This is a genomic window from Stenotrophomonas sp. 28608_Sma (assembly GCF_056486185.1).
This window is the reverse complement of record NZ_CM151308.1, coordinates 115343-171431: the sequence shown is the minus strand read 5'-3', so window position 1 is coordinate 171431 and position 56089 is coordinate 115343. Positions and strand designations below refer to the sequence as shown.

At 65.4% G+C, this 56089-nt stretch carries 53 protein-coding genes (1 of these 53 only partly in view); 22 read left to right on the top strand and 31 right to left on the bottom strand.

Translation table 11 applies throughout. The annotated features are described in order from the left end of the window. The first annotated feature begins 319 nt into the window (after positions 1-319). A complete protein-coding gene (locus ACZLHH_RS00730) occupies positions 320-1231 on the top strand; it encodes an ATP-dependent nuclease (protein WP_478478752.1) in 912 nt (303 codons plus the stop codon). Between the two features lie 26 nt (positions 1232-1257). Here the strand turns inward: ACZLHH_RS00730 and ACZLHH_RS00725 are convergent. Beyond that, positions 1258-2399, bottom strand: a protein-coding gene (locus ACZLHH_RS00725) for an IS3-like element ISStma9 family transposase (protein WP_087944428.1) whose coding sequence is annotated in 2 segments (ribosomal slippage) — positions 1258-2162 and positions 2162-2399 — 1143 coding nt in all. Because the reading frame shifts where the segments join, the coding sequence is not laid out codon by codon here. Here ACZLHH_RS00725 and ACZLHH_RS00720 point away from each other — a divergent pair. From ACZLHH_RS00720 to ACZLHH_RS00690, 7 genes are all read left to right on the top strand, one after another. Beyond that, entirely contained in the window at positions 2289-3386 is a 1098-nt protein-coding gene (locus ACZLHH_RS00720; protein ID WP_478478751.1) for an ATP-dependent nuclease, read from the top strand. The two genes, ACZLHH_RS00725 and ACZLHH_RS00720, sit on opposite strands and share 111 nt — an antisense overlap. Then, entirely contained in the window at positions 3383-5182 is a 1800-nt protein-coding gene (locus tag ACZLHH_RS00715; RefSeq protein ID WP_049462215.1) for a UvrD-helicase domain-containing protein, read from the top strand. Before ACZLHH_RS00720 ends, ACZLHH_RS00715 begins: the two co-directional genes overlap by 4 nt. Before the next feature lie 283 nt (positions 5183-5465). Then, positions 5466-6416 (top strand): DUF2268 domain-containing putative Zn-dependent protease, encoded by a 951-nt coding sequence (locus tag ACZLHH_RS00710; RefSeq protein ID WP_180844576.1) that lies wholly within the window; start codon positions 5466-5468, stop codon positions 6414-6416. A 210-nt stretch (positions 6417-6626) separates the two neighbouring features. Continuing rightward, the gene (locus ACZLHH_RS00705; RefSeq protein ID WP_012509703.1) at positions 6627-6899 is read left to right on the top strand and encodes a hypothetical protein; all 273 of its coding nucleotides are present in this window, start codon (positions 6627-6629) and stop codon (positions 6897-6899) included. A gap of 156 nt (positions 6900-7055) precedes the next feature. After that, positions 7056-7742 (top strand): hypothetical protein, encoded by a 687-nt coding sequence (locus ACZLHH_RS00700; protein WP_180844575.1) that lies wholly within the window; start codon positions 7056-7058, stop codon positions 7740-7742. A gap of 471 nt (positions 7743-8213) precedes the next feature. Beyond that, positions 8214-8435: a helix-turn-helix domain-containing protein gene (locus ACZLHH_RS00695; RefSeq protein ID WP_478478750.1), complete on the top strand. Its 222-nt coding sequence runs from the start codon at positions 8214-8216 to the stop codon at positions 8433-8435. Beyond that, the gene (locus ACZLHH_RS00690; protein ID WP_180844573.1) at positions 8432-9814 is read left to right on the top strand and encodes a HipA domain-containing protein; all 1383 of its coding nucleotides are present in this window, start codon (positions 8432-8434) and stop codon (positions 9812-9814) included. The genes ACZLHH_RS00695 and ACZLHH_RS00690 overlap by 4 nt, the downstream gene beginning before the upstream one ends. Positions 9815-9850: 36 nt before the next feature. On the opposite strand, the gene ACZLHH_RS00685 is transcribed toward ACZLHH_RS00690, so the two are convergent. Beyond that, positions 9851-10516 (bottom strand): Ivy family c-type lysozyme inhibitor, encoded by a 666-nt coding sequence (locus ACZLHH_RS00685; protein ID WP_180844572.1) that lies wholly within the window; start codon positions 10514-10516, stop codon positions 9851-9853. Positions 10517-10631: 115 nt separating this feature from the next. Here ACZLHH_RS00685 and ACZLHH_RS00680 point away from each other — a divergent pair, with 115 nt between their 5' ends. Continuing rightward, positions 10632-11108 (top strand): YybH family protein, encoded by a 477-nt coding sequence (locus tag ACZLHH_RS00680; RefSeq protein WP_180844571.1) that lies wholly within the window; start codon positions 10632-10634, stop codon positions 11106-11108. Between the two features lie 143 nt (positions 11109-11251). On the opposite strand, the gene ACZLHH_RS00675 is transcribed toward ACZLHH_RS00680, so the two are convergent. From ACZLHH_RS00675 to ACZLHH_RS00655, 5 genes are all read right to left on the bottom strand, one after another. After that, positions 11252-12277 (bottom strand): NAD(P)H-dependent glycerol-3-phosphate dehydrogenase, encoded by a 1026-nt coding sequence (locus tag ACZLHH_RS00675; RefSeq protein ID WP_005407597.1) that lies wholly within the window; start codon positions 12275-12277, stop codon positions 11252-11254. Positions 12278-12297: 20 nt separating this feature from the next. Continuing rightward, positions 12298-12816, bottom strand: a complete 519-nt coding sequence (secB, locus tag ACZLHH_RS00670; RefSeq protein WP_005407596.1) for a protein-export chaperone SecB — start codon at positions 12814-12816, stop codon at positions 12298-12300. 100 nt (positions 12817-12916) lie between these two features. Next, positions 12917-13354, bottom strand: a complete 438-nt coding sequence (locus ACZLHH_RS00665) for a rhodanese-like domain-containing protein (RefSeq protein WP_004134671.1) — start codon at positions 13352-13354, stop codon at positions 12917-12919. A gap of 57 nt (positions 13355-13411) precedes the next feature. Beyond that, positions 13412-13837, bottom strand: a complete 426-nt coding sequence (locus tag ACZLHH_RS00660) for a hypothetical protein (protein ID WP_049423133.1) — start codon at positions 13835-13837, stop codon at positions 13412-13414. Positions 13838-13869: 32 nt separating this feature from the next. Beyond that, entirely contained in the window at positions 13870-14337 is a 468-nt protein-coding gene (locus ACZLHH_RS00655) for a YiiD C-terminal domain-containing protein (protein ID WP_005407593.1), read from the bottom strand. 35 nt (positions 14338-14372) lie between these two features. Here ACZLHH_RS00655 and ACZLHH_RS00650 point away from each other — a divergent pair, with 35 nt between their 5' ends. From ACZLHH_RS00650 to ACZLHH_RS00640, 3 genes are all read left to right on the top strand, one after another. Further along, the gene (locus tag ACZLHH_RS00650) at positions 14373-15182 is read left to right on the top strand and encodes a uroporphyrinogen-III synthase (protein ID WP_180844570.1); all 810 of its coding nucleotides are present in this window, start codon (positions 14373-14375) and stop codon (positions 15180-15182) included. A gap of 104 nt (positions 15183-15286) precedes the next feature. Then, positions 15287-16264 (top strand): uroporphyrinogen-III C-methyltransferase, encoded by a 978-nt coding sequence (locus ACZLHH_RS00645; RefSeq protein WP_478478749.1) that lies wholly within the window; start codon positions 15287-15289, stop codon positions 16262-16264. Positions 16265-16270: 6 nt separating this feature from the next. Further along, entirely contained in the window at positions 16271-17566 is a 1296-nt protein-coding gene (locus ACZLHH_RS00640) for a heme biosynthesis HemY N-terminal domain-containing protein (RefSeq protein ID WP_180844568.1), read from the top strand. A 116-nt stretch (positions 17567-17682) separates the two neighbouring features. On the opposite strand, the gene ACZLHH_RS00635 is transcribed toward ACZLHH_RS00640, so the two are convergent. Continuing rightward, the gene (locus ACZLHH_RS00635) at positions 17683-18978 is read right to left on the bottom strand and encodes an acetyl-CoA C-acetyltransferase (RefSeq protein ID WP_478478748.1); all 1296 of its coding nucleotides are present in this window, start codon (positions 18976-18978) and stop codon (positions 17683-17685) included. Between the two features lie 93 nt (positions 18979-19071). Between ACZLHH_RS00635 and ACZLHH_RS00630 the strand changes: the two genes are divergently transcribed. Beyond that, a complete protein-coding gene (locus ACZLHH_RS00630) occupies positions 19072-19959 on the top strand; it encodes a hypothetical protein (RefSeq protein ID WP_032130160.1) in 888 nt (295 codons plus the stop codon). Positions 19960-20663: 704 nt separating this feature from the next. Here the strand turns inward: ACZLHH_RS00630 and ACZLHH_RS00625 are convergent. The 9 genes from ACZLHH_RS00625 to ACZLHH_RS00585 form a co-directional block, all read right to left on the bottom strand. Beyond that, a complete protein-coding gene (locus ACZLHH_RS00625; RefSeq protein ID WP_180844565.1) occupies positions 20664-21278 on the bottom strand; it encodes a superoxide dismutase family protein in 615 nt (204 codons plus the stop codon). Between the two features lie 31 nt (positions 21279-21309). After that, on the bottom strand, positions 21310-21879 hold the full coding sequence (locus ACZLHH_RS00620; RefSeq protein ID WP_180844564.1) for a superoxide dismutase family protein: 570 nt from the start codon (positions 21877-21879) through the stop codon (positions 21310-21312). Positions 21880-21972: 93 nt separating this feature from the next. Further along, positions 21973-23421: a nitrogen regulation protein NR(I) gene (gene ntrC, locus ACZLHH_RS00615; RefSeq protein ID WP_071228811.1), complete on the bottom strand. Its 1449-nt coding sequence runs from the start codon at positions 23419-23421 to the stop codon at positions 21973-21975. Beyond that, positions 23414-24475, bottom strand: a complete 1062-nt coding sequence (locus ACZLHH_RS00610; protein WP_132808743.1) for a two-component system sensor histidine kinase NtrB — start codon at positions 24473-24475, stop codon at positions 23414-23416. The genes ntrC and ACZLHH_RS00610 overlap by 8 nt, the downstream gene beginning before the upstream one ends. Positions 24476-24556: 81 nt before the next feature. Beyond that, entirely contained in the window at positions 24557-24850 is a 294-nt protein-coding gene (locus ACZLHH_RS00605) for a hypothetical protein (RefSeq protein WP_180844563.1), read from the bottom strand. 99 nt (positions 24851-24949) lie between these two features. Then, positions 24950-25681: a hypothetical protein gene (locus ACZLHH_RS00600; RefSeq protein ID WP_180844562.1), complete on the bottom strand. Its 732-nt coding sequence runs from the start codon at positions 25679-25681 to the stop codon at positions 24950-24952. Next, positions 25671-26795, bottom strand: a complete 1125-nt coding sequence (locus ACZLHH_RS00595; protein WP_180844561.1) for an AAA family ATPase — start codon at positions 26793-26795, stop codon at positions 25671-25673. The genes ACZLHH_RS00600 and ACZLHH_RS00595 overlap by 11 nt, the downstream gene beginning before the upstream one ends. Positions 26796-27135: 340 nt before the next feature. Next, the gene (mltA, locus tag ACZLHH_RS00590; protein ID WP_180844560.1) at positions 27136-28305 is read right to left on the bottom strand and encodes a murein transglycosylase A; all 1170 of its coding nucleotides are present in this window, start codon (positions 28303-28305) and stop codon (positions 27136-27138) included. Positions 28306-28370: 65 nt separating this feature from the next. Continuing rightward, entirely contained in the window at positions 28371-29882 is a 1512-nt protein-coding gene (locus tag ACZLHH_RS00585; RefSeq protein WP_180844559.1) for an alpha/beta hydrolase, read from the bottom strand. 127 nt (positions 29883-30009) lie between these two features. Between ACZLHH_RS00585 and ACZLHH_RS00580 the strand changes: the two genes are divergently transcribed. From ACZLHH_RS00580 to ACZLHH_RS00570, 3 genes are read left to right on the top strand one after another with little or no spacing between them, the layout of a single operon-like run. Then, positions 30010-30897, top strand: coding sequence for a hypothetical protein (locus ACZLHH_RS00580; protein ID WP_258014073.1), 888 nt, complete (start codon positions 30010-30012; stop codon positions 30895-30897). Continuing rightward, positions 30827-31726, top strand: coding sequence for a histidine kinase (locus ACZLHH_RS00575; protein WP_343205601.1), 900 nt, complete (start codon positions 30827-30829; stop codon positions 31724-31726). Before ACZLHH_RS00580 ends, ACZLHH_RS00575 begins: the two co-directional genes overlap by 71 nt. Further along, positions 31714-32415: a LytR/AlgR family response regulator transcription factor gene (locus ACZLHH_RS00570; RefSeq protein WP_164080640.1), complete on the top strand. Its 702-nt coding sequence runs from the start codon at positions 31714-31716 to the stop codon at positions 32413-32415. The genes ACZLHH_RS00575 and ACZLHH_RS00570 overlap by 13 nt, the downstream gene beginning before the upstream one ends. Positions 32416-32491: 76 nt before the next feature. On the opposite strand, the gene ACZLHH_RS00565 is transcribed toward ACZLHH_RS00570, so the two are convergent. The 4 genes from ACZLHH_RS00565 to glnA all read right to left on the bottom strand — a co-directional run bounded on the left by ACZLHH_RS00565 (position 32492) and on the right by glnA (position 37082). Continuing rightward, positions 32492-33238, bottom strand: coding sequence for an N-acetylmuramoyl-L-alanine amidase (locus ACZLHH_RS00565; protein WP_180844558.1), 747 nt, complete (start codon positions 33236-33238; stop codon positions 32492-32494). A gap of 249 nt (positions 33239-33487) precedes the next feature. Beyond that, positions 33488-34918 carry an ammonium transporter gene (locus tag ACZLHH_RS00560; RefSeq protein ID WP_180844557.1) on the bottom strand — a complete coding sequence of 477 codons (1431 nt, stop codon included), beginning with the start codon at positions 34916-34918 and terminating at the stop codon, positions 33488-33490. Between the two features lie 21 nt (positions 34919-34939). Continuing rightward, positions 34940-35278, bottom strand: coding sequence for a P-II family nitrogen regulator (locus ACZLHH_RS00555; protein WP_004134334.1), 339 nt, complete (start codon positions 35276-35278; stop codon positions 34940-34942). Between the two features lie 394 nt (positions 35279-35672). Then, entirely contained in the window at positions 35673-37082 is a 1410-nt protein-coding gene (gene glnA, locus ACZLHH_RS00550; RefSeq protein WP_004153533.1) for a type I glutamate--ammonia ligase, read from the bottom strand. 224 nt (positions 37083-37306) lie between these two features. On the opposite strand from glnA, the gene ACZLHH_RS00545 reads away from it, so the two are divergent. Continuing rightward, positions 37307-38101: an undecaprenyl-diphosphate phosphatase gene (locus ACZLHH_RS00545; RefSeq protein WP_180844556.1), complete on the top strand. Its 795-nt coding sequence runs from the start codon at positions 37307-37309 to the stop codon at positions 38099-38101. A gap of 73 nt (positions 38102-38174) precedes the next feature. Continuing rightward, entirely contained in the window at positions 38175-39002 is an 828-nt protein-coding gene (locus ACZLHH_RS00540) for an META and DUF4377 domain-containing protein (RefSeq protein ID WP_012509681.1), read from the top strand. Positions 39003-39139: 137 nt separating this feature from the next. Here the strand turns inward: ACZLHH_RS00540 and ACZLHH_RS00535 are convergent, their stop codons facing one another. The 9 genes from ACZLHH_RS00535 to ACZLHH_RS00495 form a co-directional block, all read right to left on the bottom strand. Next, positions 39140-39751, bottom strand: coding sequence for a YbhB/YbcL family Raf kinase inhibitor-like protein (locus tag ACZLHH_RS00535; protein ID WP_180844555.1), 612 nt, complete (start codon positions 39749-39751; stop codon positions 39140-39142). Between the two features lie 10 nt (positions 39752-39761). Further along, positions 39762-41831: a tetratricopeptide repeat protein gene (locus tag ACZLHH_RS00530; protein WP_049398186.1), complete on the bottom strand. Its 2070-nt coding sequence runs from the start codon at positions 41829-41831 to the stop codon at positions 39762-39764. A gap of 56 nt (positions 41832-41887) precedes the next feature. Further along, positions 41888-42877: a YheT family hydrolase gene (locus tag ACZLHH_RS00525; protein ID WP_049462242.1), complete on the bottom strand. Its 990-nt coding sequence runs from the start codon at positions 42875-42877 to the stop codon at positions 41888-41890. A 52-nt stretch (positions 42878-42929) separates the two neighbouring features. Beyond that, a complete protein-coding gene (locus ACZLHH_RS00520) occupies positions 42930-43721 on the bottom strand; it encodes a lysophospholipid acyltransferase family protein (protein WP_049398187.1) in 792 nt (263 codons plus the stop codon). A 120-nt stretch (positions 43722-43841) separates the two neighbouring features. Beyond that, positions 43842-44276, bottom strand: coding sequence for a hotdog fold thioesterase (locus ACZLHH_RS00515; protein ID WP_032128719.1), 435 nt, complete (start codon positions 44274-44276; stop codon positions 43842-43844). Between the two features lie 10 nt (positions 44277-44286). Then, positions 44287-46338, bottom strand: a complete 2052-nt coding sequence (locus ACZLHH_RS00510; protein WP_180844554.1) for a phospholipase D family protein — start codon at positions 46336-46338, stop codon at positions 44287-44289. Next, positions 46335-46952, bottom strand: a complete 618-nt coding sequence (locus ACZLHH_RS00505) for a YceI family protein (RefSeq protein ID WP_032128717.1) — start codon at positions 46950-46952, stop codon at positions 46335-46337. Before ACZLHH_RS00505 ends, ACZLHH_RS00510 begins: the two co-directional genes overlap by 4 nt. 4 nt (positions 46953-46956) lie before the next feature. Then, positions 46957-47433, bottom strand: coding sequence for a SixA phosphatase family protein (locus tag ACZLHH_RS00500; protein WP_005407539.1), 477 nt, complete (start codon positions 47431-47433; stop codon positions 46957-46959). Between the two features lie 49 nt (positions 47434-47482). Next, the gene (locus ACZLHH_RS00495; RefSeq protein WP_010487235.1) at positions 47483-48112 is read right to left on the bottom strand and encodes a ParA family protein; all 630 of its coding nucleotides are present in this window, start codon (positions 48110-48112) and stop codon (positions 47483-47485) included. A 123-nt stretch (positions 48113-48235) separates the two neighbouring features. On the opposite strand from ACZLHH_RS00495, the gene ACZLHH_RS00490 reads away from it, so the two are divergent. Then, positions 48236-49720 carry an AAA family ATPase gene (locus ACZLHH_RS00490; RefSeq protein ID WP_071228822.1) on the top strand — a complete coding sequence of 495 codons (1485 nt, stop codon included), beginning with the start codon at positions 48236-48238 and terminating at the stop codon, positions 49718-49720. Positions 49721-50306: 586 nt separating this feature from the next. Here ACZLHH_RS00490 and ACZLHH_RS00485 read toward each other — a convergent pair. Next, on the bottom strand, positions 50307-50942 hold the full coding sequence (locus ACZLHH_RS00485) for a tetratricopeptide repeat protein (RefSeq protein ID WP_032128715.1): 636 nt from the start codon (positions 50940-50942) through the stop codon (positions 50307-50309). A 168-nt stretch (positions 50943-51110) separates the two neighbouring features. Between ACZLHH_RS00485 and ACZLHH_RS00480 the strand changes: the two genes are divergently transcribed. From ACZLHH_RS00480 to ACZLHH_RS00470, 3 genes are all read left to right on the top strand, one after another. After that, a complete protein-coding gene (locus ACZLHH_RS00480; RefSeq protein ID WP_180844553.1) occupies positions 51111-54797 on the top strand; it encodes an indolepyruvate ferredoxin oxidoreductase family protein in 3687 nt (1228 codons plus the stop codon). A 157-nt stretch (positions 54798-54954) separates the two neighbouring features. Further along, positions 54955-55212, top strand: a complete 258-nt coding sequence (locus tag ACZLHH_RS00475) for a helix-turn-helix domain-containing protein (RefSeq protein ID WP_004134030.1) — start codon at positions 54955-54957, stop codon at positions 55210-55212. Positions 55213-55215: 3 nt separating this feature from the next. Next, positions 55216-56089, top strand: the 5' portion of a protein-coding gene (locus ACZLHH_RS00470; protein WP_180844552.1) for a type II toxin-antitoxin system HipA family toxin. Its footprint extends 449 nt past the window's final position; 874 of the gene's 1323 nt are visible here — the first part of the coding sequence; its start codon is at positions 55216-55218; the stop codon falls past the right edge of the window.

Below are 56089 nucleotides of genomic sequence, written 5' to 3'. Positions count from 1 at the left end.
CCATGTACAAGCGCCATCACTGCATTGACCGAATAGGGCCTGCCACTTCATCGCGCGTCGGTGCGCTGAAAGGCACTGCTACCAGACGTACCCCCCTGCCTTCGCTTGGGGGACGGATCCGACGTCGCCCCTTACTTGCCTGAGGGGCCGGGGAACCAAAAGGCGATGCGCGTACGAGTGTTGCCGGAACGTCCAATTCCCCTGATTTGATTAGAATCTGCCCAGGTAGATAGGGGCTGTCAGCCGGCCATCGTCGTGCTGCAGCTAGGGACAGGAGGCGGCTACGCCGCCATGAGCACAAGGAGACATCAGGGTGTACTTGGCAGAGCTGTCTATCTCGAACTTCCGCAAGATCAACAACGCAGTACTGCACTTCCAAAGTGGACTGAACGTTCTGGTTGGTGCGAATAACGCGGGCAAGACCGCCATTGTCGATGCGTTGAGGTCTCTCCTTGCCGGGCACGATGAACCGTACCCGCGGTTGGACTCGGACGATATTCATCGGCCGAAGACAGGATCGCCTAGCGGCAACATCGTGTTCAAGTACATCTTCCGAGGGTTGAGCCCCGATGATGAAGCTGACTTCATGACTGCCCTGAAACCTGCCAAGGACGGGCAGATGGAGGCGCATATCACCATCAGCTTCTCCGAGGCGGATAAGACGGGGCGACTTAGAGCGAAGCGCTGGTGCGGAGACCATGATGATGTCGGCTTGACAACGGACATGATGGAGAACCTTCGTGGCGTCTATCTACAGCCCCTGCGCGATGCTTCTCAGGCTCTTAGACCCGGCCGCACAAGCCAGCTGTCCCGACTGTTTCAGCTGCTCGTTGATGACGATGGCAAGATCGAGATCAATAAGGCACTGAAGCTGCTGGATGATGAGCTCAAGACGAAAGCGCCGATTGTGAGCACCCATAAGGCGATAACCACTCGCCATTCCGAGATGTTGGGGCCACAGCTGTCCCAGCTGCTCGAGCTGGGGGTTAGCGTCAGCGATTTCCAACGCCTGGCTTCGCGTCTCTCCCTTACCGTTGATCTGTTCGAGCTTGAGCAAAACGGGCTCGGATTCAACAATCTGATCTTCATGGCGGTCGTTCTCAGCGAGCTGACCAAGAACCCGCAAGCCAGCTATCGAGGCCTGATCATTGAGGAGCCCGAGGCACATCTGCATCCCCAATTGCAGGCTGTGCTCCTGGGATACTTTGAGACCATCAAGGCAGTGGACTGAATCGCCCAGGGTTTTCTAGACAGTCGTCAGCCGTTTAGTGCGTACTGCTTCTCGAACTCTACCGGGGACAGCCCGTCGTTGGAACTGTGCCGCCGTTTTGGGTTGTAGAACATCTCGATGTACTGGAAGACGTCGGCCCGTGCCTCGTCGTGATTGCTGTAGATCCTCCGCTTAATACGCTCCCGCTTCAGTAGCTGGAAGAAGCTCTCCATCGCTGCGTTGTCATGGCAGTTTCCTCGTCGACTCATGCTGCACACGATGTCGTGCTCGCGCAGGAAGCTCTGCCAGTCTTCGCTGGTGAACTGGGTTCCCTGGTCGGAGTGAAGCAGAAGCCCGGGGCTTGGCTTGCGCCGCCACACTGCAGCCAATAGCGCCTGCAAAACCAGGTCCGTATGTTGAGTTGGTCGGGTTGCCCATCCAACGACCTGACGCGAAAACAGATCAAGCACTACCGCCAAGTACAGGAAGCCGTCGTACGTGCGGATGTAGGTGATGTCCGTGACCCACGCGCGATTTGGCTCACTGACTTTGAAGCCGCGAGCCAGAACGTTCTTGGCGACTGATCCAACAGGGCCGCTCAATGGGCGTGGTCGCCGACCGTAGCCGACCATTGCCCGCAGCCCCTCGCTCTTCATCAAGCGTGCCACGCGATGACGACTACACGTCTCGCCAAGCTCGCGCAGATCTGTGGTCACTTTGCGGTGGCCATACACAGAGCCGCTTTCCAGCCAGCTGTGCTTGATTAGGCCGAGCAACCGCTGATCGTCCTTGTCGCGAGCGCTTGCCGGCTCTTTTAGCCAGGCGTAGTAGCCACTGCGATGGACGCCAAGCATCCGACACATCGCCGCGAGGCCGAACTCATCTGCGTGTTGCTTCATGAAGGCGTACTTTGCTCTTACCCCTTTGCAAAGTACGCGGCGGCTTTTTTTAGGATGTCTCGCTCTTCAGTGACCCTGCGTAGCTCAGCCTTGAGGCGGCGCACTTCCGCGTTCTGGTCCTGCTCGACACGCCGGCCAACATCGCCTTTGCCTTGTTGCCGCTTCCAGCCGTAAAGACTATGGATCGACACGCCCAGTCGCTCGGCAACCTCCGCTACCGGACGGCCGTACTCAACGATCTGTCGGACCGCCTCGATCTTGAACTCATCGGTGTACCGCTTCGTGCTCATAACCACCTCCGCCTAAGCCATAGTTTATGGCTGCGAGGTGTCTACGGAACCCTGGGCGATTCAGACAAAGAGAAGCCTGTCCAGCTGTTCGTTACCAGCCACTCACCCAACTTTGCCAGCATCGCCAACCTCGACAGTCTCACCTGTCTTGTCGACACCGGAATCAGGGTGGAGACTTTTTTTCCCCGAGACATCAAGTTTTCTGTCGGAAAGCGTGAGAAGCTTGAGCGCTATTTGGACGTCACTCGGGCTGAGCTCTTCTTTGCACGCCGCGCAATCCTGGTCGAGGGCGCTGCGGAATTGGTCCTTGTCAGTGTGCTCGCCGAGAAGTGCGGTCGCGATCTACGTAAGCATGGGGTAAGCCTCATCAGCGTTGAAGGCCTCAACTTCGACTCATTCATTCCACTGTTCGGCGAGAAGGCGCTGAAGATTCCTGTTTCCGTGCTTACGGATGCAGACCCAACAGGTCCGAGTGAAGAGGATGAAGAGGAAGAGGGCGATGGCAGCGCAGAAGCGGACGACCATGCGCCGGAAGATGGGACCTCTAGTGGAAAGAAGAAGGCGGCTCCTGTCTACCCTTCGATCGGCGACAAGGTGCAGGTGTCCGCCAATACCTTGAGTATGCTCAAGTTCGAGGATTCATATCTCAAGATCTTCCATGGGCTAAAGACGCTTGAGTATGACTTGGCCTTGTACGCCAGCAATCGCAAGATCATGCTTGCGGCGCTTAAGGAGCTACACCCGAAGATCTCTGCGAACCTGGAGAAGAAGGTAGACGCCGCTACGGGAGATGCAGAGAAGGCTCGCGTACTGTTCAGCGGAATGTTCGAGCGGAAGAACGGAAACGTCCAGAAGGGGCGCTTTGCACAAGCTTTGGCGTACCTGATCGCCAAGGCGAAAAAGGAAGAATTCACTGTTCCGGAGTACATCCAGTCTGCAGTCGAACACGCTTGTCAGCTTGGCCCGAAGAAGGCTGAAGACGAATGAGCACGGATACTACTCCTTCAGCTGAACAGCGTGAGATCATCACGGCACCATTGCATCCGATGTCGGTCATCGCTTGCGCGGGAAGTGGGAAGACCTTCACGGCTGTACGCAGGCTGGCCCACATACGTCAATGCCTCGGTGATCACCGGGGCCGGGTTGCGCTCCTGTCCTTCTCGAACATCGCCGTGGAGACCTTCAGGCGCGAGTACCAGGCACTCGCAATGGGATCGCTCAAGATCCCGTCCCACCAGCGTGTCGAGATCGACACATTGGACGGGTTCATTACGACAAATATTCTGCGACCCCACGCCCATCGGACGATGGGGTGTACCACGACCCCGTTCTTGCTATCAGGGAGCGAGTCATTCCTTTTAGGAAAGGACTATCGCTTCTGGGTGGAATCGCCGAGAACCGATAACTACCCAGTGCCCCAAGGGCATATCCATCGCGTTGTCATAGGCCCTTCTGGGGCTGAAACGGGCTTTTTCTATCAGAACTCCGGCATGCTGGCGAGGATCAACAATGGCCCAAAGGTTGCCGCAGCCTTGGGAAAACTGGGGGCTTACACCCATGAGCTGGCCCGCTACTGGGTCGACCTTACCCTCCGCGAACAACCCGAGATCCTCCGAGTCCTTGCGCGTCGCTATCCCCATATCCTCATTGATGAAGCCCAGGATATCGGCATCCTGCACCAGGTGATCATTGAGAGGCTCAGCCAAGCAGGCTCTCAGATTTCCCTTATTGGGGATCCCAATCAAGGCATCTACGAGTTCATGGGCGCGACCGGCTCGTTCCTGTCCAGCTACCACAGCAAACCCGGTGTTTCTGCGGCCGCCCTGACGAGGAACTATCGGTCCGTACCGGCCGTACTCGATCTCGCCAACGCAATCTCGGCGCGCACGGACGATCCGGATAGGACAGCGCCACCTACGCTCCACGGGGCCTACTTCGTTCCGTACACGACTGCCGATACGAAAAAGGTCGTGGCGGCCTTCCAGGCAACACTGGTCTCCGCTGGGTTGGACCCAGCACGCTCCGCCGTGCTCTGCCGCGCACGCAAGTGGGCCAACGAGCTGGCTGGGCATGGGGGTGCGCCTGGCGTGGGAACGACCAAGATCCTTGCCCAGGCAGCGATGGCGCGCGATATCCACTCCGACTACTCAACAGCATTCAGACTCGTGGCAACTGCCATCATGGGTTTGATCGACAACGCGCCCAAGGGCATCGTTGCTCGCCTGACTCAGCCTGTCAGGTACCCAGAGGAACGAGCACTTCGTCGTGTCATCTGGGCTTTTACGCGAGATCCGGTCTCGGGCCTGCCCAGCGCGGCGCTGCCCGCTATTAGCGATTGGCAGCCGGCAATGTTGCAACGTGTAAGGGTCCTGATGACCAATCTGAGCACAGCCCACGGTCTCAACCATACATCGTCCACGCTCGGTGCTCGGCTCTCGAAGAGGAGTTTGCCCGGCTCACCGCTAATGAGCCCGCCTGACCTAGGTGCCGATCAGCCCTTGCGGGTCAGAATCAGTACCGTGCATCAGGTCAAGGGCGAAAGCCTGGATGCCGTCCTCTACATGGCAACGAAACCGCATGTATCTGCACTGCTAGGCGGAGGTTCCACCGAGGACGGGCGAATCGGGTACGTGGCTGTGACCCGGGCAAGGGATCTGCTGTGGTTGGCTGTCCCTGTAACAGCTTTGAAGAGCCTTCGTGCCGATCTCCATGCAAAGGGCTTCAAGGACGCAACCGCTACGGCTGCAGCCCCAACGGCCGGACAGGGCAACGGTTCCCCCTGAATGGGCGCATTGGATAGCAACCCAACGCGGCACTGGAATCAACGTCAGCGCAGGAGATGAAGCTGAATGGGAGCAAGCATAGGTTTTCGCTAGATCGGACTTGAATACGTTTCCCTTGATGGAACTGGGTTCCTGCCGGTCAGCGGGGAGACTATGAGTGCTTGGCAACCATAGTTGCGCCAATGGATGCAGGAAATTTGCTCAACCTATGGTTGCGGATGGCGACAAACCTTTGGTTGCCCGTCTACTGTCGGCTTCTTACGCGCATCACGCTCGATGCTTGATGCGGGCACTGATCCTGATCGCCTCGCCGATCGCGCTGCTGCAGGCACAGGCGGCTGAGCGTGTCGGTCCTGCCGGGCACATCGTCGTACAGACAGACGATGTCACGCGCTTCTTCAAGGTGCTGGACGCCAACCATGGGCGCCCAAGCGCCGATGATCTGCAGCACGGCTATCTGGATGCGGGTACGGATGCCCTGCGCAGCTTCACCGACAGCCGTATCGGCTCGATGGAGCGGCTGGCCAGGGCCATCCAGGACAAGCCGGCATTGTTTGCGAAAGCGAGAACCTGCGCGGCCGCATTGCCATCGATCCGCACGCGCGTCGCCGCTGCCGTCGATCAGCTCGGCGCCCTGTTGCCATCTGCGCGCTTTCCTCCGGTCACCGTACTGGTGGGCCGCGGCAACAGTGGTGGCGTTACCACCGAAGCAGGTGTGGTCATCGGACTGGAAGCGCTGTGCAATGCCGACTGGATGCAGGCCGATGCAAGCGACCGCTTCGTGCACCTGATCGCCCATGAGTACGTGCACGTGCAACAGCCCGGCGCGCGCGTTGATGTCGAGCAGCCCAACCTGCTCTATCAGACGCTGCTGGAAGGCGGCGCCGAATACGTGGCCGAACGGATCTCCGGGCAACCGGCCAACGCGCATCTGCAGCGTTGGGCGCAGGGTCGCGAGTGTGCGTTGGAGCGCGCGTTCCTGCAGGACAGCATGGGTACCGATCTTTCGAGGTGGCTGTACAACGGCCCCGGCGACGATACGCGCCGCGGAGATCTCGGCTACTGGATCGGCTACCGCATCGCCCACGCCTATGTTGCGCGCGCGCCCGACACGCCCAACGCCATCGCCGAACTGCTGGATGTCCAGCCTGGAAACGCTGCAGCGCTGCTGGAAGCAAGTGGATGGCAGCCTGCGTGTGGAGCAGGCGAAAGCACACAGACGCACATGCCGTGATGCCGGCTTCATGCAGGTGAATGGGTGATATTGAACAGGCACAAGGCGATACGCCGGTGCAGATCAGCTCGCTTGATCCCGCTTGTTAAGGTTCGTTGATTTACAGGCCTTCACAGCCCATCCACGTACTCAAATTCCAGCTGAAAGCGCTTGGTAGCGCCGGGAACAAACGCCGCTATATTCCAGCTTCCCCAGACGAAGGAGGGAGTGATGAAACTGACCTCGCAACACATGAAGATGGCCCGTGCACTCAGCGTGGCGCTCATCGCCACCGTGAGCCTTGGCGCTTGCGCCTCTTACAAGAACGAGTTTGCAACGATCAACTCGCGTCTCGATCAGCTCGATGTAAAGGTGCAGGGCGCCGCCCAGAGTGCCGAGTCCGCCAACCAGTCGGCGCAGCAGGCCAACCAGCGTCTGGACCAGATCGAAGGTCGCGTGCAGCAGCTTGAAAGGGCACCAGCGGGCCGCAAGCCGCGCGGCTGATCGCTCCCTCACCGTTTGAACTGATCCACCTCTGTATCGGGAACCAGTGGCCTTCGCCGGCCACTGGCATCCTTCCACCAAGATTGCACTGCAAGGAGCCGTCCCATTCGTACCTCCTCCTCCCCTGCGCGCCGCGCCCTCCATGCCGCACTGGCCATGGCACTGGCCGTTGCGTGCAGCGGCGTAGCCAACGCCAGGGACAAGGACGCACCTGCACCCCCGCTCGCCGCAGTCGATGAACTGCCCGCTGACCAGAGCGTGTCCGAGACGGTGATCGAACTGGCCGGCTGGGTAGTCGCCAGCAAGGACAACCAGGGTTATCCGTTCGCGATAATGGACAAGGCGGCTGCGCAGGTACTGGTCTTCGGTGGAGACGGCAAGCTGCGCGGTGCCGCACCGGCGCTGTTCGGTTCGGCCATCGGCGATCACTCCGCACCCGGCGTTGCCAAGCTCGCGCTGAGTGCGATTCCAGGCCATGACCGCACTACCCCGGCGGGCCGTTTCATTGGTGGCTATGGCCCCTCCGACGATGCCGGTCGCGTGCTGTGGGTGGACTACGATTCCGCCGTGTCGATGCACCCGCTGCCGCCAGGCACTCCGAAAGAGAAGCGCGCCGAACGGCTGGCATCACCTTCGCCGGACGACAACCGCGTTACGCACGGCTGCATCAACGTCACGCCTGCGTTCTACGAGCAGATCGTGCAATCCACGTTCGAGAAGGGCGGCGTGTTCTACATCCTTCCGGACAAGGATTCGATCGCGAAGACGTTCCCGGAGTTCGCGCAGAGCCGGGGCGATGCAAAGGACGAAGACGAGAAGGGCGCGCGGCGCGCGAGCAAGTAACAGACGCTTTGCCTGCGGCCATGGCTGGTTGTGGCCGGGGTGCGGCCAGGCCTGTTGACGTTGCGAGCCTGCGCTGCAGGCAGAGGTTCCCGGGCACGCGCCTGGCAGGCCCCACCTGGACCCCACTCATCGCGGACGTCCCACCCTCGTGGCGCTGCCCATATGGACCGGATGAGGCATCGCGCTCCCACGACGTCAAAGAATCCTTGAGTTCATGAGGATTTTTTGGGGGCTGGACGCCTTTGCAGATAAATCCTTATTTCAATGAGGATTTTCTTGCATCCAGCTCTTTTGCCAAGAAATCCTCAAGACCGAAAGGATTCTAAGGAATCCTGGGCTTTGCGCGAAGAATCCTCACTGCAGTGAGGATTATATGGTATAGACGATGGGTCGAATCCAGAGCGTCAGGCTCTGCTGGGGGAGTTCCCATTGAAGATCAGGCTTGAGAAGGCTGAGGCCTTGGGACCACTGGTGAGAGCCGCCCGCAAGCGTCAGGGACTGCGCCAGGATGCAACCGCCGAAGGCATCGGGGTCAGCGAAAATTTCCTGGCCAAAGTCGAACGCGGCGGTACCACGGTGCAATGGGGCAAGTTGTTCACCGTGCTTGACGAGCTGGGGCTGCATGTCGAAATCGACGTGCCGGACGAAGCAATGGCCCTGCTGGCCAAACGTGCCAACGGGAAGGTGCCATGAGCGCCCCCCGTATCGATCTCAAGGACGTCATTACAACGACCGTCCTGTCTGGACTGCACTATCCGCTTCCACCACGCGAACTGCAGGTCAGCATCGACGAAGCGCCGGTGGGCCGCCTGACCGAAGCAGCAAACCTGTGGCGCTTCACCTATGCGCCGGAGTGGCTCGGCAGCGCACATCGGTTTCCACTGGCGCCTGCGTTGCCACTGCAAGACACCGCCATCCTCGATGGCTCCAGCCAACGCCCCGTGCAGTGGTACTTCGACAATCTGCTGCCGGAAGAGCAGCAACGCACGCTGATGGCAACCGATGCCAGGGTGGATGGCGCGGACGCGTTCGCATTGCTGGCCGCCTATGGCGCGGAATCGGCAGGCTCGTTGACGCTGCTGCCTCCAGGCCAGCGCCTGCCACCCGGCGGCAGAAAACCACTGCCCGATGCGGAACTCTCCACGCGTATCCAAGGCCTGCCACGCACGTCGCTTGCGGCGGGTGCCGCCAAGCGCATGTCACTGGCAGGTGCCCAGCACAAGCTGGCAATCATCGAGACAGGGGGAGAACTCTACCAACCTCTGGGCGCCGAGCCCTCGACCCACATCCTCAAGCCTGACAGCACCAGCAGCAGTTATCCCCACAGCGTGGCCAACGAGTGGTTCGTGATGCGCCTTGCACAGCGCATGGGGCTGCAGGTGCCGAAGATCGAGCGCCGCTACGTACCGGAGCCGGTCTTCATCATCGAGCGCTTTGATCGCGAAATCACCGCCGATGCCATCCATCGCCGTCATGCCATCGACGCCTGCCAGCTGCTCAACCTCGACCGGCAGTTCAAGTACACGCTCGGCAGCATCGACACCCTGAAGGTCATCGTCGAGCAATGCAGAAGCAAGCTCAAGACGCGCGTCCGCCTGTTCGACTGGTTGATCTTCAATGTACTCACCGGCAACAACGATGCGCACCTGAAGAACCTGAGCTTCCTGGTCGACAGCAGGGGCATCGAACTGGCCCCCCACTACGACCTGCTGTCCACCGCATGTTACGAGACCCGCGCGTATGCCGACGAGGGCGCACGTTGGCCAGAACGCTCGGAACTGTCGTGGCCCATTCTCGGTGTCGCGCGCTTCCACGACCTTCGTTTCGAGCATCTGGTTTCTGCCGGTGAAGCCCTGGGCCTGGGAAGACCAGCCGCCACCCGGCAGCTGCGCCATCAGATCGACCGCATCGCAGGCGAAGCCCAGGCGCTTTACGCGCTGGTGCTGCAGGAAAACCAGCAATGGTCGACCCGTTTCGACATCGGCCCAACCCTGGAAGGCGAAGTGCATTTCCTGAGAACACTGGTCCACGTGATCATCGCCGACATGGTGAGGCAGCTTTCACCGGCATGATGCGGCCGCCGGAACATCATCCGGCGTCACCACCGATTACTCGCAGGACTCGCCTTCTTCCTTCAGCATCGCTTTGTCCACCGGCTGCTCGCGCTCGATCAGCGCGCGCTGCTCGTCGCTGGGTTCACCCAGCCACCAGATTCTGCAGCGCGCGGTAAGACGGCCGACCATCTTCGACTGATCGGGCGAGTACAGCATCGCCAGCGCGGTGCCGGGGCAGTCGTGGGCCTGGCAGGCGGTGTAGAACCACCATGGCTCGCCCTGCAGCACCATCAGTTCGCCAGGCCCGCTGGGCCCGCTCAACAGGCGTTCGCGCAGCGACGGAATCTCCTTGTCAGCAGATTCGGCCGCGGCTGTGTTCTTCATCAGGGCGTTGAACGCGGCCAGCACCTTCGGGTCCTTGCGGCCGCAGTCGTCCACGGTGTTGCCGCCCACCAGGGTGAAGAAATGCGTCGCCAGCGGGTTGTCCGCACAGGTGAGTTCTCCGCCGGCGCTCGGGTCTTCCGGTTCGCCTTCGTTGTCCCACACCGCTGGATCCACACCGTCTTCGATGGACGGCGCCTGCTCGACCACCGTTGCCGTGGCCGCAGGTGCTTCGGTGGTTGGTGCCGGTGCGGCCGGTGCTGCATCCGGCGCTGGTGCCTGTCCGCAGGCGGCCAGCAGTGCGACCGTCAGTGCCATCCCTGTGATTCGAATCTTCATTCCGTGTCCTTGTCTGATCTGCGGTGCATGCCGCCGCGCGGGCGCCTGCGTGATTCTAACCAGCAGCGCGCTAGGATGCGTTCGCACGTTCCCGTCATCGCCTGGAGCCGAACGCATGCACCGCACACGACTCGCCGTGATTTTCTGCAGTGCCCTGCTGCTGGCATCGCCGGCCATCGCCCACGATGCTGAAGGCGCGAAGCCCGCACAGCCTCTTCCTGATGCGGCCCTGCCCGCGACGCTGGATCGCGTACTGCGCGACTACGAGCAGGCGTGGCGCACGGGCGATGCCAAGGCACTGGCTGCGCTGTTCGCCGAGGATGGTTTTGTGCTGCAGAGCAACCAGCTACCGGTGCGCGGGCGCAGCGCGATCGAAGCCGCATATGCCGGCCAGGGCGGCAGCCCGTTGCGGCTGCGTGCGTTGGCGTACGCGGTGGAGGGGAACGTCGGCTACATCATCGGTGCCTACACCTACGGCAACAACGTGGGGGACACCGGCAAGTTCACGCTGACGCTGAAGCGCGTGGGCGACGGGCCGTGGTTGATCTTCTCGGACATGGACAACGGCAACGCACCGCCGCGGGCGCGGTGAGGTTTTCCGCCGGGCATGGCCCGGCGCTACCGGACGCCAACCAAGGTTGGCAGCTACCAGAAGCAGGTTCCGGAGTAGATCCACGCCATGCGTGGATGGGGCGCGCACAAAAAAACCCCGGCACGTAGCCGGGGTTTTTCGATTCACTTGAACAGCGTATCCGGATATTCCGGTTTCTGTTCCCGCGCCAGCAGCGCGCGCAGGCCTTCCTCAGGCGTCTGCTCGCCGTGCAGCACGGCACGCACGCGGTCGGAGATCGGCAGGTCGATGCCATGACGGCGTGCCTGTCGCATCACTTCATCGGCGGTCTGCACCGACTCGACCACCTGGCCGATTTCGCGCACGGCATCCTGCAGCGTCTGTCCACGGCCCAGGGCCAGGCCCAGGCGGCGGTTGCGCGACAGGTCGCCGGTGCAGGTCAGCACCAGATCGCCCAGGCCCGCCAGGCCCATCAGCGTTTCCGGCTTGGCGCCGATCGCCGCGGCCAGGCGCAGCATCTCGTTGAGGCCACGGGTGATCAGGCCGGCACGGGCGTTGAGGCCCAGCTGCATGCCGTCGGCCACACCGGTAGCCACGGCCAGCACGTTCTTCATCGCGCCGCCCAGCTCGGCACCGACCATGTCGTCGCCGGTGTAGGCGCGGAACGCCGGGCCATGCATCGCCTCGGCCACCGTCTGCGCGAACTCGGGCACGTCGCCGTGCACGGTGATCGCGGTCGGCAGGCCCTGGGTCACTTCCTTGGCGAACGACGGACCGGTGACGACGGCCAGCGGCACGTCCTCACCCAGCACTTCGCGCGCCACTTCATGCAGGAAGCGGCCCGAACCAGGTTCGAAGCCCTTGGTGGCCCAGGCCACGCCGGCACCGGCCGGACGCAGCGGCGCCAGCGCACGCACGGTTTCACCGAAGGCATGCGACGGGGTGACCACCAGGATCCAGGCGGCGCCCTCCACTGCCGACGCCAGGTCGGTGGTGGCACGCAGGCTGTCCGGCAGCGGGATGCCCGGCAGGTAGCGCGGGTTCTCGTGGCGCTGGTCGATGGCCTCGACCACGGCAGCGTCGCGCCCCCACAGCACGGTCGGGTGACCGTGCCGTGCGAGCAGGCTGGCCAGCGCGGTTCCCCAGGAACCGGCGCCAAGCACGGCGATCTTGTCAGCGGTAGTGCTCATCCGTGACGTCGCGGCAGGAATCAGGCGTTGCCAGCCGGCTCGGAGTCAGCCAGCGACGGTGCGTCGCCCTGCTCCTGGCGCTGGCGCAGGGTTTCTGCGTACAGGCCTTCGAAGTTGATCGGCTGCAGGAAGAACGGCGGGAAGCCGCCGGCCTGGATCAGGTCGCTGATCAGCTGACGCACGTACGGGAACAGGATGTTCGGGCACTGGGTGCCGAGCAGCACGTCGATCGACTGCGGGTCCAGGCCGACCAGGCCGAACACGCCGGCCTGCTTCACTTCGGCCACGTAGGCGGTGCGCTCACCGGCCTGGCAGGTCAGGGTCACGGCCAGCACGACTTCGAAGGCGTTCTCGCCCAGGCGCTGCACCTGCTGGTTCAGGTTGAGCTGCAGTTCCGGCTGCACCTGGTCATTGAAGATGGTCGGAGCGTTCGGCGACTCGAAGGAGACGTCCTTGACGTAGATCTTCTCGACGGTGAAAGCAGGGCCGGTAGCGGCATCGACCGGCGCAGCGGCGCCGTTGGTGATCTCTTCGGACATTTCCAGTAACTCCAGGTGAATGCAATGAAAACGATGGTCGAACTACTGCGATGGGGGCGGGATCAGGCCCATACAAGGCCGGATCCGCCACCTGCGACAATCAGTTGCGGCCCTTGACCAGCGGCAGCTCGGCCTGCTGCCAGGCGGGAATGCCGCCGTCGAGCACGTAGACCTTTTCGAAGCCGGCCTTCTTCAGCGCCTTGGCGGCGGTTTCCGAGGCGTTGCCGCTGCGGCACACCAGCACCACCGGCGACTGCTTGGCGTTGGCCACCAGCTTGTTGTCCGGGCCGAAGGCACTGGCCTGGGCATTGCGGCTGCCGGCAATGTGGCCCTTCTCGAAGTCACCGCTGGCCGACAGGTCGACCACCACCGTGCCACCCGCGTTGATCAGCTGGGTCAGTTCGGCGGGCTTGATGCCCTTGAAGCCCCGGAACAGGCGGCGGATCTCGGTGACGATGATGGCCACGGTCAGGCCGACCAGGGCCGCAGACAGCATCGGGTTTCGGCCTGCAAAGGCCAGCAACTCTTCGTAATTCACTCAGGTCACGGGTCGATTAAGCGGGCGCCGATTGTCGCACAAGCCGGACGCGGCCCGTCACTGCCCCTTCCACAGGTCCGGCAGGCCGGCGGTCTGCCACCAGCGCTTGGCCTCGGCATCCCAGCGCCAGCGCTCGACCACCACAACGGTGCGTTCGGCCTGGGTGTTCTGGTTGATCACCCCGATTTCGACCCGGCGCTCGACCAGGCCCCCGTCCAGCGCGGCGCTGCTGCGCTCGCGGTAGGACGACACGCGCAGCTGCGCGTAGCGGTTGAGCTCGAACTCGGTGGGCGGCTTTTCCTTGCGCAGCTTGGGGTCCAGATAGCCGATGGCATCGTCCATGCTGCCCCAGCGGATGGTGGCGCCGTAGGCGATCTGGGTCTCTTCCAGCAGCTTGCGCTGCTTGCGGCTCAGGTCGTCGGCCGAAGCCACGGCGCTGGCCAGCAGCAGGGAACACATCAGGAACTGGATGAGGCGGCGCATCGGTGGTTTCCCCAGAACGTCAGCCTGCCATCCTACCCTTTGGCGAAGGCAACGAAGCGACCGCTGAACTCGGCGGCGGGCTTGCCATCGGCACCGGGCTGGGTGGCGATGATGCTGATGCGGGCCTTGCGGCGCTGGCGGAAGGTGTTCAGGAAGGCATCCCAGCCAGTGGCCTCGGCCGCTTCGGCATGGGCGTGCAGGTCTTCGTAGACCGGTGCCAGGTAGCGCAGGTTGCTGTCGGCCACGTAGACCTCGGCATCGTGGCCGGCCAGGCGCAGGCGCAGGCTGACCAGCGCCCAGCCGGACAGGGTCAGCACCGAGGCCAGGCTGCCACCGAAGGCGTTGCCCTTGTCGTTGACGTTGGCGGCCAGCGGCGCGGTGATGCGCAGCACGCCATCGGCATAGCCGTCGAGCTGGATCTGCATGGCGCGGACTGCCGGCATGCAGTCAAGCACGTCCTGCAGGGCGGCCAGCGAGGAAGTCAGAGCATCAACGGACATCGGAGCAGGGACCACGACAACGAAGGGCCCGCATAATGCAGGCAATGGCCGACCATACGATACCCACTGGCGCCGCCGGTTCCGAACCGGGCTGGACCTTCATTTCGCTGCGACCGCAGGGCCAGAATTCCGCGCTGCGCCGCGCCGTTGCTGGGCTGGGCGGGCATGTGCTGGCCCTGCCACCCTGGCGCCTGCAGCGCCTGAACGGCACGCCAGTGGTGCACCAGCTGCAACGCGCGCTGAACTGCGATCGGGTGGTGTTCACCAGCCCGGCCGCCGTTACCGCAGCCGCCACCCTGTTGCCACTGGCCGAGGCACAACGCAGCCCGTGGCTGACCGTGGGCGAAGGCACCGCGCGCGCGCTGCGGGCGCAGGGCGTCGCCGAGGTGCATGCGCCGCAGCGGATGGACAGCGAGGGCCTGCTGGCGCTGCCGGTACTGGCGGACGTACGCGGCCTGCGCATCGGACTGGTGACCGCCCCCGGCGGACGCGGCCTGATTGCTGCGCAACTGCAGGCGGCCGGCGCCAGCATCGAGCGCGCCGATGTCTATCAGCGTCGCCTGCTGCGCCTGTCGCCACGCACGCTGGCTCGATTGGCGCATTCAGCGTATCCGTGGGTGCTGGCGGTCAGCAGTGGTGAGGCGTTGCTGCATTTCTGGCAGCAGCTTCCGCCGGCATTGCAGCAACGCTGTCAGGCACATGCCACCGCCGTCGTGGCCAGCGAACGGCTGGGCGAACAGGCGCACGCATTGGGGCTGCAGCGCGTGGTGCGCGCGGCCGGGCCCACCACCGCGCAGCTGGTGGCGGCTGCACACGCCACGCTCACCGTCCCGGCAGCGAACTGAACAGGGACGTGGGTCACGCTTGCCGCTGTGGTCGGCAACAGTGATGCTGTGCACAACGCGGCCTGCCGGAACCTGACCGGCGACGGTGCCGACAAGGAAGCCCCATGAACGAGACTCCGCCCGTTTCCCCGCCCCGTCGACCCGTGCGCTGGCTGCTGCCGCTGGCCGGGGTGGTCGTGCTTGTCGTGGGCGGCTATGCCGGCTGGTACGTCTGGCAGCAGCAACAGCACGAACAGGCAGCGCAGGCGCACACCACGGCCGTACAGCTGCAGGGCCTGCAGGCGACGCTGGATGCATTGCGCCGCGACCAGCGCGCAACCAGCCAGCGCCTGCAGGATGCGGCGACCACCAACCGCGTGCTGCGCGACGAGATGCTGGGCCTTTCCCAGCGCAGTGCGCTGCTGGAAGAGAACCTGGCCAAGCTGGCCGACAGCGCCAACCAGGGCCGTCAGGCGGTACAGCGCGATGAGGCCGAACTGCTGCTGACCCAGGCGGCGCAACGCCTGAACTACGCCGACGACGTGGAAGGCGCACGCCGCCTGTATGCACAGGCCGCCACCGCGCTGGCCGATCTGCCCGACAGCGACGGCCTGAACCTGCGCCAGGCACTGGTACAGGAACGCGATGCACTGGATGCGCTGGGCACCGGCCCGCGCGTGCAATCGCTGCAACGCCTGGATGCCCTGGCCAAGGCCCTGCAGGGCCTGCCCTCGCAGGTGACGGGTGGCACCGCGCCCGGCGCCGGCAAGCCCTGGTGGCAGGCCACGCTGGCTCCGTTCGTGGATATCACCCCGAGCCGCCAGAATGGCCCGCTGACCGCCGCCGAACGCCGCAATGCCGACGATGCGCTGCAGCTGGAACTGACCCTGGCGCGTGCCGCAATCGAACGTGGCGACCGCACCGGTCGCGATACCGCGTTGGCGCGCGTGGAACACTGGGCACAGCGGCGTTGGCCGGATTCACCGGCCCTGCGCGCGCAACGTGCTGAACTGAAGGCCTTGCGCGAGCTTCCGCTGCAGGCCAGCAACAGCGTTCTTGGCAGCACCCTGCAGCAACTGCGCACCCAGACCGACCGGAGGTAATCCCCCATGAAACCCCTGCAATCCCTGGTCGTGCTGTTGCTGGCCGTGGCCATCGGCGTGGTGGCCGCGCAATGGCTCGGCGCCGATGACCTCAACCGCTTCGGCGAAGTGACCCTGCGCTACGGCGGCTACGACTACCACAGCAACCTGCCCAAGGTGGCACTGCTGTCGGTGATCGCGGTGCTGGTGCTGTGGCTGCTGTGGAGCCTGATCGCTGCACCGTTCCGCGCCTGGGGCCGCTACCGCCGCAAGCAGGGCCGGGTGCGCCTGATCGACGGCCTGCAGGCCTATGAGCACGGCCAGTGGCAGCGCGCGGAAAAGCTGCTGGATGGTGCCGCCAAGGATCCGGAAGTGAGCGCGGTGGCGCTGGCCAATGCCGTGCGCAGTGCGCAGGCACGTGCCGACGGCCCCGCCGGTGAAGCCCTGCTGCAGCGCCTGGGCGAGAGCGATGCCACCCTGCAGGCGCTTCTACGCGCCGAACAGCTGCTGGCGCGCGATCTGCCGGTGGATGCGATCAACGCGTTGGATGTGGCGACGATCCAGCCGCTGCCGCCGCGCGGCCTGTGGCTGCGTACCGAAGCGCTGGCACAGGCCGGCCGCGCCCACGAGGCGTATGGCCAGCTGGGTGCACTGCGCCAGAGCAAGGTGCTGCCGGCCGACGCCAACAGCGAACTGGAAGCACGCCTGGCCGCACAGGCGCTGCTGGAAGCAGCCGACGTCAATGCGCTGGCCGCGCAGTGGGAAGCCACGCCGAAGGCGCTGCGGCCAACCCCGGACGTGGTGGGTGCGTATGCCAGCCGTGCGGTTGCATTGAACTGGGACGAACCGGCGCTGCTGGCGTTGGAACAGGCACTGGACCAGCGTTGGGATGACGAACTGGTGGCGCTGTATGGCCGCCTGCCGGCCGAGCGCCTGGCCACGCGTCAGGCCAACCTCGCGCGCTGGCGCAACGTGCACGACAGCTCGGCTGCGCTGCGCCTGGCACAGGGCCGCGTGGCCCTGGCCCAGCAGCAGTGGGATGCCGCCGATGCGTTCCTGCACGAGGCCATCGCCGCGGGCGCCGGTGCCCCGGCGTGGGAGGCACTGGGTGAGCTGTTCGCACAGCGTGGCGAGCACGCGCTGGCCGCGCAGTGCCTGGCCAATGCGCTGCGACTGCAGCGTGGCGAGGACAGCGTGGAACTGGTGCGCGGCACCGAAGCGCCGCTGCGTGCCACGGTGGAGGAGCAGCCGGTTACGGTGCAGCCGCCGGTGTATGAGGCCAACGAAGAGCGCGACGAATTCGGCAATCCACGGTTGCCGTGAAGCGTGCCGACCAACGGTCGGCACCCACCGGAGCAGAAAAACGCCGCCCATTGGGCGGCGTTTTCATCTGTGGAACCCGGTAGTCGCCAACCTTGGTTGGCGCGCGGTCGCAACGATCAGCGTTCGACGATCGCCACTACGCCCATGCCGCCGGCGGTGCAGATCGACACCAGCGCGCGGCCACCGCCGCGTTCGGCCAGCTGCTTGGCGGCGGTGGCGATGACGCGTGCGCCAGTCGCCGCGAACGGGTGGCCGGTGGCCAGCGACGAGCCCAGCAGGTTGATCTTGTCCGGGTCGATGCGACCCAGCGGTGCATCCAGGCCCAGGCGATTGCGGCAGTAATCCTCGCTCTCCCACGCACGCAGGGTGCACAGCACCTGCGCGGCAAAAGCTTCGTGGATCTCGTAGATGTCGAAGTCCTGCAGGGTCAGGCCGTTGCGCTTGAGCATCTCCGGCACGGCCACGGTCGGCGCCATCAGCAGGCCTTCGCCATGCACGAAGTCCACCGCCGAGACGTGCGCGTCACGCAGATAGGCCTGCGGCTCATGGCCGTTGGCACGCGCCCACTCTTCGCTGGCCAGCAGCACGGCGGCGGCGCCGTCGGTCAGCGGCGTGGAGTTGGCGGCGGTGAGCGTGCCGCGGCCGGAGACCTTGTCGAATGCCGGCTTCAGCGTGGCCAGCTTCTCCAGCGAAGTATCAGGGCGCAGGATGTTGTCACGCTCGACACCACGGAACGGTGCGATCAGGTCGTTGAAGAAACCGCGCTCATAGGCAGCAGCCAGCTTCTTGTGCGACGACACCGCCCACTCGTCCTGCGAGTCACGCGAGATGTTCCATTCCTTGGCCATGTCCTCGCAGTGGTCACCCATGCTCTTGCCGGTGCGCGGCTCGGCCACGCCCGGGAACTCGGGCTTGAGCTCGGAGAACTTGAAGCCAGCGGTCAGCGCGCGGATCTTGTCGCCAGTGCTCTTGGCACGGTTGGCGGCCAGCAGGCGCGCGCGCAGCTTCTTGCCGTAGACGATCGGCACGTCGGAGGTGGTATCCGAACCGCCACCGATACCCGATTCGATCTGGCCCAGCGCGATCTTGTTGGCAACCGTGATGATGCTGTCCAGCGAGGTGCCGCAGGCACGCTGCAGGGTGATGCCCGGGGTCAACGGCGACAGGCCGGAGGACAGCGTGGCTTCGCGGCCCAGGTTCCAATCGCTGGAGTGCTTGATCACCGCACCCATCGCCACTTCACCCAGCTGCTGGCCATGCAGGCCGAAACGTTCAACCAGCGCGCCCAGCGTACGGACCGACATGCCGAGGTTGCCGACATCCGAATACGCGGTGTTCTGGCGGCAGAACGGAATGCGGACGCCACCGAGGATGGCGACGGGACGAGCGTTGGGCATGGAGATACCTAGCATGGATGAGGGTGTCTGCAACATGGCCTGCACGACGGAGCAGGCATAATGGAGCCAAGTGTAGCTGCCGCCCTGTGATGGGCCAACCGTGGAACCATGAGCAAACCCGACCCCGCGATGAATGCCCTTGGCGTGCTGGCCCTGGAACTGGCCGGCGGCGAAATCCCCCGCCAGGCGGTGCTCAGCGCCGAACAGGCCGGTGAACTGGCCGATCGCGTCGGCCGCGACCTGTCCAAGCTGGTGCCGCAGGTGGCCGAGCTGGACCTGGTGTTCGCCGCCGCCCATTTCGACCCGGCCGAAGTGCTGCGCCCGGGCTGGCCGATCCACCGCCGCCTGGAAGAACTGCAGATGCGCGCACCGGGCCGCAACCAGGGGCCGCGCCTGCTGGCGTTCGGTACCGACGCCACTGGTGATGTGCCGCTGCCGTTCCAGGCCGATGCCAGCCTGGTGGGCGGTGGCCTGCGCGTGGTGCCGTTCCTGCTGACCGGCAGCGACGTGGCGACGACCAATGCAGTGGCCGAGGCGCTGGAAGACACGCTGCTGGCCAACGGCATGGCGCATGCCGATACCGCGTTGATGGCGCAGAACACCTTCGGTGCCCGCATCGAGCATGCGCGCTATTTCACCGTGAATGATCTGGCCGCGATGATGTCGATGCAGTACGACAACCAGGGCCTGGCCGCGCTGTGGCCGCTGATCGAGACCGCGATCATGGCGCCGGGCGAGGACGAGTGGCTCAATGCCGCGCCCGAGCCGCTGCTGCGCTATACCCATGGCGAGGCACGCATGGCGCTGTTCGATCCGGCCGGCTGGTGCGCGCACTACAACCACGGCAAGAACGACTGCGACCGCCTGAAGGGCATCTACGAGCAGTTCCTGATGCGCCAGCGGCAGATGGCCGCGGTGCTGGAAGCGCACGGCGTGCCGGTGCTGTTCGTGCACTGCGAGGCCGGTCAGGACGCGCGCGAACTGCTGGCGCGCTGACCCGGGTGGCCTGTTGGTAGTGCCGGCCGCTGGCCGGCAACCTCCGGATCTGCGATTGCCGGCCAGCGGCCGTCACTACCGATAAAGAAAAACGCCGGCTTGCGCCGGCGTTCTCCATTTCCAGCAGAATGGCCGCGGTGCTGTTCGTGCACTGCGAGGCCGGTCAGGACGCGCGCGAACTGCTGGCGCGCTGATGCGGGTGGCCTGATGGTAGTGCCGGCCGCTGGCCGGCAACCTCCGGATCTGCGATTGCCGGCCAGCGGCCGGCACTACCGATAAAGAAAAACGCCGGCTTGCGCCGGCGTTTTCCATTTCCAGCAAAATGGCCGCGGTGCTGTTCGTGCACTGCGAAGCCGGTCAGGACGCGCGCGAACTGCTGGCGCGCTGATCCGGGTGGCCTGATGGTAGTGCCGGCCGCTGGCCGGCGACCTCCGGATCTGCGATTGCCGGCCAGCGGCCGGCACTACCGATAAAGAAAAACGCCGGCTTGCGCCGGCGTTCTCCATTTCCAGCAGTATGGCCGCGGTGCTGTTCGTGCACTGCGAGGCCGGTCAGGACGCGCGCGAATTGCGGGCGCGCTGATGCGGGTGGCCTGTTGGTAGTGCCGGCCGCTGGCCGGCAACCTCCGGATCTGCGATTGCCGGCCAGCGGCCGGCACTACCGATAAAGAAAAACGCCGGCTTGCGCCGGCGTTTTCTGATGACTTACTGCGCCTTCTGGATCACCGCACACGCCAGGCGCGCACCGGCGTTGCCGGTCGGCTGGGTCTTGTAGTCATCCGCATCGGCGTGGACGATCAGGCCGCGGCCGATGATGTCGAAGTCATCGCCCTTGCCGATGTTGACGTTGCTCGACACCGGGCCGTCGATGGTGGCCACGCCCTTGTCGTCGGCCTTGATGTTGGGCATGTCGCCACCGTGGTGCGGATCGGCGGACACGCTGCCGTGATCCTGCTTGCCCGGGTTGAAGTGGCCGCCGGCGCTCATGCCGTCCGGCGCGCTGCAGTCGCCCTTCTCGTGGATGTGGAAGCCGTGCTCGCTGCCCGGCTTCAGGCCGCTGATCTGGCCGGTCACGTGGACCTTGCCGTCAACCACCTTGAAGGTGACGCTGCCCTTGGTCTCGTTGCCCTGGGTCGGCGCCAGCTCGGCCGTGGCCGAGGCATCGGCAGCCGGTGCAGGTGCTGCGGCCGGTTCGGCGGTGGCGCCGTCGGCCGGAGCGGCCGGCGCGGTTTCAGCCTGCGACGCGGCCGGTTGCTGGTTGCAGGCCGCCAGGCCCAGTGCAGCAATGGCTGCGAACAGCGAAGTGTGGATCAAACGCATGGAATCTCTCCCTGGATGATGCCTGCAGTGATCAGCGGACAACCCGGATCACGCCACAGGCGATGCGGACGCCGGCATTGCCGGCGGGCTGGCTGCGATAGTCGTCGGCGTTGGCATGCACGACCAGTGCACGTCCGGCGATATCGGTGGCGGCGCCTCCGCCAAGGGTAACGCCCTTGAGGTGGATATCGACGTTGGCGCGGCCCTGGGCGTCGGCACGCAGATTGTCCATGTCGCCCAGGTGGTGCTTGCCGGTGCCGGCGCGGCCATGCGTAGCGCCACCGGGATTGAAGTGATTGCCAGCACTGCTGGCATCCACCGCGCTGCAGTCACCGCGCTCGTGGATGTGGAAACCGGCCTGCTGCATCGGCTGCAGGCCACCGATCAGCCCGGTGATGTGGATGCCACCGGGCTCCACCATCAGCGCGATGCGGCCACTGACGATGCTGGCCGAGGCCGGCGACAGATTGGCCTCGGCCTGCTTGGCGGCGCTGACCACGGTCGGCGGTGGCGGGATGGGTTCGGCCTTCTTCGGCGCACTGCCACAGGCAGACAGCAGCGCGGCGGCGGACAACGGCAGGATGGCAAAGGACAGACGCATCGAAGACTCCTTGCAGGTGACACTACGGACGGCATCGTCCATGAACGATCAACGGTTCGGCAAGCGGGCGCGAGGATCGCGTGCAGGGACCGTTCAATGGCCCCCGCGACGGCGCCCGGCGCCCAGCTTGCGGGTAAGGGTATTGCGGCCAAGGCCCAGGCGGGCCGCGGCTTCGGCACGGCGGCCATGGGTGATCTGCAGCGCGGCCTCCAGCAGGGCATGGTCGACCCGCTCTCGCACCTGCGCGTGCAGCCCTTCCACGCCTTCGGCCAGCTGACGGCGTGCCCATTCGGCCAGCAGCGCCTCCCACTGCCCCGGATCGGCGTTGGTGGTGCTGCTGCGACGACCGCGCGTACGGTTGAGCGCGGTATCGACGTCGGCCACGCCAATGGTGTCAGCGGCGGCCAGCGCCGCCATCCGCCAGCACACGTTTTCCAGTTCGCGCACGTTGCCCGGCCAGTCGTGTTCGCGCAGCGCCTGCAGTGCGGCAGCGGTCAGGCGCTTCGGCGGCGTATCCAGCTTGCGTGCGGCGGCGCCCAGGAACGTACTTGCCAGTTGTGCGATGTCCTCGCGACGCTCGCGCAGCGGTGGCAGCTGCAGGCGCACCACGTCCAGGCGATGCAGCAGATCGGCACGGAACTTCCCCTGCGCGACCAGTCCTTCCAGATCCTGGTGGGTGGCGGCAATCACCCGCACGTCGACGCGGATCAACTCGCGGCCACCGACGCGGAAGAACTCGCCCTGTGCCAGCACGCGCAGCAGGCGGGTCTGCAGCGGCAACGGCATGTCGCCGATCTCATCCAGGAACAGGGTGCCGCCGTTGGCCTGCTCGAAGCGACCGATATGGCGGCGCTGGGCACCGGTGAAGGCGCCGGCTTCGTGGCCGAACAACTCGCTTTCCAGCAGCTCGGACGGGATTGCAGCAGTATTGAGCGCGACGAACGGCCCCTGCGCGCGCGGCGATTCGCGATGAAGCGCATTGGCCACCAGCTCCTTGCCTGTGCCGGTTTCGCCGGTGATCAGCACCGCCAGCGGCGCCTGCGCCAGGCGGCCGATGGCACGGAACAGCGCGCGCATCGGCGGGGTATCGCCCACCAGTTGCGGTGGCTGGTCGCCATGCGCTTCCGCCGCAGGTGTGGGCGCCGCCAGTGCCGGTGCAACGGCCGGCAGCACACGCTGCGCCAGCGCCACGGCGTCATCCAGATCGAACGGCTTGGACAGGAATTCATGCGCGCCACCGCGGAACGCACCGGCCGTGCTGGCCACGTCGGTGTAGGCCGACATCACCACCACCGGCAGCTGCGGCAGCGCGGCCTTGAGCTTGTCCAACAGCACCAGGCCATCGTCACCCGGCATGCGCACATCGGTGAACAGCAGCGCCGGCGGCGGGCCTTCGCTCAACGCCTGCAGGGCGGGAGCGGCGCTGTCGAAATCGACGACCTGGTAGCCCGCCTCGCGCAGCGCGGTGCACAGCACGAAACGCACGGCCCGATCGTCATCGACCACCCAGATGCGCTGCGGGGACGAAAAAGACTCAGACATCGCGCGGGGCCTCCTCGGCCGGGGCGGCGCCGTTGCCGATCGGCAGCAGCAGGGTGAACACGGTATGGCCCGGGCGCGAGCGGTAGGTCAGTGTGCCGCGATGTTCGCGTGCGACCTGCTGCGCCAGCGCCAGGCCCAGGCCAGTGCCTTCGGCGCGACCACTGACCAGCGGCAGGAACAGATGCTCGGCCAGCTCCTCGGGCACGCCACGGCCGTCGTCGGCGATTTCCAGGCGCAGCGCCAGCGTGTGCAGCTGCTCGGCGATGCGTACACCGTGTTCTACGCGGGTACGCAGGGTGATGTTGCCGGCGCCGGCCTGGATCGCGTTGCGCACCAGGTTCCACACCGCCTGGGTGAGACGGTCGGCGTCGCCGTGGAATTCAGGAATGCTGGGGTCGTAGTCGCGCTGCAGGCGTACCGCCCAGCCGGCCTCGTTCTCGGCCAGGCGCAGCACGCGCTCCAGCGCGGCATGGATGTTCAGTTCGGCATGCGGTGCGGCCGGGGCCGGCGACAGCAGCTGGTCGAGCAGGCCGTTGAGGCGTTCGATCTCCGAGCCGATCAGCTCGATCAGCTCGCGTTCGCTGGCATCGCGCTGGGCCGCGCGGCGGGCCAGCAGCTGGGCCGCGCCCTTCAACCCGGCCAGCGGATTACGAAGCTCGTGGGCCAGTCCCTTCAGCGCCGCGCTGAGCGCGCTGGGCAGGGCCTGGGTCGGGTCGAGCCCGGGGAATTCATCAACCGGATGCGCCTCCAGCAGCCAACCGCCATCGTCGCGGCGGCTCATCCAGCCCTCGGCGAAGCGCGGGGCCTCGCCGGGCACCGCCAGCGCCAACCGGTTCAGGCGCAGGCTGTCGCGCTCATCGCGGGCCAGGAAATGGGCCAGTGCCTCGCCCTGCACTTCCAGTGCGGCCAGCGGCCGCCCCAGCAGGCGCCGGACGCTGACGCCCAGCCAGCGGGCGAAGGCCGGGTTGCAGCCGGCAATGCAGCCATCGGCCCCGGCCCAGGCCAACGGCGTGCCCAGGGCATCGAGGGACGGCGGGGGTGCGGGGTCGGACATTGCACCAATGTAGTGCAAAACGCGGGTCCGGGGTCAGAGCCCTTTCCGTCAGGAAAGGGCTCTGACCCCGGCCGGGCAGCGTTACACCGGGTAGCCGGTGGCTTCCCGGGCCTTCTTCCAGGCAGCTTCGAATTCACGCGCGGAAATTTCGTCGTCTTCGTCGAAATCCAGGAACGACACCGGCTGGTCGGCCAGCAGGAAGCGGTCGTCGCTGTGGGCATGCTCGTCGGCCCAGACCATCTTGGTGCCGTAGATCTCCACCTGGCGCACGATCTTCTCGCCACGGGCTTCCATCAGCACGTTGCCCTTGCCCAGGCCCGATTCGGCCCAGTGCTTGTAGTACTTCTTGGTGTTGTTGCTCTTGACGTTCTTCATTGCAGGGGTCCTGGCTGCAGCTGCGGCTGGAGAGTTCGAAATGGTTCAATTATCTCTCACCGCGCCAACTCTAACGAGCCATCAAAGAGTACGAAGCAGTTAATCGGAAGAAATCAATTTCTTCAATCCATCGCACCCGTAATAATCCTTAAGGAAAACGGGAAAAGCACTCAGGACTGCAACTTCAGAAGATGGGTTGATATGGGACGTTAACTGCGCTTCCAGTATGGAAATTTGGTCAAAGTGCTCATGCGGAAACTCAAAGGCATCACGCATCAAATAATTCAACTTGCAGCAGTGTTCATTTACTACATGATTCCACTGTTCCATTGAAAATCCCGCTATGTTTTTGTACGCATAACTGGAAGATAAATGAACTATTTTCTTGTAATTTACATTCTGTTTGCATGCAACATTCAGCGTGGAAAAATCAACGTCGGGATGGTGATGTCTAACTGACTCAACCATCGGATAACTTATATATAGCTTCCCCTCTTCAGTTTCCTCGCTAAAAACCTCAAGCATCTCGGCGAGAGCCTCATCACTAGCCGCAGTCGCATGACCGTCGTAATCAAAAAACAGGTGTATTTCCGAAATTTGATCCCTAGAGATGTCAGCGAGACATTGATTCTTTGGGTTACCCTTCAAGAGAGCAAACACATCGAGATCAGAATCAGCCTTCAACCTATTGAAAAGGCTATAAATTTCGCCACAGTAAACGGCACATACCACAGGGATCTGGCCATCCGAAAAATAGAATCGACTGAGACTATCCCAGACCTTTCGCTCAGCGACCTCCCCTTCAAAAACGATCAATACACTACTGTCCACCAAATGCTCCTGCTCTATACATCTTCTCTATGTTGTGAGCTTCACGGAGTTCCTTAGCAGTACTGTTTGAAAGAGAATTAATACCATTCTCTGCAATGAAGAAGTAGCAATCAGGCCTCAACAAATCATTCGTCATCACTGATGTATTGTGAGTAGTAACGATTGTTTGTGCACTAACCTCAGTCAAGAGCGAAATAACCTTAATCGCCAAGCTGTAATGATAGAAAGCATCGAACTCATCAACAAAAAGGAATCTCACCTTTGATGATTCACCCTTGAAGCGCCGGTACCAGTAATAAAATAGCGCTAGCGACTTCGTCCCCTGTGAAGCGACATCAAAGAATCTGATCTTCCTTCCCTCCAAATCAAGAGCGATGTATGCACCCTCTTCATTTTTCACAACCACAAGCTTACACATAATTCCAGCGTCATTTAGAAACTGCTGAAAATCGAGAACCCCGCCCTCATCGTTTCCAATAATATCCGACTCGAGACCTGAAGACCCCTGCTCATATCCAATATAGTTGTTTGAATTCAAAGACCTAAAGAAGAGCATTCCATCTACAAAAGAAAGAAAATCAGAAAAGCATTCATTATCAAAATTATGACCCAGGACAACGTTGTTTCTTAGATAATTTATAATCGATATCTGAGAATCACCGACGTCTCGCTTTAGCGTTTCAGCGCCATCAACGTTGATTTCGGAAACACTACTCACGCGACGATCAATTGATGCAAACTCACGACCGTTTACAACCAGTCGCTCGTAGATAATTGTCTCAAGATCAGATTTTCCGTACTCGTAGTAGACCTCGCCACCGCCAACCGCAAATGTGTACTTGAATTCAGCCATCTCACACTTCGATCCGGCGTAGAGATAGTGCTTAGTGCGCAATATGCCCTTTTGCCGGTCGGTAAGATGGGAGATTATGTCAAATATAGCAAACCCTAAATTTGACTTGCCGACTCCGTTATAGCCGTAAATAATAGCCTTATTTACAATACCGCCAATTACCGCCGACCTATTAAACTCATAACCATTTGTGTTGGCTAAGTCAAAAACCAAATTCTCTCCAAAATTCTTAAAATTCTTGACTTCAAATCGCTTGAGCATGGCGAGGTCCAAATACTAAAGCGGCAAGGATATCACCCCGAGCATGATCCTTCCGTAAATTTTTTACGGCCGCCAAGTGTCCATTTAAAATCAAAGGCTTGGACTTGCGGAAGGAAGCCCAAGTGGAGCTCTCACTACGGGAACGGACTGAATGCGTCACCAGTTCAAAAATTCTGTTTCTACCATGAAGCGGATCCCCGAGCCATTTGCAAGCGAGGCGAAAGATTAGAAAAATCCCCACTAATAAATTGCAGCAATTGATAAACCCGCATCCTTTTTGCTAAGCCAGAGACGCCGAATACAATTAAGCGGATCTATTTTAGCCCTACCCCGCCCGAATCTATCCCTTAGGCAGCGCCACGCCCTTCGGCCACAGCATCCAGATGTTGCCCTTCTGCTTCATGTCGCCGGCCAGCTTGCCTGCGGCATCGCCACTGCCCCAGTACAGGTCCGCGCGTACTTCACCGGCAATCGCGCCGCCGGTGTCCTGCGCGGCCACCGGGCGCACCACCGGGGTGCCGTCCGGGCGCGTGGTGGACAGCCACAGCAGGCTGCCCAGCGGCACCACGCTGCGATCCACTGCGACGCTGTAGCCGGCGGTGAGCGGCACGTTCAGTGAACCACGTGGGCCTTCCGGGCTGTCCGGGTTGCGCACGAAGAACACGTAGCTGGGGTTGCTGCGCAGCAGTTCCGGCACGCGCGCGGGATTGGCCCGGGCCCAGGCGCGGATCGCGTCCATGGTGACGTCTTCTTTCTTCAGCTGGCCCTGGTCGACCAGCCAGCGACCGATCGCGCGGTAGGGGTGGCCGTTCTGTTCCGCATAGGCCAGCCGCACCTGCGTGCCATCGGGCAGGCGCACCCGGCCCGACCCCTGGATCTGCAGCAGCTGCAGGTCCATCGGGTCGGTCAGCCAGGCCAGTACCGGCGCCTTGGCGCCCTTGGCCGCGATCGTGCCGGCGTCGTCATAGGGCTTGAGCACCTTGCCCTCGACGCGCCCGCGCAGGCGCTTGCCCTTCAGTTCCGGGTAGATGCTGTCCAGCTGCACCACCACCAGATCATCGGGCGTGCCGTACACCGGTACAGTGGCAGCAGCCGTGCGGGTGAGGCTGCCGGGGTAGATCGGCTCGTAGTAGCCGGTAATCAGCCCGTCGGCCTGGTGGCCGCCGGCACGCAATGCATAGACATCCAAATCGCGCTGCAGGAACTGGCGGATCGCCGCCGGGTCCTTGTCCGAAACCGTCGCGGCGGTGGCGCAGGGTTTGGCCCAGACCGCATCGTTCTTCAGGCGGGTGCAGCTGCTGCGCCAGGCGACGAAACCGGCCTGCAGGTCGCTGTCGGAGACCGGTGGCAGTGCACTCCATGCGGCCTTGGCATAGGTGGCCGCGGGCGGCGTGACCGGCGTCGGCACTGCGGTTCCGGTGCGGGGAGCGGTGGTGGAGCAGCCGGCGAGCACGGCCAGCGCAACAAGACCCAAGCTCGTGCGGTTCAGGGGGGCAATGATGTCTTTCATTGCCCCAATGTAGAGGAAACAGCACGGTGCCGGACGCGCCGGGTGCCCGGCACCACGCTCTCCCTTCAGCGTCCGCCACTGCCCAGCAGGCCACTGTTGCTGGTGGCGAACACCGGCGGCGGTACGTCCAGCTCGGCATCGTTCACGATGCGACCGGCCAGGAAGTCGACGATGCTGCGGGCAATGGCAGGATTGCCGGTCCACAGCTCGTGGTGATGGCTGGCGTTGCGCACCAGTAGCGAGCGGCCATGGCTGAAGCCTGGACGCAGCGCATCGGCATTGGCCGGTGGCGTGCGCCCATCCAGCGTGCCGCTGATGAACAGCACCGGCACGTCGCTGCGCAGCGGCCCGCGGAAGGATTCGCCCAGATCGGCCAGGCCCAGGCCGTTGCCGATGGCGGGGAACGGGAAGTTCAGGGCGTCGCCGAACAGGCTTTCGCGTGCCTGCGCCTCCACCCTCGCCAGGCGCTGCGGGCTCTGCCCGGAAGCCACGTCCATGGCCAGCCCCATCGCCGGGTACTGGGCGAACTGTGCGCGCACGATCAGCACCAGATCGGCCAGCGGGTCGTAGTTGCCGCGCTCGGCCTCGCGGAGTATCAACGGCAGCCACTGCTGGGTATGCCGCTGGCCAAGAGCATTGGCAATCAGGATCTGCGCGTCGAATTCACCGATGGTCACCTGGCGACCGTCATGCATGCGGCTGCGACCCTGTCGCGGCTGCTCACGCAATGCCTGCAGCACGCGCTTTGCCGATCCGGCCAGATCGTCGAAGCCGTCCCTGCGGGCCAGTGGCGTCAGTTCCTGTAGCAGCGCATCGCTGCTGAGCGGCAGCTTCAGTGTGTCATCGGGGCCTTCGGTGCCCATCAGCACGACGCGTTCCAGATCTTTGCCGTGCAGGCGCACCGTCGCAAGCGCCAGGTGGGTGCCATAGCTCATGCCCCACAAGCTGATCCTGGGCACACCCAGAGCGCGCCGCAGATCATCCAGGTCATCGGCACTCTCGGCGGTCGTATAGGCGCCCAGATCGACGCCAGCCTGACGCCAGAATTCCACGCACTTGGCAGCCGTCGCCTGCAATGCGGCCAGGGCCGCATCGCGCTGCAGTGGTTGGCCATCGTCGAAGCGGGTTTCATGCGGACACTCCGGCGGTGGTTCAGACAGACCGGCACCTCGCTGGTCGAGCAGCAGCACGTCGGCTTCGCGTCGGACCTGGTCGAACACCGGCCAGCGCGGGCCGCGCGCGGTATCGATGCCGGAACCACCCGGGCCACCGGCCAGATAAACCACGGGGGCGCTGCGGCCATTGCCACCGGTTGCACGCAGGCGTACCACCTTCAGCCCCATGCGCGGTCCGTCCGGCTCGCTGTGTCGGCGCGGCACCTCCAGCACGGCGATCTCTGCAGGGATGGCGCCATGTGCTTTGGTCTGCAGCGTGTACGGCTCGAACACCAATGCCCTAGGCGTGGCCTGCGCCGGCATGGCCGCAGCGAGCGCCAGACAGAACGTGGCCACCGTGGCGACCAGGGCAGAGCGACGAGGATGGAGACTGCTGGACGATGTGCAGGCGTTGCGGCTCATGGTGGGCTCCAAAGGAGGGACGTGCGCGGTCAGCATCGGCTCGATCACAGGGCTGTGGGGGCACCCGCCTGCCGAACGTCTCCAAAAGGCGGTCCAATGGCTCCACGCAACCGATACGATGGCCGCCATGCAGATCCCACGTACCCTGGCTGTTCTTGCTCTGCTGCTTGCGGCGGTGGCCGCATGGCTGGTCGTGTCGACGCCACCCGCCGGCGTGGTATTCGTGCAGGGGGCGCAGATGGCACCTGCGGACGCCGGGGCATCCAGCCCCCTGCCTGCGCGGCCGCCGCAGGACCTGGCCTGGCGTCCGCTGGATCAGCAGCTGCTGGCGCAGTGGCGCGGCCCGTACTGGCTGCGCTGGCAGGTGCCGGCGCCAACCGGCACCGACGATCATGACCGCACGTTGCGGCTGTCGCTGCGCGCTGCCAGCCAGCTGTACTGGAACGGCACGCCCTGGATCAGCAATGGCGTCGTGGGCCGCACCGCTGAAGAAGAACAACCAGGACGCATCGACCTTGTCCACGTGCTTCCCCCCGCTTCTGGCAATGCCACCGATGAGCTGGTCGTGCTTGCATCCAGCCAGCGACAACATTTCACCCTGCATGGCGCCGACGCGATGGCATTGATCGCGCCCGCTGCTGTGCTGTATGGCCAGATCATCCTGCCATGGCTGGTTGCGGCCTTCGCCATCGGCGCACTGGCGGCAGCGAGCCTGTATTTCCTGGCAGTACTGCGTGGCCAGACCCGCACGCCCGGCACGCGCCTTCTGCTGGCACTGGGCGTGGTGGGACTGGCGTTGCCTGCAGTGGAAGCGTGGCGCTCCCTGCTGGGGTATGACTACCCGTGGCATGGCCCGCGCCTGATTGCACTGCTGGCGTTGCACGTAGCCGCGGCGGCACTGCTGCCAGCCTATCTGGCGCGGCGGTTCCAGGTAACGGTGCCGCGTGTCGCGTGTCGCGTGCTTCGTCTATCTGTCCGTGATCGTGGTGCTCGCCTTCGTCCTGCCTGGCTTTGACACCCGCTCGGCCACGGTGCTGTTGTTGAGCCTGCTCGCTTCAGTGTGGCTGCTGTTGCGTGCGCGCAGCGACACAGAGGATCGATGGCCGATCCTGGTCCTGCTGCTGGCCGGCCTGCTGGCGTTGCTGGTCGCGCGCGGCGCTTTCCTTGACGGACCGTACTTCCTGCTGCTGGCGGTACTGATGGTGTTCCTGCTGCTGCGTCACGCGGTACAACTGCAGGCACTGGACCGGCACAATGCGTTGCTGCGTGAAGAGCGCGCACGGCTTTCATTGCAGCTGTTGCAGCGAGGCATCCAGCCACATTGGCTCATGAACACCCTCACAAGTCTGCAGGAACTGATCGAGCAGGCACCTTCGCGTGCCAGCCGCCTGGTGGAGTCGTTGGCCGATCAGTTCGATCGGCTGCGTGACAGCAGCAGCCGGCAGAGCATTCCGTTGCAGGACGAGCTGGCCCTGTGCCGCAGCCACCTGGACATCGTTGGCCAGGCACTGGGCCAGCCCCTGGTGCTGGACGTGGATGGCGAGGATGCGCCGCTGTTGCTGCCGCCCGGCATCCTGCATGCACAGGTGGAAAACGCGCTGACGCATGCCGGTGCGCTGGCATGCGCGCAGCACCCGTTCCGTCTGCGCGTGCAGCGCGGCGGTGGACGTTGGGTGCTGGAACTGCACAGCGCGCACGGCTCATCCTCGCATCGCGGTCGCGGCACGGGCACGCGCTACATCGAAGCCAGTCTGGCGGCCGCCAGCCCCGGCGGATGGAGCTTCGTGCAAGGCATCGACGGCAACCAATGGTGCGGACGGATCGAACTGACATGCGCATCCTGATCGTTGAAGACGAACCGCTGGTACGCCAACGTCTGCAGCGGCTGTGCGCCGAGCTGGCAGGAACGCGCGCACGCTTCGATGCCGTGGCCGATCTGGAGGCAGCCGGCGACCGCCTGCAGCGCAATGTCTACGACGGCCTACTGCTGGACCTCAACCTTGGGGGCGAGGACGGTTTCGAACTGCTGCGGCGTGCGGTAGCCGGCCGCTACCAGTGCGTAGTGGTGTCGGCCCACCGTGATCGTGCGCTGCAGGCATTTGAACACGGCGTGCTCGACTTCGTTCCCAAGCCCTTTTCGCGCGAACGCCTTGGTCAGGCGCTGGAACGCTTGTTCGATACCGGCGGTATGCGTTCAGGCCGGGCACGCTACCTGGGCATCTGGCGTGCGCAGGGAACGGCAACCGTCGAGCTCTCGGAAGTGATGTGGATCGCGGCAGATGGCGACTACAGCCAGGTGCGCATGCGCGATGGCCGCAGCGAACTGCATGACAAATCCCTGACTGCACTGGCCTCAGTACTGCCTCAGGATTTCGTGCGCTGCCATCGCTCGCACCTGGTCAACCTGCGGCACGTGCGAACGTTGCATGCCGGTTCCGGCAGCCGCTACTGGCTGGTGCTGAGCGACGGTAGCGAGCTGGTTGTTGGCCGCGCGCACATCGTGGCGCTACGCGATGCGCTGGGTCTGGGGTGATCGCCAGAGGATGCCAGGCATGGTCTGGCACTACCGGGGAGCGGGAACGGCATGGAGCGAACGTGCCAGGCATGGCTCACGGCGTCTGCAGCAGCAGGGAATGCAGGATGCGGGCGTCTTCGGCATCCAGTGTCTTCGGCAGGTCGTCGCGGCCACGGAAACGGCGGTGGAAGGCAGCGACGGCGGCGTCCCGGTTGTCGAGCGGATAGCCGAAGCGGGCCAGCGCACTCCACGCGTCGAAGCCTTCCGGCGCCGCACCGTCGGCAGCGCGCGGCCAGACGCCGAAACCGGCCTCGGCCAGCTGCTGCCACGGGAAGAAGCGGCTCGGGTCCTGCTTGCGTGTCGGCGCCAGGTCGGCATGGCCAATCACCTGCCGCGGCGGAATGTTCAGGCGGGCGGTGAGATCGCGCAGCAGCACGATCAGCGATTCGATCTGCGCCGCACTGAACGGGCTGCGGCCATCGTTGTCGAGCTCGATGCCGATCGATGCCGAGTTGAGGTCGGTGATGGTGCCCCAACGCCCGGCGCCGGCGTGCCAGGCGCGGCGCTCATCGGCAACCAGCTGATAGCGATGGCCATCGGCACCGATCAGGTAGTGCGCGCTGACCGGTCCACCGCTGTTGGCCGTGCGCAACGTACGCAGGCTCTGCTGCACCGACTTCTGCTCGGTGTGATGGATGACGATGATGACGGGCGTGCGCGCGTTCTGGTTCGGCGACGGCACCCAGGTGGCGAGCGGGTTGCGGGTTTCCTGCGGCGCGGAGGCACAGGCGGCCAGCAGCAGGCAGGCCGAGAGCATCAGGGCGGTGCGGATCGGGTGCATGGCCCGATTGTGCGCGATCAGGCGCGATGATGCATGCCGCTGTGCCGAGCAAGCTTGGCACCCACCAGAGAGGATGCGGTAGATCCACGCCATGCGTGGATGGTCTACCCGCTGTGCCGACCAAGTGGTCGGCACCCACCAGAGCAGACCCAGACCCAGTGCCAAGCAAGCTTGGCACCTACCAGAGCAGTAAAAGTGCCGACCAACGGTCGGCACCCACAACATCAATGCAGCAGCTCGGCCGCTACTTCAGGCCTCGTACGCGGACTCGCCGTGCGAGGTCACATCCAGGCCGGTGCGCTCTGCTTCCTCGGTCACGCGCAGGCCGACCACGCTGCGCACCACCAGCAGGATCAGCGTGGTCACCACCGCCGACCAGACCACGGTCAGGCCGACGCTGACCACCTGCACCCACACCTGATGGGCGATATCCAGATCGGGCTTGGTACCGCCCAGCGACTGTGCACTGAACACACCGGTGAGAATCGCGCCGACGATGCCGCCGACACCATGCACACCGAACACGTCGGCGGTGTCGTCCACCTTCAGCATGCGCTTGAGGCCCGTCACGCCCCACACGCAGACCACGCCGGCGACGAAGCCGATGATGATCGCGCCGAGCGGGCCGACGGTGCCGCAGGCCGGGGTGATGCCGACCAGGCCGGCCACTGCGCCCGAGGCCGCGCCCAGTGCCGACGGCTTGCCCTTGCTGATCGCTTCCACCAGCGTCCAACCGAGTACGGCAGCGGCCGTGGCCAGCACGGTATTGAGGAAGGCCAGCGAGGCGACGGTATCGGCGGCAGCGGCGGAACCCGCGTTGAAGCCGAACCAGCCGACCCACAGCAGCATCGCGCCGATGTAGGTAAACGGCACGTTGTGCGGCTTCAGCGCGGTCTGGCCATAGCCCAGGCGCTTGCCGACGAACCACGCGGCGACCAGACCGGCCACACCTGCGTTGATGTGGACCACGGTGCCACCGGCGAAATCGATCGCGCCCATCTCACCCAGGTAGCCGCCACCCCAGACGATGTGCGCCATCGGGATGTAGCTGAGGGTGAACCACAGCGCCGAGAACAGCAGCACCGCACGGAACTTGATGCGCTCGGCGAACGCGCCGACGATCAGCGCGGTGGTGATGCCAGCAAACGTCGACTGGAAGGCGACGAACAGGTAATCCGGCAGGCCCTTGATCGGGGTGTTGCCGACCGACTCCGGAGTGAAGCCCTTGAGGAAGGCGAATTCGGTGAACGAGCCGAAGAACGGGTTGCCCGCGCTGAACACCGCGCTGTAGCCATAGGCCACCCACAGCAGCAGCACCAGCGAGAACACCACCAGGATCTGGCTGAGCACCGACAGCACGTTCTTCGAACGCACCAGGCCGCCATAGAACAAGGCCAGGCCCGGCACCACCATCAGCAACACCAGCAGGGTGGACGTCAGCATCCAGGCCACGTCGCCATGGTCGTAGGTCGCGGCGGCTTCAGCCGCGGCCGGTGCGGCGGCCGCAGCGACCGGGTCCTGCAGTGGTTCGACCGCCACGCTTTCGCTCGGCAGCGGCGAGATCTGGGCCTGAGCGTGGGCACTGCCCGGCCACGCACCGGCGGCCAGCGCGCTGAGCAGCATCAACAGGCACACGAAGTGGAACCGGGCTTGCCACCCGGTGAGAAGGCGCATCTTCATGGGGGAGTCTCCGGAAAGGGGTTACAGCGCGTCGGCACCGATTTCGCCGGTGCGGATGCGGATGACCTGTTCGACGGCGGTGACGAAGATCTTGCCGTCACCGATCTTGCCGGTGCCTGCCGACGACTGGATCGCTTCGATCACCGCGTCGGCACGCTCGTCGGTGACCACGGTTTCGATCTTGATCTTCGGCAGGAAGTCGACGACGTACTCGGCGCCGCGATACAGCTCGGTGTGGCCCTTCTGGCGGCCGAAGCCTTTCACTTCGGTCACGGTGATGCCCGACACGCCTGCGTCGGAGAGGGCCTCGCGGACCTCGTCGAGCTTGAACGGCCGGATGATGGCGGAGATCAGTTTCATGCGCATGTCCCGAGGGTGGATGGGGCCAGCGCGCCAGCGCGCGTTGGCATCAGGCAACCAGCGGCCATCAGGATGATGGCCGTGGCTGTTGCACCGGACACGTACAGGGCCGGGACGGCCGTGCCTCTCTCCTTGCACGACCGACGCGGGAGGGAGGGCGGCCCTGGTCGCGTATCCGGTCTCTCTTGCCCCTGTTTCAGCGGACTAACAGTCCGCTCTACTGCAGCGGGCCAGCGGCCCGCTCTACCACGGCGGGCCAGCGGCCCGCTCTACCACGGCGGGTCGGGGTCCGCACTACCACGGCGGACCGGGGCCCGCCCTGCGGCTCCCCAGCCGCGAAGACGGAAGCGATGGCGGCGGGTGGGAGGGGGAAGCCCACCGCCATCGCCACCGGTCAGCTGGCGTAGTACAGCTGGTATTCCAGCGGGTGGGTGGCCGCGCGGAACTTGGTCACTTCCTGCATCTTCAGCGCGATGTAGCCGTCGATGAAGTCATCGCTCATCACGCCGCCGGCCTTCAGGAACTCGCGGTCCTTGTCCAGCGCTTCCAGCGCCTGGTCCAGCGAGGAGCAGACCTGCGGGATCAGCTTCTCTTCTTCCGGCGGCAGGTCGTACAGGTCCTTGTCGCTCGGTGCGCCCGGGTCGATCTGGTTCTTGATGCCGTCCAGGCCGGCCATCATCAGCGCGGTGAAGGTGAGGTAGCCGGACTGGATCGGATCCGGGAAGCGCATTTCGATGCGGCGTGCCTTCGGGTTGGACACCCACGGAATGCGGCACGAAGCCGAACGGTTGCGGGCCGAGTAGGCCAGCATCACCGGTGCTTCGTAGCCCGGCACCAGGCGCTTGTAGCTGTTGGTGCCCGAGTTGGCGAAGGCGTTGATGGCCTTGGCGTGCTTGAAGATGCCGCCGATGTACCACAGCGCCAGCTGGCTCAGGCCGCCGTAGCCGTCACCGGAGAACAGGTTGGTGCCGCCCTTGGACAGCGACTGGTGCACGTGCATGCCGCTGCCGTTGTCGCCGACGATCGGCTTGGGCATGAAGGTGACGGTCTTGCCGTTGCGGTGCGCGACGTTCTTGATCACGTACTTCATGCGCAGCAGTTCGTCGGCCTTCTGCACCAGGGTGCTGAACTTGGTGCCGATCTCGCACTGGCCGGCGGTGGCCACTTCGTGGTGCTGCACTTCCACTTCGATGCCGACCTGTTCCAGGGTCTTGCACATCTCGGCGCGCAGGTCGTGCAGGGTGTCGGTCGGCGGCACCGGGAAGTAACCGCCCTTCACGCCCGGACGGTAGCCGCTGTTGGCGCCGTCGTACTTGGCGCCGCTGTTCCACGCCGCTTCCTCCGAGTCGACCTGGAAGAAGGTGTGGCCCATTTCATTGGCGAAGCGGACCGAATCGAAGATGAAGAATTCCGGCTCCGGGCCGAAGAACGCGGTTTCGGCGATGCCGGAGGACTTCAGGTAGGCCTCGGCGCGCTTGGCGATGCCGCGCGGGCAACGGCCATACGGCTGCATGGTGGCCGGATCGAGGATGTCGCAGCTGATCACGATGGTCGGATCGGCGTAGAACGGGTCGACGTAGGCGCTGGCGGTATCCGGCAGCAGCACCATGTCCGATTCGGCGATGCCCTTCCAGCCGGCGATCGAGCTGCCATCGAACATCTTGCCTTCTTCGAACAGCGACGGCTCGACGATGCTGACCGGGAAGGTCACGTGCTGCTCGACACCACGCATGTCGACAAAGCGCAGGTCGACGAACTCGATCTGGTTGTCCTTGATCAGCTTCTCAACGTTTTCCACGGACATCGGTACGACCTCGGATGGGGATGAATGCCTGCTGAGGTACAGCAACGACCGTGCCAACTTTTCGCAGGCTGCAAGTCATTGATTTCAAAAAGGCCGCCCCGCAGCGGTGCAGAACCGTGCGCACCAAATGGGTGCAGCCGACAGCGGACGCACCCGTTTGGTGCGGCAGTGATCGTCTATCCTCTCGACCTTCTTCCTTCCTGCCGCGCGTGCCCGCACCGTCCATGTCCGACCTGCTCTCCGCCCTGCTGCTGGGCATCCTCGAAGGCTTGACCGAGTTCCTGCCGATCTCCAGCACCGGCCACCTGCTCATCGCCCAGCACTGGCTGGGTGCCCGTTCGGACTTCTTCAATATCGTCATCCAGGCCGGCGCGATCGTGGCGGTGGTACTGGTGTTCCGCCAGCGCCTGCTGCAGCTGGCCACCGGTTTCGGGCAGCGCGAAAACCGCGAGTACGTATTCAAGCTGGGCGCGGCCTTCCTGGTCACCGCCGTGGTCGGCCTGGTGGTGCGCAAAGCCGGCTGGTCGCTGCCCGAGACGGTCAGCCCGGTGGCCTGGGCACTGATCATCGGTGGCATCTGGATGCTGCTGGTGGAGGCCTACACCGCGCGCCTGCCCGACCGCGACCAGGTGACCTGGACCGTGGCGATCGGCGTCGGCCTGGCGCAGGTGGTGGCCGGCGTGTTCCCCGGCACCTCGCGTTCGGCCTCGGCGATCTTCCTGGCCATGCTGCTGGGCCTGAGCCGCCGCGCGGCCGCCGCCGAGTTCGTGTTCCTGGTTGGCATTCCCACCATGTTCGCCGCCAGCGCCTACACCTTCCTGGAAATGGCCAAGGCCGGACAGCTGAGCAGCGAGAACTGGACCGAGGTGGGCGTGGCCTTCCTTGCCGCGGCCGTCACCGGCTTCGTCGTAGTGAAGTGGCTGATGGGCTACATCAAATCGCACAGGTTCACCGCGTTCGCGCTTTACCGCATCGCGCTGGGCGCCGCGCTGCTGCTGTGGTTGCCGTCCGGCAGCTGAACAGCGCCGGGGCACGGTAACCCCGTTGCTGGCCCCACCCCGTTTCCCCCACGGTTCCCCAAGGAGAATCACCATGAACCGCAAGCTCACCCTGCTCCTCCCGCTGGCCCTGCTGGCCGCCTGCAGCCAGACCCCGGCCCCGGCCGGCACCGGCGGCGACGACGTGGCCCCGGCCGCGGCCAAGGCAGCAGACCAGCAGACGCTGGCGCACCTGGACGCGCAGCGCCTGCAGAGCCAGCACTGGCTGCTGCAGCAGGCCACTGCCGCCGACGGCAAGCGCATCGACGCGCTGTTCGCCCGCGAAGACAAGCCGGTCACCCTGGACTTCGCTGATGGCCGCCTGTCGGTCAGCAACGCCTGCAACCACATGGGTGGCGGCTACACCCTGGCCGACGGCAAGCTGACGGTCAGTGCGATGGCCTCGACCATGATGGCCTGCACCGACAAGGCGCTGATGGCGCTGGACGAGGCCGTGTCGAGCCGCCTGCAGGGCGAGCTGAAGGCCGAGCAGGATGCCGATGGCAAGCTGACCCTGACCAACGCAAAGGGCGACGTGCTGGTGTTCAACCCGGAACCGACCGCTGAAACCCGCTACGGCGGCGCCGGCGAAACCGTGTTCCTGGAAGTGGCCGCCAAGACCGAGAAGTGCTCGCACCCGCTGATCCCGGACTACCAGTGCCTGCAGGTGCGTGAAGTGAAGTTCGACGACAAGGGCCTGAAGCAGGGTGAGCCGGGCAAGTTCGAGAACTTCTACGGCAACATCGAGGGTTACACCCACGAGGACGGCGTGCGCAACGTGGTGCGCGTGAAGCGCTACGAAGTGAAGAACCCGCCGGCCGATGCGCCGTCGCAGGCGTACGTGCTGGACATGGTGGTCGAGTCGGCCATCGAGAAGAAGTAAGACGACAGAAGGGCGGCCGCGAGGTCGCCCTTCTTCGTGGTGGGTAGGGCCGGCCGCTGGCCGACTGCCCCTTTTCATGGTGGCTCGACGCTACAGAAGCAAAGCCGGCCAGCGGCCGGCTCTACCCATCGTGCCGCTCAGCCCAGCGCCGGGTTCAACGTGTAGGTGCCATGCAGTGCGGCTTCGGCCAGCACGTGGCCGTGCATGGCGCGATATGCGTCGGCGGCGGTGAAGCGCGCCGGAAGTTCCAGCGAGGCCACATCCAGCGCGAACACGCGGAAGAAATAGCGGTGCACGCGTTCGTCGTTGAACGGCGGATACGGGCCGTCATAGCCCAGGTAATCGCCGGCCATGTCCGGGTTGCCCGCAAACCAGCCGGTGAAGTCGTTCAGGCCCTGGCGGCTGCCCGCCGGGCCAGCCGGTGCGGTCTTGCCCTTCACCACGAAGTCATCGCTGCAGCTGCCGGCGGCGATCTCCTGCACCGAGGCCGGAATATCGGCCATCACCCAGTGCACGAAGTCGCAGCGCGGCTGGTCGCGCGGCACGGTCATGTCGCTGCGGCCGACCGTTTCCGCAACGGTCGGCACATCCGGGTCCACGCACACCAGCAGGAACGAACGCGTGCCTTCCGGTGCGCCGTTCCAGGCCAGGTGCGGATTGCGGTCCGGCGCGAAACCGGTGGCATCGCCGGCGGCGAACGCGCGGTCGATCGGCGCGCCGTTGGTCAGGCTGTGGCTGCTCAGTTGCATCGGCTTCTCCTTACTCTTCCGGGTAACCCAGGCGCACCGCAATCGGGGTGAGCTTGGCAAAGGCGGCGCTCATCACGTCGCGGTAGTTGCGCCAGTGGCCCGGCGGGAAGCGCGGTGCGCCCAGCTGTGCGGCCGGCGGCATCTGCCGCTCGAACAGGCGTCCCAGCAGTTCGGCCATCGCGTGCGGATCATTGCCGATCTGGTCGATGCGCAGCAGCACGTGCGGATACAGTTCTTCCTCATGCAGGGTGGCAACCTGCGCCAGCCCGCGCGCCAGCCATTCGCTGGCTTCAGCCAGCGAGGTCATCGCCAGCGGAGCGGCAGCGCCGTAGGCCACCCAGTCCAGCAGCATGTCGCGCGGGTCACGCAGCACGAGCACCAGTCGTCCCTGCGGCAGCTGCGGGCGCAGCGCCCACAGCAGGGCGTTGTCCCACCACAGCAGCCAGTCGATGACGGCATCACCCTGCAGGCCACGCGCCGGCAGCTGCTCGCGCCAGCGCTGCACCAGCCGCTCCGGGGTCAGCACGCCGGAGGCGAGGTCCTGCAGCGTGTGGTAGTTCTGGAATGCATCATCCGGCGGATTGCTGGTGTAGCGGTCGCTGCGCAGCACCGGGCTGGCGGCCGCCAGGCCGGTCGCAACCCGCTCCACACCCGAACCCGGCGCACCCCACAGGAAGATCGGCGCGGAGCTGGCATCACTGTCGATCTCGCCCTTCTCCGGCCAGCTCGGCGGCGCCTTGGCCTGCGGTGGAAGCGGCAGGCGCTGCGGTGCCTGGTCGGCCTGCAGCGCCATCCACGTCTGCAGCGCCTGTTCCGGCTGGCCAGCGCGATCCTGGATTTCACCCAGCCAGGTACGGAGGTCGGCGCGATGGCCGTCCGGCGCCCTGTCGATCAGCGCCTGCACGCGCGCGATCGCGGCGACCGGATCACGCTGCAGCAGGCCTTCGACCAGGCGTGTTTCGCCACTGACGCGGCCCGGTTCGAGGCTGACGATACGTTCGGCGATGGCTTCGGCCTGTTCGTGTTCGCCCACCATGTCATGCAGGCGCAGGCGTGCTTCCAGTGCCGGCAGATGACCCGGCATCGCGTCCATCCAGCGCTCCACGGTCGCCGCGGCGGTCGGGCTGCCGACTTCTTCCACGGCCAGGCGTGCCAGCCACAGGTCGTGCAGCTGCGGATGCTGTTCCAGGGCAGCGTCCAGGCGCGCGCGGGCCTCGTCTTCGCGGCCCAGGCGCTGCCAGGACATCAGCAGCAGCTGCAGCACCTGGCGGTCGTCGGGGATCGATTCCAGCAACGGCAGCAGATGGTCCAGCGCCTGCAGCGGCTGGCCGCCGCGCAGCGACAGTTCACCGGCCAGGCGACGCATCGACGGCGTATCCATGCCTTCCTGCTGAAGCGCGATCTGCATCGCTTCGGCAGCCGCCTCCAGGTTGCCCTGGCGCAGCGCCAACTGCACTACCAGGCCATGCAGCGAGCTGATGGCCGGGTTCAGTTCCAGCACGCGGCGGAACGCCTGCTCGGCGAAGGCAAGCATGTCCTTGCCCAGGTAGGCGAAGCCCAGTGCGTACAGCACGCGGGTGTCGTTCGGCTGCGCCTGGTTGGCCGCCGACAGCAGCGTCAGCGCACGATCCGGGTCGTCGCGGCGCAGCGCGATCATGCCGTCGATGGTCAGCAGTTCCGGGTGGTCCGGCTCAACGCGCGAGGCCAGCGTGGACAGGCGCTGGGCTTCATCGAAGTCGTTGCGGCCGATCGCCAGGTGCGCCTGCATCAGATAGGCGGCGAAGGAATTCGGGTCAAGCCCGGTGGTACGTGCCAGCGCTTCGTCAGCGCCCTGGTACTGGCGCAGGGCGAGCAGCAGGCCAGCGTGCTGCAGGTGCAGCTGGGCATCATCGGGGGCCAGCTGCAACGCCTGCTGCAGCGCCTCCATCGCATCCTCGGCCTTGCCCTGCTGCTGCAGCGCAAGCGCCAGCCAGCGGTGGGCTTCGGCTTGGCCGGGTTCATCACGGGTCCACGCCTGGGCCAGCTGCACGGCCTGGTCGGCCTGGTTCTGGCGCAACGCTTGGATGATCTGGTCTTGCATGGCGGTCCGGTTCAAGTGCAAACCCGCATTGTAGCGGTCCACGCACCGGTGCCGGTTCAGCCCGCCAGCACCCGCTGCAGGCGCTGCGCCACCCAGCGCTCGGAGAAGCCGTCGCCGCGCCAGTTTTCGATGAACCCGCAGTGGCCGCCCCAGCAGGCGGTTTCCAGGCGCGCCTGGCCCGGCAGCTGCCAGTTGCTGAAGGTCGCGTACGGAATCACCGGGTCATCCTGCGCCATCAGGATGTCGGCCGGTACCTGCAGGGACGACAGGCGGTCGCCGGCGATCGAGTAGCCGTCGAAATAGGCCTGCAGCGAACCGAAGCTGGTGTGGCGCTCGACCAGCCAGGCGGTCAGCGCGCGGATGTCCAGCTTCAGCACGCGGTCGTCGCAGTCGCTCAGCTCGGGGAACAGATCGCGCTTGCGGCGCAGCGAGCCGGCCCACTTGCGGCGGAAGTACCAGTCGTACATCGCCGGGCCGTTCTCGATGCTCTCCATCGTCAGAGCCGGGTCCAGCACCGGGCACACCGAGGCGACGCGCAGCAGCGGCACGCCGGCCGCCGGCGCGCGCAGGGCCAGGCGCAGCACGAAGTTGCCACCCAGCGAATAACCGGCGGCCACCAGCGGCAGCTGCGGCCAGCGCTGGGCGATATCGCCCGCGGCGTGCACCACTTCATCGATGAGATTGGAGTGGAAGATGCCGGGGTTCAGGTGATGGGTGTTGCCGTGGTCGCGGAAGTTCAGCCGCACCACGTCGAAGCCCTGCTCGATCATGCGCGCGGCGGCCATGCGCATGTAGCTGGATTCGGCACTGCCTTCCCAGCCATGCAGCAGCAGCGCGATGCCCTTGGGCTCGCGGCCTTCGACATGGCTGTGCCAGCCCTGCAGGCGCACGCCATCACCACCATCGAGGATCAGCTCTTCGCTGACCGCACCGGTGGCCGCCAGCAGCAGCAGGCCGCGCTGCAGGCGCATGCGGCTGGAGCTGAGCATCGACTGCAGGTGCGGATTGCGCAGCCAGCGCGGCGGCTGGTAGTCAGTCGCATGCAACGTCGGTGTACCGGCGTCCAGGACGGGTGGCGGGACCAGGGCCACCGTGCCCTCAGCCGGTGCTCATGGCCGCCACGATGCGCGCGCGCGAGGTTTCCGCGATGCGTCGACGGCCTTCCAGGTCCTGGGTACCGATCGGCTCCAGGAAATGCACTTCGGTATGCCGCGCCGGCTCACCCAGCAGGCGCAGGAAATTGGCGGCGAAACTCTCGCCCGGGCCGAATGCCACGATGGTCTGTGCGTCACCCTTGAACCCATAGACCAGCGCCACAGGCTGCACCGGAACACCGGTTTCGACCGCGGCCTGGAAGATGCGGGCATGGAACGGCCCCACTTCATGACCACCGCGGGTGCGCCCTTCCGGGAACACGCCTACTGCCTTGCCGGCACGCAGGCGATCGGCCATCACCTGCATCACGCCACCGAGCGATTCGGTATTGCCGCGCTGGTGGAAGATGGTCTGCCCGCGCGCGGCGAGCCAACCGACCAGCGGCCAGCTGGCGATTTCGCGCTTGGCGACGAAGCCCATCATGCGCTGGCTGTGCAGGATGGAGATGTCGACCCAGCTGACGTGGTTGGCGACGAACAGCACGGCACCGGGCAAGGGCTGGCCCACCCGTGACAGGCGGAAGCCGAAGATCCACATCAGGCCGCCCTGCCACCAGTTCACCACCTTCGCCCCGAAGGTATCCTCGCCCACGCGCAGCTCGCCCCACGGCGGGAGCATGCCGATCAGGATCAGCGGCAGGAACACGATGATGTGGACCAACAGCAGCGGTACGCGGTACAGGTAACGGCACACACGCGCCACGCCGCCACGGGGGGCCGGAGTGGGGGAAGTCATCCGCGCACGATACCGGAGCGCCGCAGCAGCTGCCAGCCGATTTAGGCCATAACCGCCATTGACCGGGGCAATCGGCGGGGAACGCTGGGTTCTGCCGCCGTCAACACGCCCGCCGGGGGCTCAACCGTGGCCGGCGGCCACCACCGCCAGGGTCAGCCGAGAGATGCACACCAGCCGGCCCTGCTCGTCTTCGATGCGGATCTCCCACAGCTGGGTGCTGCGGCCGACGTGCAGCGCGCGGGCGGTGCCGGTGACCGTGCCCGAGCGCACGGCGCGCACGTGGTTGGCGTTGATTTCCAGGCCCACGCAGATCTGCTTGCCGGTATCCACGCACAGGTTGCCGGCGCTGCTGCCCAGGGTCTCGGCCAGCACCACCGAGGCACCGCCGTGCAGGATGCCGTACGGCTGCCGGGTGCGCTCGTCCACCGGCATGGTGGCCTGCAGCCAGTCTTCGCCCGCAGCGCTGAAGACGATGCCGAGGGATTCGATCGCCGTGTTGCGGCTGAGCGCGTTGAGCTGCTCGATGGAAACGGCTTCGCGGAACACCTGGGTCATGCGGGCACCTTCAGAGGATGGGAACGAGGCCGGCGCCGAATGCAGTCAGCATGCGCACCAGCAGCCACTTCGGGCCGACGTTGACTTCGGGGAAGTCGCCGACGGCGACGTAGCAATTGTGGAACGCCGGGTCCTGCCGTGGCAGCGGCTGCGGGCAGTCCGGACCGGGCTTGAACTCGTAGTCGGTGGCGTAGCGCCACGGCCAGAAGTCGAGGATCGGCAGCGCTTCGGAGGCTTTGCCGACGCTGTAGTTCAGGCCCGACAGCACTGGCGGCTTGGCCCGCGGCGCCACTGTCCACGAGTTCTGCGGATGGGTATCGCGCAGGATGCTCTCGGCCAGCTGCTCGGCAAACACCGGATCGTCGATGATCACCGCGCCTTCGGTGTTGTAGTTCTCGCTGCGCGGATCGAAGTTGTGGGTGCCGACCACGCCGATGCGGCGATCGACCACCAGCGACTTGGCGTGCAGGCCCATGCGGGCGCCCTTGCGGGTGACCGGCAACGGCTTGTTGACCGCCTTGCTGCCCAGGAACGACGGACGCGTCTCGGTGCGCAGCAGGCGCGTTTCCACCTCGCTGCCGGCGGCGCGGCGACGTTCGCGCGCGTTCTGGTAGGCACTGCCGGTACGCGGATGATGCACCGCCACCTGCTTGCGGGGCGCGGCCAGATCCCCGTCGCTGCCACCACCGGCATTGCTGCCAGCGGCGCTGCCGCCGATCAGCGGATTGCGCCCACCGTCGTCGTCGCCTCCAGGCGCGGCGATCGGGTCGGGCAGCAGATTGCGGTAGTCGACCGGTGCATCCAGCGGGAACGGCTTGTACTCGAAGATGTTGAAGCCCAGTTCGCGCATGTTGCGCCGCTTGTACTTGTACGACAGCGCATACACGATCGGGTTGTCGGTGGCCGCCAGGCTGTTGCTGGACACCACCACGCGCGGTGGCTGCGGGCGCTTGCGCAGCTCGCGGAACAGTTTCTGTGCCGGCTTGGACAGCACCAGGTACGGCGTCTGCAGGATCACTTCCTTCTGCGCACCGGCAATGAGTGCATCCAGCTGCGGCTCGGTCACGTGCTGGCCGGCCAGCGGGGCATCGGCCTTCTCGCGGCGGTGCTTGCGCGGCAGGTCGGCGACGTAGCGCACCGAGGCCACCGGCAGCGCGGTATCCACGAAGGAACGGGTGACGAAGTCCATGTCATTGGCTTCAGCGCTGACCCGCTGCACCCGCTCCGGGCGGCGAAACGTGGCGGGCGGCAGCACCGGCACGCCTTCGCGCAGCAGGGTGCGGCCCACGTCATTCAGGCGCTCGGCCGGCACGCTGCGCTTGGCGCGCCAGAACGCATCGAAGTTGGCCGCCATCGCCCGCGCTTCCGGGCCGGCGATCATGACGTCGCGATCGCGGAAGTTGTACTCGCGATCCCAGTCGTAATAGTCGTCCTGGTAGTTGCGGCCGCCGACCACGCCGATCGCATCGTCGATCACCAGCAGCTTGTTGTGCATGCGCTGGTTGAAGCGACGGAAGCAGCACAGCACGCTGCCGGCGTAATCGAAGTAGTTCAGCCGGGCCTTGCCGAAGGTCGGGTTGTAGACCCGCAGCTGGAAGTTCTGGTGGGCGCCGGACAGCGCGCCGAGGATCTCCAGGTCGGAGATCGCCGAGAGCTGGTCGATCAGCACCCGCACCTTCACCCCGCGCCGCGACGCGGCCAGCAGTTCGTCGATGACCAGCCGCGCGCTGTCGTCCTTGTCGAAGATGTAGGTCTGCAGGTCGATGCTGCGGGTGGCACTGCGCAGCAGGTTCAGGCGCGCCACCAGGGCGCCCTCCCCCTCGTCCAGCAGGGTGGCGTAGTGGCGCGGCTGCTCCGGGGTGGATTCGGTGAACGCCCGGCCGGCCAACGCCCGCAGCGGCGAATCCTGTGCGCAGCGGTCGGCGCGCTGGCAGTCGACCTGGATCGAGCGCGCCTGCACGGCGATCGCTTCGGCGCGGTCGCGCTCGGCATTGGACAGCGATGCACAACCGCTGCCCAGCAACACGGTTGCCAGCGCCAGTACACGCAGCAGGAGGTTCACGGTTTCGGCGCCTCGCTCAGGCGCGCTCGCAATACGAAGGTCACTCGGTCACTCAAGGCAAGCTGCCAGCTGTCCATTCCATACCGGCCTCGCTGCACGGTACCGCGGCTGACGACGTCGCAATCATAGCCGGGTCGGGCGCAATCCGCCTTCTCGACCTTCAGTGTCTCGGGGTGGCTGATCCCGCGCAGGGTCAGCCGCCCGTTGATGTCGCCCCCGTCTTCCACGGTCTCAGGCCAGTACGGCAGCGAGTCGAACTCGACCACCGGGTGGCGGCCTGCGTCGAAGAACTCCTCGCCGCGCATCCAGCCGGTGTAGCGCGCCTTGCCGGGGATCTCGACCGAGCGCGTGAACATCTTCAGGTGCACCTGATGGCGGCCGTCGGAGAGGATCTCGATGCGACCCTCGAAGTGCGGGAACAGGCCTTCGATGCGTTGCCCGAAGCGGGTCCGCACCTCGAAACCGATCTGCGAGCGCTGGGTATCCAGGTGCAGGACCCGGTGCGCTTCAGCGACCACCGGCGGCAAGGGCGTTGGCGGTGGCGCGGCAGCCCAGGCCGCGCCGGAAGCCAGCAGCACGGGCAGCAGAAAGCGGCTGCGCCGCGCCAGGCTCATTGGATCACGGCCACCAGAACGCGTTCAGGCTGGCCACGCCCGGCTCGATCGAGGCCTCGCGCGGGAAGCCGAGCACGGCAATGCCGGCCGGCGGCATGCCGCGATAGTCGCTGCTGGTGCCTTCCGTCATCAACGCCACCAGGCGCTCCAGGCCGGGGTTATGGCCGACGATCAGCACCCGGTCGAGGTCACGGCGGTCGTCCACCAGCGCCGCCAAGGTGCCGGGGGTAGCCTCGTAGATGCGGTCTTCCAGGCGCTTCTCGACATAGCCGATGGTGCCGAGCACGGCTTCCAGGGTCTCCCGGGTGCGCCGCGCCGGTGAGCACAGCACGCAGTCCGGCAGCAGGTTGTTCTCCTTCAGCCACTTGCCGGCGGCTTCGGCTTCGGCGAGCCCCACCGGCGACAACGGCCGGTCGAGGTCGGCCTGGCCGGGGGTAGCCGGTTCGGCATGGGCATGGCGCAGCAGGATCAGTTCACGCATCGCGGGTTTCCATGAAGAAGAGGATGCAGCAGAAAGAGTGACGCAGGCATCAAAGCTTCAGCCAGGACAGCAGCGGCTCCCAGTCGGCCTGGTGCTCGCGCACCTGGGCCGAGCGGTAGTCGAACAGGCTGCGGCCCAGGCCGGTCATGACCACATAGCTCTGGCTGTCGCGCAGCTGCGCGACCACCGGGTACGGCCATTCACCCAGCATCTGCAGCGCCTGCTGCGAGGTCTGGGTCCATGGTTTGGTACGGTTGAGCACCAGCCCCACCGGCAGCTTGCGGCTGTGCACGCGCGGGTTCTGGGCCAGGCTGTTGAGGAAGCCGACGATCGCTTCGATGTCCAGCGCCGAGGGCAGCACCGGTACCACCACCGCGTCGGCTGCGTCGAGGAAATGGGGAATATCGTCAGCCAGGGCACCGGCCGGCGCATCGATGATGACGGTGTCGGTGCCGTCGGGCAGCTTCTGCGCCCACTGCTTCTTCCGATACACGTCGATGGGGAGCACCGCGCTTTCCAGCCCGGCACGGCGTTGTGCCCAGCGGGTGCTGGAACCCTGCGGGTCGGCATCGGCAATCACCGTGGCCTTGCCCTGCAATGCCGCGTACGCGGCCAGGTGGGTGGCGACGGTGGTCTTGCCCACCCCGCCCTTGGAACCGGCCACCAGGATCGTCTTCATGCCAGCCTCGCTTCCGGGTACGTGCCCCGAGCGTACACCGGTGATGGTGACGGTAGGTAGCGTCGTGCTGAACCAGCGGCCATCGCCTTTGCTATCGTGGCGCCCCCGAAGGATCGAACCGGCATGAGCGAACTGCAGGATCTGAGCGCGTTGATCCGCGCCAATACCCCACTGATCGTCATCGAGACCCAGGACGAAGGTCGCATCGTCGAGCTGTTCCGGCAGACGCTGATGCACGTATGGCGGGCCCTGCACCGCTGGTCGATCACCGAGGGCCTGCGCCGGATCGACCTGGACAGCGAAGACCCGCCGGTCGGGCCGCCCGATGCCAGCGCGGCCCTGCAGATGATCCGCCAGGCCGACCAGCGCGGCGTCTACCTGCTGCTCGATTTCCATCCCTACCTGGGCTATGCCAGCCACCAGCGCGCCCTTCGCGACCTGATCCAGCGCCGCCACAGCGAGCCGCATGTGCTGGTGCTGATCGGTGCCAAAGTGGAGCTGCCGGCCGAGCTGGAAGCGCTGGCGGTGCGCTTCAACCCGCGCCTGCCCGATGCCAATGCCCTGCTGAAGATGCTGCGCGAGGAGGCCGACGCCTATGCGCGCGAGCATGGCGGCCGCCGGGTTGAAGTCGACAGCGAAGCGGTCAAGAAGATCCTGAAGAACCTGCAGGGCCTGAGCCTGGTCGATGCCCGGCGCATCGCGCGCCAGCTGATCTACGCCGACGGCGCACTGCGCGACGACGACCTGCCGCAGCTGGCGCGGCTGAAGTTCGAGCTGCTCAACCGCAGCGGCCACCTGTTCTTCGAGCATGACAGCGCGCGCTTCGGCGATGTGGCCGGCGCCAACCGGCTCAAGCGCTGGATCAACCAGCGGCGCGTGGCCTTCATTGCCGGCTCCGCCCCGGCCGGGCTGGACCCGCCGCGCGGCATGCTGTTGCTGGGTGTGCAGGGCTGCGGCAAGTCGATGCTGGCCAAGGCCACCGCCGCCGGCTTCGGCGTGCCCCTGCTGCGCCTGGACGTGGGCGCGCTGTACAACAAGTACCACGGCGAGACCGAAGCCAACCTGCGCCAGGCACTGGCCTCGGCCGAACAACTCGCGCCCTGCGTGCTGTGGATGGACGAGATCGAGAAGGGCCTGGCCAGCGGTGGCGAGGATGGCGGCGTGTCACGCCGCGTGCTCGGTTACCTGCTGACCTGGATGGCCGAACGCAAGGCGCCGGTGTTCATCGTCGCCACCGCCAACCAGGTGCACGAACTGCCGGCCGAGCTGCTGCGCAAGGGCCGCTTCGACGAGATCTTCTTCGTCGATCTGCCTTCGCCTGACGTGCGCGTGGAACTGCTGCGGCTGCACCTGGGCCGGCGCCAGCTCAACGCCGACGACTTCGCACTGCCCGCGCTGGCGGCGGCCGCGAATGGCTTCTCCGGCGCCGAGATCGAGCAGGCGATCGTGGCTGGCCTGTATGCGGCACATGCCGAAGGCCGGCCGCTGGACACCGAGCTGCTGATGAACGAGATCCGCGCCACGCGACCGCTGTCGGTGCTGATGGCCGAGCAGGTAGAGGCACTGCGGGCGTGGGCGTCGGGGCGGACGGTTTCCGCGGACGACTGAGGGGTTTCCAGCGAACGGCGCAGCCTCTCGTGGCGGCGGGTTGGCCGTGAACATCAAAAGCCGCGCTTGGCCGGGCGGGGTGGATTCGCGGGGGACGCCGTCAACCCGTCCATGGGGGCTTGGCCGCGGCATCCATGCCGCGGACACCCCCGCGAACCCACCCCGCCCGGCCTCTGGCAATTTCCGGGGGCGTCCGCCACGGAAAAGAAAAAAGAAGATCAAAAGCAAAAGCCGGTGGGCTGGCCGCTTCCCGTAGAGCCGAGCCCACGCTCGGCTGCATTTCGATCAGATATCGAATAGTCGATTCCGATACAGATTCATCCACGCATGGCGTGGATCTACCGTGTCGACCAAGGTCGACACCTACCAACAGCTGCCGGAATCTGTCGAAGGCGGGGCACTGTGGGTTTGCGGGGTGTGAGCCGCATGGATGCGGCGACCAAGCCCCCAGGACGGGTTTACGGCGGCCCCGCAAACCCACAGTGCCCCGCCATCCCGCAGGAAGCCCGCTGTTGCTTCGGCTGTTGCTGTTGCTTCAGCTGTTGCCTCTGCGGGTGCCGGGTGCAACCCGGCCGAACCCCTTCCCTCAGGGCCAGGCAGGCGGTGCGGCCGCCCAGGCCTGCTGCACCTCAGCCAGCGACGCGCGCTCATCCTCACGCCACTGCGGCAGCAGCTGCCCATAGTTGGCCGTGGTACTCCACTGCGTCGGCTCGGTGCGTACCGCAGCCGCATACCACTGCACCGCCTCCTGCTTCTGCCCCATCCGCCACAATGCCAACGCATAGGTCGGTGGCACCCAGGTGGGCTTCGTACGGGCGTTGCTGGCCGATACCAGCCACTGTTCCAGCGCCGCCTCCGGCTTGCCCTGGCGCAGCAGGTCCCAACCGTAGTTCCAGCGCACGCTGCGGCCGCTGCTGCTCTGTGCCGGCGCCTCTTTCATCGCCTCGCCATACAGCTGCTCGGCCAGCTCGCCACGGCCCTGCGCGCCGGCCACCGATGCCAGCTGCACCGTCGCTTCCACCGCGCGGCGGCCGCGCTCACGCAGCTTGACCAGCTGGGCCACCAGCTCATCGCCCTCGCCCTGCACCGCCACCATCGGCGTGGCCGCCAGGTCGTTGTCGAAGTAGAACTCCTGTGGTGCCGGCACAGCCGGCGCGGCCCACGCAGTGGCCACTCCCGAGGCCAGCAGCACGCTGGCCAGGATCTTTCCTGGAACTGACATCCCTTCTCCCCAGGCCGCAACTGCAGCCTCCCTCTCTCTCCCCGATCCTAACCCCAGCACCGCCGCGGGCGCGAGTGCCGGGGCCTCGCGGCCCCGCTGCTACAATTCGCGCCTTTCCCGCCGCGTGCCTGCACGCGGCCGGTGCCAGCCGATCCTACCGGGCCAGCCATGACCAGTACCGCGCAACTCACTTCGCCCTCGTCCGCCGACCTGCTCGACCGTGATTACACGCTCGACCACAAGTACACCCGCAGCGAGGGGCGGATCTATCTGAGTGGCGTGCAGGCGCTGGTGCGGCTGCCGCTGATGCAGCGGCTGCGCGACGCCGCCGAAGGCATCGACAGCGCCGGCTTTGTCAGCGGCTACCGTGGCAGCCCGCTGGGTGGCTTCGACCTGGAGCTGTGGCGCGCGCGCAAGCACCTTGAAGCAGCCAAGGTGAAGTTCACCCCGGGCCTGAACGAGGACCTGGGCGCCACCATGGTGTGGGGCACGCAGCAGACCAACCTGTTCCCCGGCGCCAACGTGCAGGGCGTGTTCGGCATGTGGTACGGCAAGGGCCCGGGCGTGGACCGCTGCGGCGACGTGTTCAAGCACGCCAATGCCGCCGGCACCTCGCGCTACGGCGGCGTGCTGGCGCTGGCTGCCGACGACCATGCCTGCCGCAGCTCGACGCTGCCGCACGGCAGCGAGGACGAATTCGTCAGCGCGATGATGCCGGTGCTGAACCCGGCCGGCGTGCAGGACATCCTCGACATGGGCCTGCTGGGCTGGGCGATGAGCCGCTATACCGGCCGCTGGGTCGGCTTCAAGACGATCGCCGAGACGGTGGAATCGTCGGCGTCGGTGCAGGTCGATCCGATGGCGCGCCGCATCGTGCTGCCGGAAGACTTCGAGATGCCGTCGGGTGGCCTCAACATCCGCTGGCCAGACCCGCCGCTGGACCAGGAAATGCGCCTGCACCGCTATGCGGTGAAGGCCGCACAGGCCTTTGCCCGCGCCAACGGCATCGACAAGGTGGTGATGGATGCGCCGCGCGCGCGGCTGGGCATCGTCACCACCGGCAAGAGCTACCTGGACGTGCTGCAGGCGCTGGAGTACCTGGGCCTGGACGAAGCCGCGTGCGCCGACATCGGCATCCGCGTGTACAAGGTCGGCATGACCTGGCCGCTGGAACCGCAGGGCATTGCGCGCTTCGCGCAGGGCCTGGAAGACATCATCGTGGTGGAGGAGAAGCGTGCCTTCATCGAGCGCCAGATGAAGGAACAGTTCTTCAACTGGCCGGCCAGCTGGGGCCAGCGCCCGTCCATCGTCGGCAAGTACGATGAAAGCGGCGAATGGATCCTGCCGTCCACCGGTGAGCTGACGCCGGCCACCATCGCCGGCGTGATCGGTCGCCGCATCCAGAAGTTCTTCAACAACGAATCGATCGAGCAGCGCCTGCAGTGGATGCAGGAGAAGGAAGCCGAGCTTGCGTTGCCGCGCGCCAGCTTCCCGCGCGTACCGCACTACTGCTCGGGCTGCCCGCACAACACCTCTACCCAGGTGCCGGTAGGCTCGCGGGCGCTGGCCGGCATCGGTTGCCACTACATGGTGACCTGGATGGACCGCAGCACCGACACCTTCACTCACATGGGCGGCGAAGGCGTAACCTGGGCCGGGCAGGCGCCGTTCACCGACACCCCGCACGTATTCCAGAACCTGGGCGACGGCACCTATTTCCACAGCGGCTCGCTGGCGATCCGCCAGGCGGTCGCCGCCGGCGTCAACATCACCTACAAGATCCTCTACAACGACGCGGTGGCGATGACCGGTGGCCAGCCGGTGGACGGCCCGCTGAGCGTGCCCGACATCGCAAAGCAGATGCGCGCCGAAGGCATCCACACCATCGTGGTGCTGTCGGACAACATCGGCAAGTGGACCGGCCAACGCGAGCACTTCCCCAGCGACGTCGAGTTCCACGACCGCAGCGAGCTGGATGAGGTGCAGAAGCGCCTGCGCGAGGTGAAGGGTGTTTCGATCCTGATCTACGAACAGACCTGCGCCACCGAAAAGCGCCGCCGCCGCAAGCGCGGCAAGCTGGAAGATCCGCAGAAGCGCGTGCTGATCAATTCGCTGGTCTGCGAAGGCTGTGGCGACTGCGGCAAGAAGAGCTTCTGCGTGTCGGTACTGCCGAAGGAAACCGAGTTCGGGCGCAAGCGCGAGATCGATCAGTCCAACTGCAACAAGGACTATTCCTGCGTGAACGGTTTCTGCCCGAGCTTCGTCACCGTGCACGGTGGCCAGCCGCGCAAGGGCAGCAAGCGCGATGCTTCCACCCTGCTGGACAACCTGCCGGCACCGGCCATCCGCGGCACCCTCGAACAGCCCTGGAACATCCTGATCACCGGCGTCGGCGGTACCGGCGTGGTGACCATCGGCGCGCTGCTGGGCATGGCCGGCCACCTGGAAGGCAAGGGTGCAACCGTGCTCGACCAGACAGGCCTGGCGCAGAAGGGCGGCGCGGTGACCACCCACATCCGCATCGCCCGTCGTCCCGAAGACATCCACGCCGTGCGCATCGCCGCCGGCGAAGCCGACCTGGTGGTGGGCTGCGACATGGTGGTGGTCAACGACTACTGGGCGCTGTCGAAGGTGCGTGCCGGCCGTTCGCAGGTGGTGCTGAACACCTACGAAGCGATGCCCGGTACCTTCACCACCCGCCCGGACATGCAGTTCCCCGCCGCCGACATCGTGGCCGGTGTGCGCGTGGCGCTGGGCGGCCAGGAGCCGTTGCTGCTGGATGCCACCCAGCTGGCCACCGCGCTGCTGGGCGATGCGATCGCCGCCAACCTGTTCATCCTCGGCTATGCCTGGCAGCAGGGCCTGGTGCCGCTGTCGTTCGAGTCGCTGATGCGCGCCATCGAGCTCAACGGTGCGGCCGTGGCGATGAACCAGCAGGCCTTCGCCTGGGGCCGCCTGGCCGTGGTCGACCCGCAGGCCGTGCAGCAGGCCGCCGGCCTGGTGCGCAACCGCCACACCGATACCGAATCCACCCCGGGCCCGCTGCATCCGCTGCCGCCGGGCGAGTGGGAGGGCAACGAATGGGGCGCCACCGCCGCACCGCGCAACACCGGCGACGAACGCGAACTGCGTGGCCTGCCCTCGCACGGTGGCGACGTGGCATTCCTGCCGCTGGACGACGCGCGCCTGTCGCGCTCGCTGGATGAAATGATCGAGCGCCGCGCCTCGTTCCTGGTCGAGTACCAGGACGCTGCCTACGCCAACCGCTACCGCAGCCTGGTCGAGCGCGTGCGCGCCGCCGAAGCCGACCGCATCGGCGGTTCCACCGCGCTGACCGAGACCGTAGCCCGTTACCTGTTCAAGCTGATGGCCTACAAGGACGAGTACGAAGTGGCCCGCCTGTATACCAGCGGCGACTTCCAGCGCCGCCTGCAGCAGCAGTTCGAGGGCGATTACCAGCTGCGTTTCCACCTGGCACCGCCGCTGTTCGCCAAGAAGGACGAGCAGGGCCGGTTGCTGAAGAAGGAATACGGCCCGTGGATGTTCAAGGCCTTCGGCCTGCTGGCCAAGCTGAAGTTCCTTCGCGGCGGCCGGCTTGATGTGTTCGGTCGCACCGAGGAACGCCGCATGGAGCGCAAGCTGATCGGCGATTATGAGGCCACCGTGCAGCTGCTGCTGGACGGCCTGGATGACGACCGCCTGGCGCTGGCGGTGGAGATCGCCAGCGTGCCCGAGCACATCCGCGGCTTCGGCCACGTCAAGGAAGCGCATTTCGAGCAGGCCAAGGCGCGCGAAGCCGCTCTGCTGGCGCAGTGGCGGAACCCAAAGGCGCTGCACATCGTGCAGGTGGCTTGAGCACCGCTGACGGCACGAAAGCAACCTATTGATTGCATATTGAGATAGCAATCGATAGGTTGCCTCCAGCGAAGGAAAGAGATAGGTTGCTTGTCGTAATGCAACCTATCCTTTGCGTACACGTTCGCGTACGGCCACTTTCTAGGGGACTGCCGATATGGACAGGCCGCTGCACACGGTGAGGACACCTCAACAACTGGCACCGCTGATGCGTGCGTTCAGGCGCCAGGCGGGCCTGAGCCAGGCGCAGTTGGCGGCACAGCTCGGCATAAGCCGCCAGGCAGTAGGCGCATTGGAGCGCGACCCGGCATCGGCAAGCTTCGAACGGCTGATGCGGGTCTGGGCAGTGCTGGGTCTGGAAGTCAGATTGCAGCAGCGAAGCCCCCCGGAGACAACGTCAACGTTGGAGTGGTGAGCCATGGGTACGCTGCGGGTCTGGATGAATGGTGTCGAGGTCGCGCTCTGGGATGATGTCCGGAGCGGATCTTCCCGGCTTTCGTACGTCGACTCGTGGATCAGCTCCGCCCAGTCCCGGCCGTTGTCACTCTCACTGCCCCTGCTCCCGGAGGGTGAGAGCCATCGGGGCGATGTCGTCAACAACTACTTCGACAACCTTCTTCCCGACAACGCCGTCATCCGCAACCGGATCCGCGACAGGTTCTCCACGCGCAGCAGCGACACATTCGATCTTCTCGAAGCCATTGGCCGGGATTGCGTCGGCGCAGTGCAACTGCTGCCGCTTTCGCATACACCGGGGGACATCCAGCAGATTACGTGCGAAGCGTTGGACGAATCAGGCGTCGCTGCGATCCTGCGTCAGGTGACGGCAGGGAATCTACCTGGCGCACCCACCAGTGATGATGCGTTCCGCATATCCATCGCCGGTGCGCAGGAGAAGACGGGACTTCTGCTGCATGCTGGCCAGTGGTGCATTCCTACCGGCAGTACCCCATCCACCCATATCTTCAAGCTGCCGCTTGGCATTGTGGGCAACATGCGGGCGGACATGCACCAATCCATCGAGAACGAATGGCTGTGCATGCAACTGCTTTCCGCCTTTGGAATCCCCGTTGCGAATACGCAGATGGGACGCTTCAAGGACGAACGCGCGCTTATTGTGGAGCGATTCGACCGCCGCCTTTCTGCGGATCGCCGGTGGTGGCTGCGGCTGCCGCAGGAAGACATGTGCCAGGTCTTCGGTCTGCCCGCTGCCAGGAAGTATGAATCCGATGGCGGCCCAGGCATCGTGACCATCATGGATCTGCTTCGACAATCCGAGCATTTCGAGGATC

What these genes read in the sequence shown, in the direction of transcription:
- ACZLHH_RS00650 (WP_180844570.1), top strand. Translation starts at nt 14,373, where the DNA reads ATGCAGGCAATGGCCGACCATACGATACCCACTGGCGCCGCCGGTTCC.
- ACZLHH_RS00705 (WP_012509703.1), top strand. Translation starts at nt 6,627, where the DNA reads ATGAAACTGACCTCGCAACACATGAAGATGGCCCGTGCACTCAGCGTG.
- ACZLHH_RS00605 (WP_180844563.1), bottom strand. Translation starts at nt 24,850, where the DNA reads ATGAAGAACGTCAAGAGCAACAACACCAAGAAGTACTACAAGCACTGG.
- ACZLHH_RS00720 (WP_478478751.1), top strand. Translation starts at nt 2,289, where the DNA reads ATGGATCGACACGCCCAGTCGCTCGGCAACCTCCGCTACCGGACGGCC.
- secB (WP_005407596.1), bottom strand. Translation starts at nt 12,816, where the DNA reads ATGTCCGAAGAGATCACCAACGGCGCCGCTGCGCCGGTCGATGCCGCT.
- ACZLHH_RS00700 (WP_180844575.1), top strand. Translation starts at nt 7,056, where the DNA reads ATGGCACTGGCCGTTGCGTGCAGCGGCGTAGCCAACGCCAGGGACAAG.
- ACZLHH_RS00570 (WP_164080640.1), top strand. Translation starts at nt 31,714, where the DNA reads ATGCGCATCCTGATCGTTGAAGACGAACCGCTGGTACGCCAACGTCTG.
- ACZLHH_RS00480 (WP_180844553.1), top strand. Translation starts at nt 51,111, where the DNA reads ATGACCAGTACCGCGCAACTCACTTCGCCCTCGTCCGCCGACCTGCTC.
- ACZLHH_RS00540 (WP_012509681.1), top strand. Translation starts at nt 38,175, where the DNA reads ATGAACCGCAAGCTCACCCTGCTCCTCCCGCTGGCCCTGCTGGCCGCC.
- ACZLHH_RS00495 (WP_010487235.1), bottom strand. Translation starts at nt 48,112, where the DNA reads ATGAAGACGATCCTGGTGGCCGGTTCCAAGGGCGGGGTGGGCAAGACC.
- ACZLHH_RS00610 (WP_132808743.1), bottom strand. Translation starts at nt 24,475, where the DNA reads ATGTCCGACCCCGCACCCCCGCCGTCCCTCGATGCCCTGGGCACGCCG.
- ACZLHH_RS00630 (WP_032130160.1), top strand. Translation starts at nt 19,072, where the DNA reads ATGAGCAAACCCGACCCCGCGATGAATGCCCTTGGCGTGCTGGCCCTG.
- ACZLHH_RS00625 (WP_180844565.1), bottom strand. Translation starts at nt 21,278, where the DNA reads ATGCGTTTGATCCACACTTCGCTGTTCGCAGCCATTGCTGCACTGGGC.
- ACZLHH_RS00675 (WP_005407597.1), bottom strand. Translation starts at nt 12,277, where the DNA reads ATGAGCACTACCGCTGACAAGATCGCCGTGCTTGGCGCCGGTTCCTGG.
- ACZLHH_RS00515 (WP_032128719.1), bottom strand. Translation starts at nt 44,276, where the DNA reads ATGACCCAGGTGTTCCGCGAAGCCGTTTCCATCGAGCAGCTCAACGCG.
- ACZLHH_RS00640 (WP_180844568.1), top strand. Translation starts at nt 16,271, where the DNA reads ATGAAACCCCTGCAATCCCTGGTCGTGCTGTTGCTGGCCGTGGCCATC.
- ACZLHH_RS00680 (WP_180844571.1), top strand. Translation starts at nt 10,632, where the DNA reads ATGCACCGCACACGACTCGCCGTGATTTTCTGCAGTGCCCTGCTGCTG.
- ACZLHH_RS00520 (WP_049398187.1), bottom strand. Translation starts at nt 43,721, where the DNA reads ATGACTTCCCCCACTCCGGCCCCCCGTGGCGGCGTGGCGCGTGTGTGC.
- ACZLHH_RS00595 (WP_180844561.1), bottom strand. Translation starts at nt 26,795, where the DNA reads ATGCTCAAGCGATTTGAAGTCAAGAATTTTAAGAATTTTGGAGAGAAT.
- ACZLHH_RS00685 (WP_180844572.1), bottom strand. Translation starts at nt 10,516, where the DNA reads ATGAAGATTCGAATCACAGGGATGGCACTGACGGTCGCACTGCTGGCC.
- ntrC (WP_071228811.1), bottom strand. Translation starts at nt 23,421, where the DNA reads ATGTCTGAGTCTTTTTCGTCCCCGCAGCGCATCTGGGTGGTCGATGAC.
- ACZLHH_RS00690 (WP_180844573.1), top strand. Translation starts at nt 8,432, where the DNA reads ATGAGCGCCCCCCGTATCGATCTCAAGGACGTCATTACAACGACCGTC.
- ACZLHH_RS00545 (WP_180844556.1), top strand. Translation starts at nt 37,307, where the DNA reads ATGTCCGACCTGCTCTCCGCCCTGCTGCTGGGCATCCTCGAAGGCTTG.
- ACZLHH_RS00585 (WP_180844559.1), bottom strand. Translation starts at nt 29,882, where the DNA reads ATGAGCCGCAACGCCTGCACATCGTCCAGCAGTCTCCATCCTCGTCGC.
- ACZLHH_RS00580 (WP_258014073.1), top strand. Translation starts at nt 30,010, where the DNA reads ATGCAGATCCCACGTACCCTGGCTGTTCTTGCTCTGCTGCTTGCGGCG.
- ACZLHH_RS00505 (WP_032128717.1), bottom strand. Translation starts at nt 46,952, where the DNA reads ATGAGCCTGGCGCGGCGCAGCCGCTTTCTGCTGCCCGTGCTGCTGGCT.
- ACZLHH_RS00500 (WP_005407539.1), bottom strand. Translation starts at nt 47,433, where the DNA reads ATGCGTGAACTGATCCTGCTGCGCCATGCCCATGCCGAACCGGCTACC.
- ACZLHH_RS00655 (WP_005407593.1), bottom strand. Translation starts at nt 14,337, where the DNA reads ATGTCCGTTGATGCTCTGACTTCCTCGCTGGCCGCCCTGCAGGACGTG.
- glnA (WP_004153533.1), bottom strand. Translation starts at nt 37,082, where the DNA reads ATGTCCGTGGAAAACGTTGAGAAGCTGATCAAGGACAACCAGATCGAG.
- ACZLHH_RS00660 (WP_049423133.1), bottom strand. Translation starts at nt 13,837, where the DNA reads ATGCGCCGCCTCATCCAGTTCCTGATGTGTTCCCTGCTGCTGGCCAGC.
- ACZLHH_RS00635 (WP_478478748.1), bottom strand. Translation starts at nt 18,978, where the DNA reads ATGCTAGGTATCTCCATGCCCAACGCTCGTCCCGTCGCCATCCTCGGT.
- ACZLHH_RS00485 (WP_032128715.1), bottom strand. Translation starts at nt 50,942, where the DNA reads ATGTCAGTTCCAGGAAAGATCCTGGCCAGCGTGCTGCTGGCCTCGGGA.
- ACZLHH_RS00565 (WP_180844558.1), bottom strand. Translation starts at nt 33,238, where the DNA reads ATGCACCCGATCCGCACCGCCCTGATGCTCTCGGCCTGCCTGCTGCTG.
- ACZLHH_RS00715 (WP_049462215.1), top strand. Translation starts at nt 3,383, where the DNA reads ATGAGCACGGATACTACTCCTTCAGCTGAACAGCGTGAGATCATCACG.
- ACZLHH_RS00490 (WP_071228822.1), top strand. Translation starts at nt 48,236, where the DNA reads ATGAGCGAACTGCAGGATCTGAGCGCGTTGATCCGCGCCAATACCCCA.
- ACZLHH_RS00710 (WP_180844576.1), top strand. Translation starts at nt 5,466, where the DNA reads ATGCGGGCACTGATCCTGATCGCCTCGCCGATCGCGCTGCTGCAGGCA.
- ACZLHH_RS00560 (WP_180844557.1), bottom strand. Translation starts at nt 34,918, where the DNA reads ATGAAGATGCGCCTTCTCACCGGGTGGCAAGCCCGGTTCCACTTCGTG.
- ACZLHH_RS00535 (WP_180844555.1), bottom strand. Translation starts at nt 39,751, where the DNA reads ATGCAACTGAGCAGCCACAGCCTGACCAACGGCGCGCCGATCGACCGC.
- ACZLHH_RS00620 (WP_180844564.1), bottom strand. Translation starts at nt 21,879, where the DNA reads ATGCGTCTGTCCTTTGCCATCCTGCCGTTGTCCGCCGCCGCGCTGCTG.
- ACZLHH_RS00475 (WP_004134030.1), top strand. Translation starts at nt 54,955, where the DNA reads ATGGACAGGCCGCTGCACACGGTGAGGACACCTCAACAACTGGCACCG.
- ACZLHH_RS00645 (WP_478478749.1), top strand. Translation starts at nt 15,287, where the DNA reads ATGAACGAGACTCCGCCCGTTTCCCCGCCCCGTCGACCCGTGCGCTGG.
- ACZLHH_RS00530 (WP_049398186.1), bottom strand. Translation starts at nt 41,831, where the DNA reads ATGCAAGACCAGATCATCCAAGCGTTGCGCCAGAACCAGGCCGACCAG.
- ACZLHH_RS00555 (WP_004134334.1), bottom strand. Translation starts at nt 35,278, where the DNA reads ATGAAACTGATCTCCGCCATCATCCGGCCGTTCAAGCTCGACGAGGTC.
- mltA (WP_180844560.1), bottom strand. Translation starts at nt 28,305, where the DNA reads ATGAAAGACATCATTGCCCCCCTGAACCGCACGAGCTTGGGTCTTGTT.